The organism is Herpetosiphon gulosus (assembly GCF_039545135.1).
GTDB classification, from domain to species: domain Bacteria; phylum Chloroflexota; class Chloroflexia; order Chloroflexales; family Herpetosiphonaceae; genus Herpetosiphon; species Herpetosiphon gulosus.
Genome location: NZ_BAABRU010000024.1, coordinates 1 through 50716 on the forward strand (window position 1 = coordinate 1; position 50716 = coordinate 50716).

The following is a 50716-nucleotide window of genomic DNA, read 5'->3' on the forward strand; positions in this document are numbered from 1 at the left end:
CGCCAACTAAGAGTGACTGAATCATCGTGTCATTGGCATTCAAGGCGGTGGCATCGCCCACGACAAACAACGCGATTTTGGCCGTGCTGGGCGTGCTGGTGCTGCCAGTGCTGGTTGGGGTCGCAGGTACGGGCGTGATGCTGGCGGGAATGCCGGTCGCGGTCGCCGTCGCAGGAGCAGCGGTTGCCGTGGCGCTATCAACCACGGTGAAATCGAGGGTGAAACTGCCGCCTTGGGTTCCCGTCGCATTCGCGCCGCTAAACGCGGTGACGACGAGTTGATGCTGGCCTGCGCTGGGAGTCCAGGCAGCATAATCGTTGCCCGTATTGCCCTGCAAGGCATACGGCGCACCACCCTCAATCCGATACGGCGCACCATCAAGGCTAAAGCGCACGCTGCCAACTGTGGCTGGGCTGGTGTTGGCGCGAATGTTGAGTCGCCGCGTGCCCAAGGCCACAAAATCGAGCACAGTTGGCGTGTCCATCGGATCAAAGCCGATAATCGCTTGGTCGGTATCAGCGTTGAATAAGGTGAGCGAAGTCACCGTAATCCCGCCAGCCGGGGTTGGCGTAGTAACCGTTGGTTCACTGGTGCTGGTTGGGGTGGCCGTCATGGGCATTGGTGTGCCATTGGGATCAAGCCACTGGCGCGTTTCAAGATTGAAACGTAGAACAACCGTGGTTGGATCGGCGACGGTGGCAAAATAAATCTGCGCATCATCCGTATGATGAATATATAAGGGTTCTATTGCGTGAGGAGTATCATAGCGTGCTGTAGCAACATCCTGTGTTTGGATCGTCTGCGTTTCAACCAGTATATATGATACGCTAGGGTCAGCATCTTTTGTATAGAGTACCAATTCATATCGGTATAGATTATCCACCATGAACCAACAATCATGGACGGTTATCGTTCGATTAGGAATATCAAAACATCCATAATGCCTCCCAATAACTCTTGGCACTGGTGACAAAAATGGGGTAAGAAGAGTACCATTGGCTTTTGAGGTAGCAATCGCTGCAAAATCAGGGCTGAGGGTGCGGGTTGGTCCACCAGCCGCGATTGTTGCTTCATAATATTCTGATTCCCGATTCCGATCAGCCCAGTAGGTTGCCTCAGCAACTGGTTCAAGGGTTGGGCTTTGCGCAAAGGTGGTTGCTTGCGCGTGCAGTGTTGCATTGATTGCATCAACCGTTTCAGTCGGATGGCTCGTGGCAGTTGCTAGAAAGCTTTGGGTATTGGAGTTTTGGCTTTGCACTTGTTCTTGATTACTTATTCTGCCGCACCCTGCAAGAAGCATAGCGAAACCAATGCGTAGTCCATACTTGATCCATGAATTAACCATTGTGTTTTCTCCCAACTTAAAAACCACAGTCTAGGTATGGTTCGCAGGCAATATCAGTGATAGGGTTGAGCTCGACTTGTGGGATAACTTGTGGATCGGGATCTACTTCCGGGGTTTTATTTAACCGCAGAAAATCGTATAACGCTTGCCAGCCATGGTTGGGTGTAAAGTTCGGGCAATAGGACTCATCAATAGTAGGAGTACTCGGATCGTCAGGGATGCACCCATAGTCAGCCCAAGTACTGTTAATTGAACAGAAACCAGTACTTGCACAATCGAGTGGATTTGGCAAGAGCGGCTCATAAGGAACAGGATCATCGCCACTACACCCTGATGCCCCACATTGCGTCATTACCCCTGCAAAATTCACAGGCTTGAAGGCTGGATTGGTATTCAAATAACGGCGCACATGAAACCATTCATAGGCATATGGTACATGGTAAATTTGGGGGATTGCTCGGGCAAAGGGTTGCTTAAAGGCCACATGATATACCCGTTGCATATGGACCTCATTGACCGTATCAGAACGAGGACAACTCTCACAGCTGCCAAAAAAATAATAGGGGATCATCGCCGCTTTAGGTTGTTGCCATTGATAGCCAGTAAACCCATCAAGCCATTGGCGTGTTTCTGGCTCATAACTTGTCCATTCGGCAGCCCCACCTGTATCAACATCATCGGCAAACGGGGTAAGATACTCCGCATCATAAGCCCCGGCAATTGACACATATTCTTCGGGTTTAATCGTGTTACCATCAAGGAATAGTGGAACTTGAAGATAATCATGATTGATCTCGGTGAGCATTTTTGACCATGCTACGCCATGGGCAAAGGTCAAATCAGGATTATCTTGCCATCCCGATGCTCCGTAAACAGCAGAATTTGATACACCTAAGGCAAGTGTTAATCTATCCTTGGGGGGCAACTCAGTATGTTCATTGCGAGAACATACATGTCCATCATAGGCGATAGATGGCCGTAAGTAGCCCTGAATAAAAGCCACAGTATTTTTTTTAATGTCTGAAATGCCTATTGTGGTATTAGTGATATTAATCCTAATAGGTTTGACTCCATACATTGGATTGGCAGCCGATCCTAGATTTCTTGGGCTTCCTAAAGCAAGGACTACAACCCCTTGGGCATTTGACCATTGGAAATAATCGCGAATAAAACATCCCAGTTCATGCATTCCCCCAGCGTCCGTTGACAGAACATAGTAACTTTTCGTAAATTGAGGCGGTGGCAGTGTCGCATTTATTGTACCAACCGTCGCATGTCCAAGAAATCCGGCACTATTAGCCCCAACTGAGCGTACCCCTACAACAACTCCATCCCCAGCCGCCTCAACCAGATCGATAATCCATTGCTCATAGTCCGATGAACCCTGCATTTCGTGTTGCTCAAGTACGGTACCATTTGGGTGGAGTGTAATCAAAAAGCCGCGTTGCACGCCAAGGGTGCGCGTCGCGCTACTCAGACCATTGGTGACCCCACCAACAAGCACCTGTCCCGTACTGAAGACGGTCAACGTATTAGCTCCCGTTGCGCTATAGGCGCTATTGATTGGGACTTCATCGCTCAAGCGTCGCAGGATGGGCAGCGCTCCGGCGGGTGTAATTGCGGCAACCCATAAACGAACTGCCGTATTATCTGCCGCATTGGTCACCGATTCATGCCAGGCAACCCATATGTTGCCACTGCTATCGATTGCCAATGGGCCGCCAATCCATGCCGTGCTGCTGCCGCTGGCAATGCGCTCATAGGCGGCTGGGCTAGGGTTGCTGGGCACGCGCTCATACACGATCTGCCACCCCGTCCCGACCCAGCGGCTTACACCTGCACTCGACGGATTGCTAAATCCACCACTGGTCACAGTCGCGCGTGAAAAACTGCCATAGAGAACGCCGTTGCTCGTGACGGCGAGATGGGTATAGGCGACAAGTGCGGTGGTGGTCGCGGTATGGGTTGTTGCACTGGGCGTAATTGTGCTCACAAACCCATTGCCACTTGGCAGGCTCCGCCAGGTCATCCACACCTGTTCAGCACTGGGATGGGCCACCAGATCATCGATCAGGCCATTCGCGCCACTCTCGACCAGCGGGACACTTGTGGCCGTAGCAAAGCGCACGATTTGGACAGGCTGCGGGTCACTGGAATCATAGGCACCGATGCCGACCACGATCATGCCGCCTGCGGTCACCGCCACCCGTGCCACTGTCCCCAGCGAACCAAGCAAGGTCGATGCAAGCGGCGTTTGGCCGTCGCTGCCAATCCGCCAGAGCACCGCCCCACTGTCGCCTGCTCCGGCAAGGTAATATTGACCATTGGGATGCCGCGCAAGGTTACTCACCGTGCGCAACCCAGCCCCAAACACGCGATTAATCGTCAGACTGGGGTCAAGCACCAAGGGTTGACTGGAGTCGTATGCGCCAAGCGCGAAACTCAGCGTGCCATCGGCTGCGAGCTGAAACGCCACAGGCACAAACACCCGATCCTCACCCAGATCTTGCCAGGCGATCGGAGCGCTTTCGGTGATGATGGTGGTTGGATTGACCTGAATCACCAACGATCCATCGTTAGCGATCTTCACATCCAAGGCATCGGGATAGCGCCAGCCAATCTGACTTGGGTCGGCTCCGGCGGCTACGAGATAGCTGCTTTTGAGCGTCGCCGAGGGTGTGACGGTATACTGCAAATCAATCTGGGGATAAATGGTGCGGGCCTGAATCTGTTGATATTGCGGTACATCGCTGCGCCAGCGGCTTGAATCAGGACTGCGATAATCCGAGACGGTTGTTCCCAGTGGCAGGCTCGATTCCCACGCGGCTGGCGATGCAGATCCTACCAACTCCATGGTCAAGGTGATTGGCTCAAGACTGCTGGTCAGTGGCGAGGAGAGCCGCAATTGCCAGCCCGACGGCAGCACCTGAAGGATGCCACCTGCCAACGCAGTTTCGTAGACAATATCGTTTGCTAACTGGCCGTGATTGGGCACAAAGCCCGTGCTATTCAGGACGACCGTTGGGGAGGGTGTCTCCGCACTGGTGGTTGCCAGTGCTGACGAAGCGACGGCTTCATTGGGGAAGGGTGCAGCCGCAACGTCGGGGATAGATCCGGCAGGAACTGCCAACCAACTGAGGTTACTTATCACGATTCCACACAGCAAAAAACGCCGCAGGGGCTGCGGCCAACGCGATCGGTCTCTCATGAGGGGATGTCCTCCATCAACACACTCAACGAATCATGGTTATCCTAGCACACCATCTCTCGACGCGTCAATCATGGTTGGAACCGCTATCAAACTGACGATTCATGATCGACCTCCGGCTCCTTCCGCGCTTATTTAGCCCTCCCCATAGGCATTCAGACCGAGTTGATCGACCCGTTCCGCCAATTCGGTCATCGTTGGTTGGGTGTAGCGGCTGGTGGTATTCAGATCCGTGTGACCAAGCAGGCGTGCCAGCCCGATTAAATCGCCAGGATGGGTGGCAAGGTAACGGCGGGCAAACGTATGGCGGAGTTGGTGTGGGGTCGCATCCGCAGGAACCAGATCGCGAGCGGCAGTGCGCCGAATTAATCCATGCAGCATGCCCCAACAGGCTGAGATGCTCATGCGCTGGCCTTTTTGACTCTGCCAGAGCGGAGTCGGCTGGGGAAAATTGTGGCATGCAGCCCAGACCGCAACGACGGCTTTGCGCGTTGGCGCAACATCGAACATCGGGGCGGCATAGGCAACCAGCGCGGCACAGGCAGATCCATTCAAGGGAATCCGGCGGGCTTTGTTGCCTTTGCCACTCCGAATCATGACCGCTCCCTGTTTCTCCCCAAGGGCAATATCCTGCCAATTGAGTGCCTGACATTCACCAATCCGCATCCCCGTTTGGATCATCAGTTGGAGCACGGCATAATCGCGCAGCGGATGACGACTTCGCTGGGCTTCCCGTAATAACGCATGCAGGGCCGTGTCGCTGAGATCATTCGGTTCACCACCCCGCTGCTGACGAATCCCTTTGAGCCGGGCCAGCGGATTGGCGGTGAGGGCGTGGTGCTCCACCAACCATGCACACCAGCGGCGCAAGGCGGTGAGATGCAGATTCACGGTTGCGGTGGCCATCGTGCGTTGGAGGTGCTGCCGATAGGTTCCAAAGGCAATCGGCGTACAATCCGCAGGGGTGATCGGACGGTGTTCTTGCTGGGCATACCACGCGAGAAAATGCTGGACAATCTGGCGATACCGCCTGACCGTGCGGGCCGCATGATCGGCAAGCACGAGATCCGTGAGCCATGTCGTGGTGAAATCGCGGAGGATCGGTGCAGCGACCGCCGCAGGCAAGTATTCTCGTTCGTTTTTTGCAGCACTGGGAGCGCCTCTCTGGGTGAAAAAACGGTCGATAGTGGGCAAAAACGCACGAGAATCCGTGTTCTCGTTCATTTTCACGTATACTCTATCACCGAGCCAGCCCAGAATCAACGGCTGCGGCTCGTATCCATGCCGATGAAAGGTGGAACCCATGCCGGATGCTGCCGAGACGATCACCGAAGTTCCTGGCGGAAAACGACGCGGTTACATTCTTGATGCCGATGCCATTGCTGCCATCTTCGCCCGACCACAGTTCTCCGCTGCGGAGCGTGACCAATATTTCACCATGAGTCATGCGGAGGAACAGTACTATGCCGACAACCGCGATGACCATACCAAGTTAGGGTTCTTACTCCAACTCGGCTACTTTCATGCCAAACAGCGCTTTTTTTCCTTTACCTTTGCCGATGTCTTACCCGATGCGTGGTATCTCTGCCAGCGCTATCAGCTGCAGAATGTCAATCCAGTTACCCAAGTCCCCTTGCATAGTGACACGATCACCCGGCAACGGGATGCGATTTGTGCGGTCAGTGGCTATCGCCGTACAACTGCTGTTGAGCGTGCCATGATTCAAACGCGGGCGGGAGACCTCGCACGGATTAGCAGTGACCCGCTGTATGTGTTCCGCGAAGTGATGCAGTATCTGAGTGATGAGCGCATCATTGGCCCCCGCTATACCGTCATGCAGAATTTGGTGAGCACGGCCTTAACCGCAGAACATGATCGACTCACCGCACTGCTGAAGACCCATCTAACCCCTGATGAGCGCGAACAACTAACCGCGTTACTCCACACTAATACAGGCCGTCGGCCCATCACGTGGCTTAAGCGTGATCCCAAAGACTTTAGTAAAACAGCCATGCAGGATGAACTTGCCCGTGGACAGATCCTCCAACCCTTAGCCGCGTGTGCCGCTCGCATTTTGCCAACCTTTGCGATTTCACAAGCGGCCATTGCCCACTATGCCTGGTTAGTCACCTATTACTCCTCAGGGCGACTTGAAGGGCTTGATGATGATGTCCAGCTCCTCTATCTGCTCTGTTTTGTGCATCGGCGCTACCATCGCCTCAATGATCACCTGATAACGTGCCTGCTCCAACTGGTCAAGCAGTATCATACCGAAGCCATCACTGCGATGCAGGAGCAAACGTCCGCCCTGCAATCGGCACTAACCAAAGATTTTCCAAAGGTTGGAAAAGTCCTGAAACTCTTGCTTCCACCGACCTATCCCCCCGAAACGCCACTCTCCATTGTGCACCATGCAGCCTTTGCTCACCTTTCCCCGGAGCGCCTTGCAGAACTCGCTGACTACCTCCTTGCCCGTGGAACCCTTGATGCTTCAGCGTTTTACTGGATGAAGATTGATACCCTCATGGCCCGCGCAAAACCACGGCTCCGTCCGCTCTTGATGGCCCTTGATATGGCGGCAACCCATCCTAATTCGCCACTCTTGGAAGCAGTCCGTGCTCTCCAAACCCATTTTACCGCAGGCCGACCACTCACCCGCGTCATGACCACGGATCTCCCATCGGGCTTTATGAATGACCACGACCAACGCGCGATAACCGTCGATGAAACCCAGGAATTCATCCGTGACCGCTATGAGTTTTTGCTGTATCGCTCCCTTCGCAAGGCGATTGAAGCGGGCGAACTGGTCTGTGCCGCGAGCATTCAATTTCGCAGTTTTGAAGACGATCTGATTCCTGACGCAGAGTGGGCCGATAAAACGGCGGTGCTGGAGCGCATTGCGGAACCGCGCTTGCTCGAACCGATTGATGCCCAGCTTGCAACGCTTAAGCAGGAATTAGAAGCCCGGATTCGCGCCGTCAACGCCCGCATTAAGGCGGGTAAAAATCCCCATGTGACCATCAAATCCGGCAAGAAACGCACCACGTGGTCTGTCCGCTATCCCCGCCCGCGTGATCCGATCAACCATGCCGTTTTTGATACCGTGCCGCAGGTCTCGATTACCAGTGTCCTGCAATTTGTGGAGGAACGGTGTCCATTTCTCCAAGCCTTTACCCATGTGTCGGGACGCTATCAAAAACCACCCACCGATGACCACATTATTCGCGCGTGTCTGGTGGCATGGGGAACCAACATGGGGGTTGGGCGGATGGGGACGATCTCGGATATCCCAACCCATGTGCTGACCCAAGCCTCAGAAAATTATCTCCGCCTAGAAACACTCCAGCACGCCAGTGATCACATTTGTAATGCCATGGCGGCAATGCCACGCTTTCGGCGGTTTGATCTGGGGGATCATGTCCACTCGAGCAGTGATGGGCAGAAATTTGAGACGCAACGGGTGACGTTCGGCGCACGGTACGGCCCAAAGTACTTTGGCCGCTCGAAGAAAGGGCGGGTCGCTTACTCGCTGGTCGCCAGCCATCTGCCGATCGCAGGACGGATGATCGGCGCACACGAGCATGAAAGTCATTATGTCTTTGATATCCTCAAACAGAATGCAACGGATGTTCGTCCGCGCGTCCATTCCACCGATACCCACGGGACGAATCACGTCAATTCCGCCCTTCTATACCTCTTTGGCTATCTCTTTGCACCACGCTATAAGAATCTCCCGCGCAAGGTTGCAACCAGTCTCTATGGATTCCAGCACCCGCGGCAGTATGGCGATGTCCTGCTGACACCAGTCCGCAAAATCAACACCGCGTTAATTCGTGCCGAATGGGACAACCTGCTCCGGATTTTTGCCTCATTGGCGCTGAAGACGACGAGCCAGCATATCATTGTCCGCAAACTGAGTTCGTATGCCCGCCGCAATAGCACCGCGCATGCGTTGTGGGAGCTTGACCGCATTATCACCAGTCTGTACCTCTTGGAGTATGTCGATTCGGCACCACTGCGCCAGCATGTCCAACGCGCCCTCAATCGTGGGGAACAGTATCATCATCTTCGGCGGGCGGTGTCCTACGCGAACATCGGCAAATTGCGGTTTACGACGGAAACCGATCAAGAATTGTGGAATGAATGCAGCCGTTTATTAGCCAACTGTATTCTTTTTTACAACATGACTGTACTCGATCGGTTATTAGCCCAAAAAGAAGCGGACGGTGATACCGTAAGTGCTGCTGCCATCGCGGAAATTGCGCCGATTGCCTGGCAACATATCAATTTTTATGGTCGTTACGAATTTGTGACGATCCCTGAGCGGATTGACTTGGAAGCACTCGTTGCAACCTTAGCACAACGTCAGTATCGACCAGAAAATGCTGAAAATAAAGAGAGGTAGCTCAAATGTACTGAAGTGGGAGTTTTTGAGGGAATTTACAGTTAAGCCCTTAATGGTCTTCAGGGGAACCTTTCGTGAGGGAACGGCGTTGCTCTTGCAATCAACTGATGACTATAGCTATGGAGCATGCACCTATGCGTTCGATAATCAATCTCCTCTTAATCGCCATCATGATGGGTGGGTGTGGAAGCACACCATCATCAACCACCCAGCCAACCAGTGCCCCTACGATCGGTGACGCAGCCGCATTAATTGGCTCACGCTGGAACGTGTTAACCATCAATGGGAAACCGTTGGTCGGCAGCAAGCCATTACCATTTGTGATTGAGTCCGCCAGTCAGGTATCAGGCGATGGCGGGTGTAATGGGTATGGTGGCGGCATCACGATCGACGGGACAAGCATGCAGATTGGCCCACTCGTCTCCACCCTGATGGCCTGTGTAGAACCGGGTATTCAAGACCAAGAAACCGCGCTGCATCAACAATTTGAGCGGGTTCGCAGCTATCAACATACGGCAACCCATTTAACCTTGCTTGATGCCGAGGGAACCGCCATCATCACCATGGTTCGGCAACCCACGCCATAAAGCCGCAGCCGCGGCGGCTGGATTGGTAGGAGGATGCTCGTCTGCCAAGGCATCAGGGGAGAGTTGTTCATTCATCACTGCCACCGTGCCGCTGGCAAACTCTGCCTGATTCGGGAACGAATCCTTTTATCCGGCAGGGTTTGCTAATCGTGGTCTTTCATGCCTCAGCCTCAGTAGTATAACGAACAAATGTTCGTTATACTACTGAGGCTGAGGCATGCTGTATTTTCGCTTTGGCTCGAACGGAGGATACATGGGACGCTTGACCTTCAGTAGCAACATCACCTTGGACGGGTGCATTGATCACCGGGAAGGAATCGCTGACGACGAGACCCACGCCTTCTTCACCCGACTTATGGACGAGGGTGGGGCGATGCTGTGGGGCCGTATTACCTACGAGATGATGGAAAGCTACTGGCCTTCAGTCGCCTGCGGCATCACGGATGCACCGCAGGCGATGCGTGAGTGGGCGATCAAGCTGGAGGCCAAGCCGAAGTATGTGGTGTCCTCAACTCGAACGGACTTCCCTTGGACCAACAGCCACCACATTACCGGCGATCTGCGCACGGTCGTCCAACAGCTCAAGGATGCGACCCCGAATGGTGTGCTTCTCGGGAGTGGCAGGCTCGCAACCGAACTTGATCGGCTGGATCTGATCGATGAGTACCAGTTCCTCGTCCACCCGATGATTGCTGGCCATGGTCCGACCTTGTACGCCAGCGGGCTGCCCACCACGCGACGGCTCGCGTTGATCTCGGCGACCCCACTCCGTTGCGGAGCGGTTGCCATGCACTACCAGCGTGCACGTTGAATCACTGCTGGTAAGCGCTCACGACCTGCGCTTACCAGCAGCCTTTGCGAGGATTGCGTGGAGCTTCCCGCGCATCAGCGCGACACACCCACATATCTTTTTAATACTCCTTAATACTACCGCCAAATTTCTGTGTTTCTTGACTTAACCCCAACAACGCCCGATCCGGCTCTAACACAATCCGAGGTTTAAACCCAACGGGCGTTGCATCGACCAATCGTGGTATCCCCGCCTGCAAGACCGTCTGCATCACCGTTGTAAGCTGTTGGAGCGCGAGGTGCATGCCGATACATTGGTGTGCGCCAATGCCAAAGGGGATATAGCTCAGGCGTGGCCGCGCCGCAGCTGCCTCGGGGGCAAATCGTGACGGATCGAACTGGGTTGGATTGGGATACCATTGGGGATTGCGCTGGATGATGAACGGACTAAAGCCGAGGGTTAATCCACTGGGCAATACCCCAAGCCCGGGCAGGTCAATTGGTGCAATCACCCGTCGGGTAAATACATACACAGGTGGGTAGAGGCGCAAGACTTCTGCGAGTGTTTGGGTGAGGAGCGCAGGTGGCGTCTCATCCGGGGCATGATCGATGGTATAGCGCAGCTGCTGTGTTATATCAGGCTCGGTTGCAAGGACATACCACGCCCACGTTAATGCGGCAGCCAGCGGCTCATGGCCAGCAATAAAGAAGGCCATTACCTGATCGCGGATGTCGGCATCGGTTAACGATACACCCTCACCCCGTGCGGCCTCAAGCACGTGGGAAATCAGATCATGGGGGGTTGGCTCATGGCGACGCAGCTGAATTAAGGGCAGCAGTGCCGCGTCAAGCGTCCGGCGGGCGGCGTGAAATCGGCGATGCCGTAACGTCGGAACCCAGCGTGGTGGGGTAACAACCTGGGTCATCGCATGATTGACCATCGCCGTCACCGCCGTCCATGCGGCCACGATTTGAGGCTGTGTGGCTAGATCACTGCCAAACAGGAGGCGATGATTCAGTCGCAAGGACAAATCCTGCATTGATGCATATACATCGTGGGGGGTGCGAGGCCACGCCGCGAGCCAGTGCTGGGTTTCGTTGCGAATTAACGCAGTATGCGCTGCGATGGTGCGCGGTTGAAATACCGGAGCCAATAATCGCCGTTGGATATGATGATCCGCGCCTTCGAGGGTCAGCAGGCTGTTGCCAACCACGGTTTGGAGCAGCGTCCGGAGACGAGTGGTTTTCTGCAACGCTGGGCTATGATCAACAAGCAGTGTCTGGATTAGCGCTGGATCGGCAACCATCAGGACGGGCTTGGAACCGAAATGAAACACGCCAACCGCGCCGCAGGTATCAAAGACCGCTTGAAAGAAGGCTAAACGATCACGGCGTAATGCCCCGACATTGCCAATGATGGGATAACGGGGCATGGATGGAATGGTCTGGAGCACGGTCGGTGTGGGCATTGCTCAAATTTCCCTACAAGTGAAAGACTACATATTCTACGAGATGCGTGTTTACGTATGAGGTATCATGCTCTGTTGTCGCTGCCAGCGACGAATAACTCGCGCAAACTGCATGATGTAGTCGATGGGATGCGTATTAAGCGCAGGAGTAGCGGGTCCAGAGGCTTGAATCGGCGCTTCTGGATAAATCGTGAGAATCCAATACATTTCTTCCACAGCACCATCACATGGTTTTGGAGCGTGACTTAAGATCAAATCGCGTGAATCAATAATATCGATCATAAGGCGTGTTCGATTATTGGCAAGTATATCAACAGCTCTCCGAACTTGGGGAGTCATGGCCATAAGCACCCTATGAACACGTTTAATTTCGTGTAGCTGATACTGTTCGTATTGCTGGCGTAACCATTGGGGGATACAGCGGCGATAGACAGCCTGTGGAATTCCAAACGAGAGGATCAGGAAAAGAATGGTCGCAGGCTTCACGCCATGATAACTCCATGCCAGCCATTGACGATAGCCTTCTCCATCAACGAAAACGAGTATGCTCACCACGATGACAGAAAGCGCCATAACACTCGAGCAGGTAAATCCAATGATACAAAAGAGCGCACGGATTTTGATTTCTAAAGCGGCAAATTGTTGAAAACATTGCCACCACCGATACATTAATCCCGCTGAAAGTGTTAGCATCAAGCTATAGCTCAGGATATGCGATGTAATATAGGCAAATGTGATTTGGATAGAGTCATTATCCATCAGCATACCCAAATTATCAACGCGCTGCGTATCAATGATAAATCCAATGCAGGTGATGGTAAGGGTTCCCCAAATAATAGGATGTGTCCGTAAATCAATAGGTACTGTTCGTTGGGTTAATCGTTCTGCCATCAAATAAAAATAGAGCATGCTCGTATGCATTGTTGCAACACGTATTCCATGATTCATCCAGGTCACAGGTTTTGGGACGGCGGCAATGGTTGAAATAACCATCAGGATGGTTCCAATAATTACTGGTGCAATGAGATACAGTGTTCCCTGTTCTCCCCGTCGGTAACGGCGATAGAGGGGGTAAATAAAGCACAGCAACATGAGCGGAATGCTTAAATAGCGAACTGTTAAGGGATCAATCCTAGTCATCTTAAACCAAACCCTCTTCTAGGCAGGAAAATCAACTAATCGCCGAATCGTTCCTTGGATGGGTTGTGATATGGTGGCAGTTGTAGGTTTTTCAAGCTTAAGTGAAATATCTTCTTTTATCCCAAGACTTACTAATACTTGGTAATGAGCCTTAGCATTTAGTGGTAATTTCCACGAGTACCGTTGGATTATCATAGCGAGAATAATCGTCAACTGCGTGATGGCAAGTCCTGATCCGATACACATTCGTGCGCCTGCCCCAAAAGGTAAATATTCATAGGGCGATGGGTTTATCGATTCCCAACGCAGTGGATCAAACCGCCTTGGCTCCTCATACAGGTCAGCCATCCGATGTGTTACGTAGGGGCTATAGCTTACTCGAGAACCTTCAGGAATATGATAGTCTCCAAGGAAGCAGTCCTCGGTTGTTAAGCGATGACTATAAATCGCTGGAGGCAAGAGCCGTAGGCTTTCCTTGATAATTGAGCCTAAATAAGGGAGTGATCGTACATGCAATGGTTCAATCGGAGATTGACCGCAAACCGATTGAATTTCGGCAATAACATTGTGCATAATCTCTGGATGCTGAGTCAGTAACAGCATTGTCCAGACTAAAGCATTGGTCGTCGTTTCGTAACTTGCAAGAAAGAGCGTTGCGACTTGGCCAACCAAATCAAGGAAGGATGGTGACTCATCGCTTGTTTTGGCACTACTAAGGAGAATACTCAGGACATCATTCGTATTCTTCGACGATTTTTGATGCATTAATGCAATAACATTCTGTTCAAGCACCGATGAAAATGCAAGCATCTTCGCGTATGGAAAAGGAAGCGTATTAATCGGAAATAAAATAGTGCTTGGACGAGTAATAAGTTGAAGCCATCGTTGGAAATCCTTCCCTATGGAAGATTGTACAATTGTTTTGTCAATACCAAAAAGGATTTTGTTCGCAATACCGATAGTTAATGACCGCATTTCTTCAACAATCCAAACACTCTCTTTCCTTTCCCACGAATCCAGCATTGATACCGTAAGGTTTACAATATCATGATGATACGATTCAATAGCCTGTTTGTGGAACGATGGCTGCATGAGCGATCGGTAATAGGTATGTTCATCCCCGTTCATCATAATCAAGCCATGACCTAACCGCTCAAGTGCAGAATTGGCGGGAGCCTTGAGAAACGGAACAACATGAAAAAGTTTGGGATTGCTTAAAATTTGATGATTAAATATTGGACCAAAGGCGAAGACCCTCCGTGTATCATGTGCAACCATTGCCGCAATATGACCAAAATGTGTGTATAAATCCATTACCGATTGCACACGATCCAGTGAAAATGCGAATCGTGTGCCAATATTGCCACCGATCCGAAGCGGCTTTGGGCCTGGAATATCGGTCTTTAATAGTGCTTTATTGTTTTGCGTCATTAGCGATATTCTCCGCCAAAATATGCCCATACCTTTTGGGTTGAATCGTCAATAATGGCTGCATCAAGACTTTCTACAATGAGTGTTTCTAATAAATTGGCAACCGACTCGCAGTACACGTTATTTAGTAGCGAGCCATCGCGAAACTGGGCATCAATTGGGCAATAATGCCGTTGAAATTGTGTTAATGTTTCGTAATGTAAAAGATGATGTCCTGCTAGCAAATGGCCAATTTCATGGGCAATCGTTGTGATACGAAGAAATGGATTGATACCAGCCCGAATGGCAATGTAATCAACATCGGCAAGGACAATCGAATAGCCATTCACCTCTGCACTTAATGATGCATGATTATGATCTTCAATCACAAGTGTTCGTTGTCTAAAGCATTGGGTATAGAGATATAACTCATCTAGTGAGAAGCGTTTTCCAAGAAAAGCATAAATACCGTCCATGATCTGTTTAACATCACGTTGAACGGCGCTATAGATAAATGAATGGTCATTATTGCTCATTACTTTCTTCATCCGTGCTAGTTTCTTCAGCAGCAATGGAATCAAGTAATTCAAAAAGTTTCTGCTGCGTCTCAGGGCTAAAGGTCTGGACACCACGTAAAAGCACCTTCGCAAAGCCTTGAGCTTGTGCGTTTGGCTGATGGTTAGGAGGAGTTAATTCAGGAAAAAAATACGAAGGAGAGACCTGAAAAAAACGACAAAGATGGAGCAATGTTAATCGACCTGGATTAACATTTCTGCCACTTCGCAGGAGTGATAATGTTGATTGATCGATTGCTCCATTGAGTGCCGTACTAACATCTGTGTTGGTATAGCGATCCCCATTAGGTTTACGATGTGTGTCAAAGAGGTCATTAATGAGATCCGCAAGTGTTTTCATAAACTACAGCCTTTCGCATAATGGGCTGTAGTATACCTTATTTTTGAATATAATCAAACGATTTTGACAACTCTCAATAACGTTATATAATAGCGTCTAACTAAACTCTTGGCTAGTACTATAATCCTAGAAGTGAATAGTCCTACTACTACATCACTATCATCCAATTCATCCCCCGTAGTATGAGATTCTTACCTTTATCTATCACGACTGATGGCATTAATTAACTCAAGAACTTTCTGTTTAACGTCAGTACTAATAGTAGTAAACAAGGTGTTAATAACTTCTGGACTGGATTGGACCTGATCTTCTCGCAATTCTGGAAAGAAGTAGGAGGCTGGAACTTTAAAAAATTGGCACAATGCCAGTATTGTCTCACGGCTTGGATTAGGGATTTTGCCTTTCCGAAGCCGAGATAGATGTGATTCTTGCAAGGATTGCTGCAATGCCTCGCATACTTCTTTATTGGTATATTCGCGTCCATCAGGTCTTGGATAGGTGCGAAATAGACCATTGATAAGATCTGCAATATTTTGTTCGCTCATCGCCACTCCATCTAATGAATATTAGTGCATTAAATTGACAAATATTCATCGGATATCTATAATAAAACTGGGGAATCCTAGTTATAGGTATAAATAATAACGGTTAACAAACAAGGAGCGTATATAGTACGCCCCGTAATTTATTGCACCTAAACAATAAAACGTCCCTGATCATACCATTAGTGGATACATTGATCAAAGCCTTGTCGCAGGCATAACAAACGCGATTCTGATAGAGGGGGCGCTATCAGAAAAAGTGGTACTTGCAAACTATTCCGAATGATGTATACTTGACCGAACGGTAATCCATACACAGCATCGAGAATGTTCTATGAGTACACTTTTATCAACAAAAGGCGCAGCCGAACGACTCGGTATTAGCCGTCGTCGTGTTATCTGTTTAATTACAGATCAACGACTACCTGCCATGAAAATTGGTCGTGAGTGGATTATTCAGGAGGCTGACCTTGCCTTGGTGGCCCATCGAAAAAATGGTGCACCACGCAAACAGGATCGGAAAGAAGCATCATAAAAACAATGGATATCATCGTAGTGATTATACGAGCCTGTTAGTCTTCCAGGCCATACCAGAAGGCTAAAAAAAGAAAAGAACGCGGGTGGCAGCCCATTGCGTTCTATTTCCATCGTATATCCGGCCCTTATCCAAGGGGCCTTTGCTATGTCTCAGTATACTTGATCTCATGAAAATGTCAAGCATACGAGGCATGGCATGGAGTTGTATACCCTATGCCATCAACCCATCCGAGCGGTGGGGCGGAGGTCATGCGCAATCCGTCATGGCTGGCCGCACCCGACCGATCGTATCTTTGGTTCCCAACCAAACTGGCGGAAACCCTCGCTCATGCCCCGCTGGCGTTAGGCATCTATGCCCTGATTGTGCGGCGCTGGCTCGTGAACCATACATCCGTTCCGCTTTCTGCGCTGGATATTCAAACCTATGACCCATCCCTAACCCGCGCCAAGATTCGCACGGCCTTCGACCAGCTCATCGCTGGCCACTGGCTGGCGATTCCGAATCCTCCACAGCACGGCTGCAAAATCGCCTATGTGCCAACATGGGGGCGGCAACGCGAGGGTGTGCGCCAGTGGGACACCACCCAATCCTTCAATCGAGGCCGCGTTGCCACCCATCGACTCGACCGCACCATCCTCGATACCTACCTTGGCCGCATCGAGCCACGCCAGCACGGCCAGCCCTTAATTACGCGCTATCTGACCACGCCAGCGCTCACGCTCACCGATGTGGGGGTGTATATGCTGCTCGTGGCGGGTGTGCCCCATCGTCACGCGACGGCCACCCTCCAGCGTCGTGGCTTATGTCAACAAAATGTGCCGCTGGCCATACCAACCATGATGGAGATCATGGCGCAGGGGACAATGAGTCTGCATGGCGCACAGCACTTGCAACTGCTGCCACGTGGCGGAATCATGCGACCCAGCGACCCTGATTCCCGGCCCAATCTTTTTTTTGTGGAACCGGACCTGGCGACGATCATGGTGACCACCATGGCGACCAACTTGGCGATGACGGACAGCGTGTCCGAGGACGGTTTTGAGGCATTAGGAAGCGAAAAAACAGCGGTTGCCTGTGAACAAAAGAACGTCACAGGCAGATCATGCAAAATAGGCAGAAGAAACCAACCACCGGAAAACACTCTGCATAGCATACAAAACGGTGGTGGAGTCTCTTTTTCTGATAGTACTAACGAACGACTAGAACGTGAACCCGAACAGGATGTTCTCGAACCCAAAACCAGAATCATTCCGGCGGCACGAAACATTATGTCAACTCCAGATACCCCGCAGGTTGCCCTCTTGCGGTCGCTGGCGATTCGGCCCAAGCAGGTGCTGGAATTTGCCGCTATCGATCTCGCCACGCTGGAAACCGTGGTGGCTGATGCTCGCCAGCGCTCGGGTATTCGGGATATTGGTGGGTGGGTGGTGAGTATCCTGCGGGATATTCAGAACCACGGCTGGGAGCCTGCGGCTGCCAAATGGCAGATCGATCAGCCATGTGATTTCGAGGCATCGCTCTCACGGTGGTACGCGTTCGTTGGGCAGGATGTGCCGTCCGATGGAGCTGCCGAGGACGCTGCCGAAGCCTGCATCGAATCCGCCCCGCCGCCCGTTGTGGTTGACTGGGCAACTCTTGAACCTTTACTTGACCCCACGGTCACGGATACGGCGCTCGCCGCTCAGGAGCCGCCGCACCGTCCGTTGTGGATACCTGCGGTGCTCTGGTTGCGGCTGCGTGCCTCGGTGCGGATGCTGTTGCTAGCCAGTCGCTGCGATGGACGCTCGATTACGGCAGGGGATGCTTGGCGACAGGCGCAATTAGCCCTCCCTGCCTATCGCACGGTGCTTCCGGCCTTCATACACGCCTGTGAAGCCCTGCGGGAGTAATGCTGATGGTGATCAATCCTGCGCCCCCTCGCGTGGGGACGGTGCGAGTGCTGCGGACGGCGCGGCCTCGTCGAACGGTGGAACGGGTGCTGGCGGTGATTCCAGCGACCCAGTGGTTGGATCGGGCCGTGTTTTGGCTGATGTACGATACCCAACTGCGGGTGTTGCCGCTGTGTCGGCTGACTGTAGCCGATGTCGATCTGGCCAGTCCGTTGCCGGTGGTGCGCTGTGGCGAGCGCTGGCGACTGCTGACGGAAGCCCCGACCGTGACCGCCCTGACCGCGTACCTGCCCCTGCGATCCGCATCATCCGACTTCCTCTTGACCCATGCGGAGCGACCCCTTGATTTCGCCTATCTTGACCAGCGCTGGCGGATGTACTGCCAACGGGCTGGTGTCACTTGCACCCTGCGCGAGCTGCGCGGCGGCTAGTTAGCCGTGACAATCTGACTTCGTTTGTGTGTCCCCGGCGTGATCCTCACGGTGGGGTTTTGTGTGCCGTTTTTTTGGATTCTGTAGGAGGTTGTTATGCATCGATGGCGTTGGGTTGGGATTGTTGGGATCGTGCTGGGGCTGCTCAGCCTGCTCCCCGCAGCGGCGATGGAATCACAGGATGACGTGCGGCCACTGGTCACGGTGGGGATGACGAGTCCCACGGCGGGGCAGGTGGTCACGACTCCGACCAGCACGGTGACCGGAACCGCAACAGCGGGGGCCGTGCTGACCGTGCGGCTCGATGGAACGGTCGTGGCAACGGTGACGGTCGATGGCACGGGTCAGTGGAGCGTGCCATTGACCGGACTTACGCAAGGCAATCACACGGTGACGGTCGAGGCCGTGGTCGAGCGGCCCAGTCGCTTGTATTGGGCGGCGATGCTCGATGGCCAGCGACCCGACACCCTGTATGTGACTGATCCGACCGTGAGCGCCACGCCGCTGGCGACGATCAGCGTTGGCTCGGATGCCGATGGGGTGACGGCGAGCCGCGACGGCTTGCGGGTCTATGTCTCGCATGAGCATGGGGTCGATGTGGTGGACACGACGACCAATACGGTGCTGACCACGATTGACCTTGCAGGCCACACCCACCTTGGCAGTATCCATCCGACGCGGAACGAGTTGTGGGTGGCGCAACGCGACCTCAACCGAATTGCGCGGGTGGACACGGCGACCAACACGGTGCTGGGCTTTGTGGCCTTGGCGGGTGAAAAGCCACATGATGTGGTGTTTGCCCCCGATGGCAGCCGCGCCTATAGCAGCAATATCGAGAACTCGATTAGTGTCATTGACGCAACCAGTGGCGCGGTGCTGAGTACGCTGCCCATCGGCAATAACAACCGTCGCTTGCTCATGAATCAGGATGGGTCACGGCTCTACGTTACCGCCTATGGGCAAAACGCGGTGGTGGTCATGGATACGAGTGTGCAGCCGCCCACGGTCGTGACCACGATTCCCCTTCAGTCTCCGGTCGAGGATCTGGTGTTCAACCCCGATTTCAGTCGCTTGTATGCCTCGCTCCCCGAAGCGTCGCCGCCGGTGATTGCGGTGATCGATCCCGCGACCAACGTGCGGGTAACCGCTGACACGATTCGTGGCAGTATGACCGATATTCGTGACCTGGCGATTGACCCATGGGGCACGGGCGAGCAGATCGTTGGTGGTAATGCAGGGTTCTCACAAGTCTATTCGCCGGTGACGCGCGGCCCCATTCCCGACCGCCAAACGACCGTGGCCGACAGTTTCCGCATTTACGACTCGGACTGGGCTCGCCAACGCGAAACCGCGACGGCCAGCGTGACGTTTGCGGTGGATCTGACCGCTGATGTCGGTGTCCATAAGACCCACGCAGGCGATTTTGTGGTGGGACAGGACGGGGTCTACACCATCGCGATCACCAATCACGGCCCGGCTGCCATGCCCGTGGGGACGGTGGTCGAGGACGTGGTTCCGACCGGACTGACCGTGGTCGCGGCGCAGGGAACGGGCTGGGCCTGTGCTGCCAGTGGCCAAACGGTGACCTGTAGCGCGACCGCTGCGTTGCCTGCCTTGGCAACCAGCACGGTCCAGATCACGGTGATTCCGCAGGCATCGGTGGGCGATAGTGTGATTAATCGGGCCTGTATCACGGCAGCAAACGATGCCAACCCGACCAATGACTGTGATGACGATCTGACGACGATTTTGCATCCATCGCTTGGTATCGTAAAGCGCTCGACTCCCCCCAATGGCACGGCGGTCGCCGCTGGCAATACGATTACCTATTTCCTTGATGTGACCAATACCGGAACCGCGCCCTTGACCGGAGTGACGGTGCGCGATGCGATTCCCGAGGCCACGGCATTCATCGCGGCTGATCCGGTGGTAGCTCCGGTGGATGGCGTGCTGACGTGGGTGATTGGCGATCTGGCGGTTGGCGCAACCCAGACCGTGCAATTTCAGGTGCGCGTGCTGCCGATCGGTACAACCGTCGCCATTCGCAACGTGGCACAGGCCGCGAGTGATCAGACCAGCGAGCAGGACTCGAACCTGCTGATTCACCCCTTCGACCCCACCAGTATCAGCCTCGTGTCCTTCGATGCCGTGATCATGGGCGGCATGGTCGATCTGCGTTGGGTGACGGGCAGTGAAGTGAATACGTTGGGCTTTCACCTGTATCGCAGCACGACCCCCAACCGCAATGAGGCCACGCGGGTCACGACCAGCCTGATTCCCTCGCAGGGAGCCACGGGCGGCAGCTACCACATGACCGATGTCAGTGTCGTCGCGCCGCTGGGCCAGTGGTCATATTGGCTGGAAGAAATCGAGTTGACTGGTCAAACGACCTGGTATGGCCCGGTGACGGTGCGGATGCATACGATCTATAGCCCCGCTGTGATGCGGTAGGAGAAGGAAACCCTCATGTTGAAACGTGTTGAAACAATCGCCTTTGTGAGTATCGTCGTGGTGGCGGTGGTGTTGGGCTTTGTGAAGCTGATGCCCGCGCAATCGAGTGCGGCGCAACAGCTGATGAGCCTTACGCCCTCACCCGAACCAACCGAACTGCCAACCGATGTCCCAACCGATGTGCCGAATCCAACCGCTACGCCACGGCCAACCGACGAGCCGCTGCCCACCAGCACGCCGAGCGATGGCGCGACCGTGACCCCGCGCCCAACCCGCCAGCCGTTGGAGGTTACGTCAACGCCGATTGACCTGACCGCCACCCCAACAACTCTCCCAACGGCAACCCCGAACGACGCAGCGACGGTCACGCCTGTTGCCGCCTTGCCCGATCTCGTGCTGGAGAAAACGGCCAACGTCCAAACGGTGGCCGTGGGGGATAGCCTGCGCTGGACGCTGACGGTGCAGAATCGCGGGTCAGTCCCAGCAGCCAATGTCCTTGTGCGCGATGTGCTCCCCGCCTTCTTTCGCGGTTTGCACGTCACGACGAGTTTGGGTGAGGCGACGCTGACCGATGGGATCGTGAGTGTCCAAATTGCGGAATTGTCTGCTGGACAAACAATCACGATTTGGATTGACGGCACGGTTGTCTCCCTCGACGGCCCCTTGACCAACCTTGCCCAAGCCTCGACCACGACGACCGAAACGACGACCGAGAACAACACCGCCTGGTCCACCGTGATCACGAAGGCGGCGGGTGTCGTCCAGCCAACTGCCACGCCCCGCCCTGTGGCCCAACGCACTTTTCCGGTGACCGCGAGCGATGATGCCGTGTCGGTCGCGGTTCCGGTCGGGCTGGTGGTGCTGGCCACGCTGGTGCTGGCGTGGATGCTCTGGCCGTCACGGAGGCTGGGATGAGCGCGGATATGACCATCCTGACCGATGCGGCACGCGGGGTGCTGCTGGGCTATACCACCGCCTATCCCCAGCCGCTGTATCTGGCGTGGCGCGCCGGACTGGTGGTGCAGCTGCTCCATCCGGCACTTGCCGATGCGACCACGCTGCTTCAGGCATTGATCCCGCGCGTGATGCAGCGCGATGGCGGTGGCGGCAGTAGTGCCGTCGTGCTGGCTCCGCAGGTCGTGGCCGAGGCGCTGCGCTATCTGCCGCAGCTGCACCTGGTCGATCTGGCCGATGTACCCGCCGAGGCTGCGGCCTTAGAAACGGTCTTGGTGGGACGGGGCACGGTCGTGATCGCGCTGCCAGTGGGCGTGGCCACAACGCAGCTCATGCGGCTGGTCTGGCCGTGGCTCACGACGGTGCTGGGCCGCATGCTCACCCCACCCTATTTGGTGACATGGGACGATCCGGCTCCGTTAATGATTACGCGAGCGACGGTGCAATTGGCCATCCATACCCGCCCCACCCCGCCCGTGATCGGAGCGCATGCCACGCTGGTGGCCGATGGGGACGGCTGGCTGCTGACGGTCGTGGGCGAACGCCACCCGCTGCGGCTCCGGCTCGATGCCCCATCGCTGGTGACGTTGCCAACGACCGCTGCTGTGCGGAGCCGACGGCGATGAGTGCGGCGCTGGACAGTGTGGTCGTGCTGTGGACGGTGGGCTGGGCGATGGTGGCCGTGCTTTCGCTACTGCTGCGGCGCTGGTTGGTTACACGGCTGGCAATGGGGGTGGTCACGCTGCCCCCGTCGCCCCTTGGCGCATGGTTGCCCATGCAGGATGCCGTGGCTCCGGTGCTTGGCCCATGGCTCGCGCAGGTTGGGGTTCCGCCGCTGCCGTTGGGGGAATGGTTGGCTGTTGATGGCTGTGATTGGTCACGGGCGATACCCGCTCAGATCGCCGTGACCCAAGGAGTGCATGATGCAGAGTGATATGACCCACCGATTGATCCACCTCGTCACCGTGCTGGTGGCGGTGGCCGGAATCGGGATGCTGAGCGGGGTCGGTTGGGTGGTCTGGTCGTTTGTCGCGACGACGCAGGCGGTGCAGGCGCGGCAGGCGGCATTGCCCCTATTGCCGAGTGTGCGGCCCGTGGTGGCAGCGACCGCGACCGTGGAGCCAACGCAGGCGGTGCTACCAACCGCGACCCCGCTGCCGACCGCGACCGCGACTCCCGTACCGACCGCCCTGCCGCTGCCGCCGCTCGATGCGCTGCGGATTCCGGCGATTAACCTCGCGCGGCCCGTGCTGCCCGCCCATTTTAGTGATGGGGTGTGGGATGTGCCGCAATACGCCGTTGGCCACCATGCCGACAGTGGCCAGCCGGGCGACGGAACCAACATTGTGCTCAATGGCCATGTGGGCGGCAGTGATCCGGTCTTTGCCGATTTGGCGCTGCTCCAGCCGGGCGATCTGCTCTGGCTCTATCGTGGCACGCTGGCCACGGCCTATGTGGTCAGTGACACCCTACGGATTCAGGTCGTGGGCGCTGCGCCGGACCAGGTGGGCGCGGAGGCGGAGCGGCTGCTGAGTCCAACCGATCACGAGCTGGTCACGCTGATTACCTGCTGGCCACCGACCGGGCCGAACGCCTTTGACCAACGCCTGATTGTCCGCGCCGTGCGGCAGGAGGGCCAGCCATGAGCTGGATCGTGACGATTGGCCTCACGGCGATGCAGGAGCAGCGGGTGCGCGAGACGGGCGGGATGGTGATCGCCACCAGCAATGTCTTTGCGGCGGAGTATCAGCTGCTGGCCTTGCTCGACGGTGATACACCGAATCCCGGCTTGGTGGTCTGTCGGGCGGTCGATGCGCATGGCGTGGCGACGTGGTTGCTGGGCGCGGCATTGGCGGTGCAGATGCAGGCCGGAACGCTCCAGCGCTGCGCGATGGCGGTGCTCGATGAAGATCTGGCGACGATTGTGCATACCCAACTCGTGCCGGGCTTGCAGGTCGTGACCCCGATCCTGCCGTCGGCGCTCACCCCACTCGTGCGCGATCTGCCCCTGCTCGGGGAGCCAACGGGGAGTACCGCGCATGCGGCGGCGACCTATCGGGCCTTGCGGCGCTCGTTGCCGTTGGTCTTGGATGCGCGGACGGCGGTGCAGCCGTCGGGATGGTCACTCGACGATGTGTTGACCGCGCTCTATCTCGTGTCAGGCCGCTTGTCCACCGTGCCCGAAGCCCTGCTTGATCGGCTCGTTGATGTGGGTGGCCTTGAGGGGTTCCGGCGGTGGTTGTTGCTGCAAGCACAGGAGGGTGGCTGGCGGAAAGATGAGCAACTGATTTTGTGCGGGCTGGCGCATGGGAAAACCTATAGCGAATTAAGCTATGATGTGGGACGGTCGCGGGAATGGATTAGCCGGATGGTACGGGGTCAGATGGCTCCGGCCTTAGCGGCCGTGTTGTAAGGAGGAAGCGATGGGACGACGATCATGGGTGCTGGGGGTGGTGCTGAGTGGCGTGTTGGTCGGCTGTGGTCAAGGGGATGCGACGGTGGTTGTGGAATCGGCGACCGTGCCAACGGTATCCCCCGTGCCGACGGTAGCATTGAGTGGGATGGCGGCGCTCAACGCGACCAGCACAACGGTGGCGGCGACGCATGCGCCGATCAAAACCGCGTTTGCGCTCGACGAACAGGCCACGGCTGCGGCCCAACCTGCCGAGCGGTATCTGACCCTGCGGGAAGCATTTGCACGCGGTGGCATTCGTGAGCGCGGCACAGCATGGGCCAGTGATGCCGTGCTGGTTGATGCGGGCATTGGCTACCGTGAAGAAGGCCGCGATCAGGAAGGGATGTTTGAAGCGATTGCGGCCAATGATGGCACGGCTCGCTGGTGGGCCTTTACGTTTGCCTCGGCACGGCTCAAGCAAACGCTCGTGATCCTGCTGCAAGATGGGGTGGTCACCCGCAGTTATGCCGATGAGCGCAGTTACCGCGATCTGTTTGTGGGCACAGCTCCCATTGACATTCCCCTGGAGTCGCAGCCCTTCCTTGATAGTGACCAAGTGCGCGTGCTCTTTCTCAATTTTGGCGACCTGTGGGAGACGATGGCCAGTCCGAACCACACCTTCCGCTTATCCAGTCTGCCCAACGACGAGGCGGCATGGCATCCGATCTATTGGTGGATGCAGGACACCTACGCCAATACCACGCTGCTTGACCCCATCACCGGAGCCACGATTGCGAGTGATCGGCAACAAAAGACGACCATGACTCCCCCCGCCAAAACCCTCATGCCGCTGGTGGCTGACCCCGTTCCCACGCTCCAACCGACCCCGACGCAGCCATGGACGGAAGCGGAAGCGGTGTCGGTCTTTTGGCCCACGCCACGGGCAGGCACATCGATGCGCGTGATCGGGTTGTATGCGAGCAATGGGGTGGATTATTGGATCTATCGCCAAGGACGCTGGGATGAATTATGGGGAGGGGACAAGGATCGGATTAATCTGTTACGGCTCGGCTTTCCGCTGGAGTTGGTTCCCTAAGCTCCGGTCAATGCAACAGGCCATGCCCCGATGGGCATGGCCTGTTTTTTTGTGTTGAGGGATACCTATCCCATCTACGGGTGATGTCTCTATAGGACTTTTCAGCTATACTCGGCGATGAGGATGAGTGATCCCCCAAACATATCCGATTCATGACTGAGAGAACCATCCAAAAAGACCCTTCTTTTGGTGCGGAGGAACGAATGGTCGCTCCTATCATTCAGGTGCAGTATGATCAGCTAGAAGCCGTGGCGGCTCGCTTTCAACGGGCAACGACCACAATCACCAGCCTGCGGCAGCAGCTCCAACGAACGGTTGCCCAGCTGCACCACGACTGGCATGGTGCTGCAGCAACGGCCTTTTTTCAGCAGTATCAGGGCGAGCTGCAACCCGCCCTTGATCGATTGATCGTGCTGCTGCAAACGGGTGGTACGGTGGTCATGGGGATTCATGCAGGTATGCAGGCGGCAGAAGCCGAGGCTGCCGCGCTCTTTACCGGCGATTTTGGCGATATTCTGTTAGGTGGACGAGGGGCCGCACTTGGTGCGGTGGCCGGACTCCGCGCGGCACCACCCGCGCCGCGTGTCGGGGTGCATGCCTTACCGGGCGGGCCACTCTACGATGGGAGTGGCAATCTCCGGCGGTTTGATCTGAGTCTTGCTGAGTTTGAGATGTTGACCGCATCCGAACGGATTGCATGGGTTGAGGCGCTTGAACGCCATGCTGGTACGCCCAATTGGTTCCATAATATTCAGGATATTATTACCTATTTTGACGAATCGCCGATTCTGGGGCATATGGGACCAGGCACGTGGGCCTCGTGGGCTGATGCTGGGGTGTTGGAGGCCATGCAAAATGGCTATCACGCGCATACCCTTAAGCGCGAAGGATTGCCACTTCCCGCTGGATTTAATGATTGTGCCGGAGCCGCACCCGCTTGGCAAGCCTTTTTTGATGCTCGCGCTCGGGGTGTTTCTGATGTTGAATCCCTTCCACTCTGGGCCTTGGCTGAACAACGCGGGGTTAATTATGGGGCGGATGCGGCCAACCTTCGTGCGGGCGTTCCCGTGCCCGGAACCGCAGCAGGCGACCTCATTCCTGACTTTGTGGCCTATGGCAATACCTATCGCTTTATTGCACGCCTTGAGGGTGGGGGGGAAACCTTTGTGCAAAGTTATGGCCCATGGGTTGGCGACCAGATCGGTGGCGGTATTGCCCATGATGTTGTTGATCCGTTCGCCTCGGCGGCGGGTCACCTGCCATGGATTGGGGCTGATGTCGAACGCGGCTTACGGGATGGCGCGGATTGGGCGGGATCGGGACTGGGGAGTGAGGCGGGCGATGCGGCGACTGTCCCGGGCTTTGGGAACTGGTTTTTTGATCCGCGCAGCACGGTTCCTTCGACTCCGGCCACGGTCCTACCGGGATTTGTGATCCCCGATGAACGCGGACCGACCTATTTCATGGCAAAGGCCACTGAGGCAGGGGCCATTCCGCCATTGCCGGGCATGACTCCGGCGGGTGGCCAGATGACGCTGTATAACGGCACGACCGTGCTGCCAAGCGGTGATGCGATCTTGCTAGACGGAACGATCATCGGGACGGATGGCACGATTACGAAACCGGGCGGTGGCCGGATTCCGCTGGCCGGAACACGGCTGAACCCTGATGGCAGTTATACCTTGAGTGATGGGACGCTGGCACGATGAAACGACGGGCGTTGCAGCTGCTGTGGCTCGCCCTCACGGGGCTGAGTCTTGGAACAGGATGTATGACCATGACGACGAGTGAGACGACGATTCTTCCCTATACCCCTCAACCCTTGCCGGAGGTGAATGGAACACCCGGTGAGTATAGCGGCTTGGCGTGGCTGGATCAGGGCTTAGTCGTGCAAGCCTCTGGACCAGCCCCCTCAACCCAACGCTTGATGTGGGTTGAACCATCAGGCACTATTGAAACGTCCTTGCCCATTGCCCATGATCCGGCCTATGCGATTAGCTTGCATTATCGTCCGCAGCGCTTGCCGAATGGGCAAGTTGGCTTTGTGATGGATGCGGGAATCCGGAATGAATCAGACGTGCTGGATGATGTCTATAGCTATGTCCAATTCGATCCATCAACCACGACGCTCACAACGTTAATCCCTCCTCCGTCCGATCCCGCTATCTTTGTACGAGGACGAGTGGTCTGGAATCCAGCTATGAATCGGGCACTGGTGACTGATGCCCAAGAATTAGGGTCGCGCTTCTACTGGTGGACTGCGGCAGATGGGTTTGTCCCGCTGGAGCTGGATGTGGCCGTAGCAGAGTATTTTGCGTGGTCGCCCGATGGCACGACGATTGCGATGTTTGGTAAACCACGGATCGGGTCTGGTGGCCCAACCAGTGCCTTATCCAGTCCGGCCAATCTCTATCTCATGGACGCGGATGCCGAGCATCGGCGGATCATCCTCACGGATGCCTATAGTATTGCTGGGTTGCAGTGGTCGCCTGATGGCCGATGGCTGGTGCTCATTGCCCGCCTTGACGGTGGCCGTACTGTCGTGTGGTTGCTCAATCCGAGCACGGGTGAACGCTTGCCGCTCACCCCACCGGGCCGCTATCAGTGGCCCGTATGGTCACCCGATGGCTCGCAGATTGCGTTTATTGCGTATGACCCGAAGAATACGGGAAAACCGGGCAATGATTCCGTGATCACGCTGGATGTGCCTGCTGAGGCTCGCTAAGGCAGGTATCGTGGTTCAATAAACAACAGGCCATGCCCCGATGGGCATGGCCTGTTTCGTTTTACGCAGCGCGATACTGCTGTTCCCACGCAGTGATGGCCTCTCGCAGCAGCACGAGATCGGCGGGAACCAGTGTGAGCACCGTGCCATTGCGGCGCAAGGCTAAGCCCCACGCGGTGGCAATCACGCCCAAAGGGCTGGCGGGCTGTGGGGTTCCCCAGTCGTCGGCGGTCGCTGCTACCTCGCCGAGCAACGCTTCGGCCATCGTATAGGCTTCCTCATCACCGACCAACTCTTCCTCGCGAATGATGGCCGCCAGTTGCAGGATGCGACTGACGTGGGCGAGGCGGACACGGCGCGATTGAACATTGACATCAACGGTGGTCATGGCTATCATCCTTCTGCGGGTGAGGTTTCGTTCTGGAATTCGTGGCCTCACCCGTGTACAGCCCTTTATCCCTTTTGCGAGGGATGAAGGGTTTATTTGTTGGCCGACACGCGGGCATGGATTTGGGCACGGACACACTGCTCATGGGCGGCAATCTGCTGGGCATCGGTGTGGCGACCTGCGAGCGTGGCGCGGAGCCAGTTGCGATTGAGCAGAATCAGGGTGGCGGTCAAGGCTTCAAGCGGGGTGGCGATGTATTGCTGGGGGAACGGCGCGGGCATCGGGCGGAGGTCGGTGATGTGAACGGCGAGGTGGAGGTCAGCTCCGAGCAAGGCCAAGGGCGGCGCTGGAACGTCGTCAAGATCCTGCAACCGGACGCGGTGTCCGGCCATGGTGGCATCGATTTCCTTCGGGAATGTGCCAAGCGATACACCATCAAGCATCGCTTCATAACGGTTTTGATCGGGCAGATAGCGGACGGTGGTGGATGGGCGTGGCATATGCGATACCTCGTACAAAGTGAGTATATTTATATATTACTGATGTTATGTAAAAATGTCAATATATATTTTTAAGATAATCTAAGCTTCTATGCTATAATGACACCATGCTATACTTGTGATGAGGTGCTGATGGCCATTCAGATCCGCTTACGCCAGCTGCTCAACGACCGTGATTTATCCATGTATGCGGTCGCCAAAGGGACAGGGTTGACCTATCCCACGATTTATAATTTGGCAACCAAGCCGATTGCCCGGATTGATATTGAAACGATTGATAAACTCTGTGCCTTTCTCCAGATCCAACCCGGTGATCTCTTTGTGTGGGTTGCTCAGGACCATGATGCCCAGCAGAACCGCGCATTGGATAGGATGGAGTAGTGGCGAATTGTGTATCCATGGGCGATGGAGGTGTCTATGACGGTCTCATTTGAAACATTAGTGCAAGTGCTGCCAACCTTAACAAAGCAGCAAAAACAAACCTTATTTGTCTTATTACAGGCTGAGCATGATCAGGATGCCCACTTGCATGCCTTGAATCAGCAGTTCTGGCGTGAGCCGACCTTAGAAGCACTTATTGCCGAGCAACGACCGCGTGTCATTCAATCATTAGATGACTTTGCGGCTCCTTGGTGGCCTGAGGATGAATCGGTCGAAGATTTTGAGGCGTTCTTAGCGGAGTCGCGTGCGTCTGAGGCTGCTCACGAATGACAGTGCTCATTGATACTAATGTGTTGTCGTATCTCTTTAAACGGGACACGCGAATGGTCGGCTATCAGGAACTCTTGGTTGGGCAAACGATTGCTATCTCGTTTATGACGCTAGCCGAGGTTTTTGAATGGACTGATCGGCATCAATGGGGTCGGGAACGGCGGGCTGCTTTAGCGGCACAGATGCAGGACTACGTCGTGATCCCCAGTTCGCCGATGTTGTGTGAACACTGGGCGACCATTCGTGGGAATCTACGACGCAAAGGACATCAGATCAGTCTATCGGATGCATGGATTGCCGCAACTGCCGTCGTGTATCGATTACCCTTGGTGACGCATAATGTGCGTGATTTTCGGATGGTTGAGCAGCTGACGCTGTATACAACGCTGGGAACATCATCAGATTCCTCAACTCCTGACCACGATTCGACGGAATCGCCATAAACCATTAAAATAAAAAGCCCCTTCCTAATCGGACTTTAGGAAGGGGAGAGTTCGTAGCGATGGCCGCTCAAACGCATCGCTACGAACGCCACGAGCAGTATAGCACAGGTTTACAACCTTGTACAGATAAACTAAAGCAAATCACTGCGGTGACCTGGACGACGACTTTGCAGATAGATTTCAAGATCTGCCTTCGTGGTGACCCAAATCCCCTCTTGTTTCGCAACATTTGCCTGCGCATGCGCTGCTAAGCGATTCCAGACCTCTGCCGGAACATGGTCTGGTTCGAACATGGTTGCTTTAAGCCGCTCGCGTCGAATTGCCTTATATAACGCATAATAGCTTACCCCACTCATGGCTGCTGCTTCTGAGAGCGTAATGTACTCATTCGGCGACGATTGAGCGTGATCGTCTGTCACCCGTTTGGCCCTCCTTCTGATAGATAGCGATAAGGTAAATTGTAGCAGTGCTCCCATAACGCTGATGCATTCGTTCCATACCGCTAAAACGACAACAAATGTTGTTGGTTTATTGTCGCTTTATTGTCGCTATCAGCATGGCATAGCGCTATAGCGTTAACGAAGCGACAATAAATATTGTTGGTTTATTGTCGCTTTGTTGTTGCTTTTTGCTTGATATCCGTGCATGATGTGTGAAAGCGACAATAAACATTGTCGCTTTATTCGCGCTTTATTGTTGCTTCGTTAACATTCCTCTGCTATACTAGCCATTGGCAGACAACAAATGTTGTTGGTTTATTGTCGCTTTGTTGTCGTTTTGATGCTGATTCGATGAAGGAGCATGCTATGACCTTGTTAGACCGCAAACGCGCAACGGTTTACGACCATGTGCGCGTGAGCCAACCCCTCCGCGATACCCACTACCAACTGCCTGCGTGGATCACGATTGCCGACCAACCCTACCTTGCGGTGGGTGATGACAATGGCAATGGGGCCAAAAAGATCGCGGTGTTGGATGACAAATCGCGCTTGATCACGACCCGCACGCCCACCGCCTATAAATTGGCCAAAGCGATTCGCGCTGGCCAAGGGGTGATCACCTATCGGGTCAATGGCGGCGATAGCTTCTGGATTGGCGATGATGCCTTGCGCTTTGATGGGGATGCGTTGCCCATCGGCGGCACGAGCCAACGCCTCTCCGATACCCGCCAGCGTGCGTTTAATGCGGCCTGTATGGTCGAAACCCTGATCAAAGCTCGCTATAAACCGGGGGTGTATCCCTTGGCAGTGGGCTTCGCCATCCCAAATGAAGAAATTGAGGCACGGGACAATGACAAAATGGGGGTGAATCCCGAGACACGGGCAGCCCTCAAGACCCATTTGAATGGGCAAACCTTTGTGGTGGAGCGCACAGATGCCTTGGGCGTGGTGACCAACTGGACGCTGCGCTATGAAAAGATCATTCCCCAAGCCCAATCGATCGGGACGTTGTATGCCTGGTCACGCACGGTCGATGGCTCGTTAGAGGCCGACGGGATTCGTCGTGTTTCCATTGTTGATATTGGTGGGGGTGATACCCAACTGACCGAAGTGGAGTTGAATCCCTACCGGATGAGTGCGGAACGCTTGGGCGCGGGAACGATTAGCATTGCGCGGGAGCTGGCGGCGAAGTTCCATCGGTTGCGCCTGAGTGATGCCCAAGCCCAATATGCGCTCGAAACCCAGCTCTTAGAAGAGTCTGGGCGGGAATTTCCGATTGAAAGTGAAGTCAATGCGGCGATTCAAAGTGCGGGGCAAGACTTGGTTGGCCGCATGCTGAAGGTGCTCCAGCAGCCGAGCGCCTACGTGATCATTACCGGGGGTGGGGTGAAACTCCAAGGGTTGCGACGCTTGATTGAAGAACGGGCGGAAGCATCGGGCAAAACGGCCCCCCGCAACTACACGATCATTGATCCCAGTGTGGCGGATATCCTGAATGCAACGGGGGCACTGCTGGCGGTGGTCTATGCGGCGGCCGGGAAAGGAGCCTAAGCATGGCGGTTCGTGTTAAGGGGATTCGCTGTACTGAGGATGATTTGGAGCGGAATCGGCTGTTGCGGGTGCATCGGGACGATGATGAGAGCGAATCGGAGTTGATGCTGAAAGCCATGCGCTTGGGGATTCGGATCTTATCAGCGGAGGCATGGGCAGCGGGCGAGGGTCAATATGGCGGGTATGATCCGCAGGTGTTGGCACAGCGGTTACAGGCCGATCTCTTGCCCGTACTGGAGTTTTTACTGCGTCAGGATGCACTGCCGGCCTTACTCCAAGGCCAAGGGATGCATTCGGCAGGTGTCGTTCCGATGGCATCTGCACCGACCCCGCCCCCTGCTGGTATTCAACGCGAAGCCAGTGGGGCGGTCTTGGCATTTAGTGGTGGGTTCTTGGATGATGACGAGTAGCTATTTGCGCGATTAAACGACAAGGGCGATGGTTGAAAACCATCGCCCTTGTCGTTTAATCGCAGGTTCTTATGCTGCGCTTGCGGTCGGCATCGCTGTTGGTGTTGGCATGAGTAAGCCTGCGGCATCACATACCAAACGGACATTGTTATACCCTGTTCCACCGACTGCATTGTACACTTCCCGACAAACAGCCCGTCGAGATGTTGCCCGTGCGGCGACTGCGAGAATCCGCCGTTGTTCGTCAGCGGGAACCAAGTGGGTCGCTACGGGAAGCGCTTCTGAGGGGTGTGTGACGCTCAATTGTTGTGTAGCGGTCTGTAGCGCTTCTGTCTGTGGCGAAAGCGCTTTTACCCCATTCTGATGCGCTATAGCGAGCATTGATGTCAGCAGATCATCGTGGACTTTTTGTGATGGCGCTACGCGATTGGGAAGGCATTCCATCAGATAGTCAAGGTCGCGATCATCGATTAAGGTTGTTCGTACATTGAGGGCTTGGTTGCCTTGCACAACACAAAAGACCCCCCCTGCTTGGTTGTTAGGAGATGGTAGGCTACTCGGAGCTACCACATGCAATGCATCGAGTTCATTGGTGGTCAATCCGACATTCGGTGCATCCTGTGATGGGCTGGGTTGGAATCCCGCCATAAATAAACTAATTTGACTTCGCCATTGGGTACTGAAGTTGCTGGCGGTTTGTGTTGCAATGATATAGCGTATCCCGAATGCCCGCGCTGCGGTCAGTTCTGCATTCAGCCATCCGGTGAGTTGACTTTTTCCAACTGTATTTTCAAGCAGTAATAACTCGCTAATAAATACCACGAGAAGCGGCAAATCTTTTCCGGTATATTTATCCCATTTGGTGACCCCTGCGTCTGCCAAAATCGCCCGACGGCGCTGCCGCTCAGCGGTTAACTTCATCATGGCCTGTTCAATATGTTCAGGGTCAGTGGCAAGAAGCCATGTATGCTCTTTCTTTTCCCATGCCAACCAATCCAGTCCTTTGCCATCAACAATGGCAAATTGGCATTGTTGTGGGGTTTTGGTAAGCGCTAATGAGAGCAACATTCCTAATGCGGCATTGTCTTTGCCGCTGTCGCTTTGTCCTGTCAAGAGGATGTGATTGACATCACGGACAAACTGCGCTGTTTGCAGGGTTGCCCCTTTAAAAGAAGAATACCAGCCTAAGGGGAACCGATAGGCATCAGTCCCTTTTCCTTGAAGTTCGTCGAGCAGGATGCGAGCTTCGCGTGGAGGATTGGCTAAAGCGCTCCCTGCCCCTGATAAAGGGGTTGGATCAAGGATTGGGGTTTGAATGACTGGTTGCTCGATCGGTTTATTGATATGGAGCGGTGGGGTCGATTGTAACCCTGCATTGGCCACAAGCACCCTAAGACTCTGGAGTTCGCGACGCATCTTCCAGATCGCTAAACCTCCCCAGAGGCCCATTGCAAGGAACAAAACACCAATCACAACCAATTCATTCATGCCCATAACTCCCATAGTTCACGTGTTGCCCACCGGGCCATTTTTTCAGGGGCGAAAGCAAAGACAAAGCTAATAATAATCGCAATACCATGAAGGGTCATGCCCGTACTAGGAATCTGCCATCCTGCACCTAAAGGAAGCATGCGCCCTGAGAGTGTCGTTGTCAATCCATGCCAGCTCGTCAAAATGTCCAACGCGAGGACGACGAGAAAAATAATGATACTGGCAGGTGCGACTCCGCGTTTTGGCATGAGCCATAGTTCAACGGCGGTGATAGCGAGTGGCAACGACCACCACCAGAGTGAGGTATTAATCGTTGTAATTGATCGCACCGCTTGTAAGGTGAAATAGCCCCCAGCTACCCATAAACCGATAGCAAGTACCAAACCTGCAAGACAGGCAATGGTGTAACCCAGTTTATCGTAAGCACTTTGGGCAAATGTTTTTGCCATCACCCGCGACTGTTTAGATGGTGTTCGTCGTGGTGCAGTAATAGGGGTGCTTGGACTAACACTTGATTCAACGACGCTGACTGGTGCTGCGGTTGTCGTAGCCGATGATGAGGCAGGCATAGGAATTGTTGCTACTGGTGTGGACTGTGTGCCTCGTTGGCCTGTAAGAATATTTTCCATACATCCTCGGATCTACTAGGCCGCGCTGGAGAGATATGATAGAATACGCGCGGCGTGATTGGGTTTGCAATTGCGCCCATAACCCCGAACGTGACCGCGTTGCGGGGTTTTTTCTATTTATAGTGACGTAAGCATAGCAGGTCAGTAAAATTTGGTCAATATGTTCTAAAATAAAACAATTGCATCAATAATTTGATGGTAGTTTGAATACTATTAACCAATTCATATTAAAGACAACAGGCCCGTGATCACCGAGATCACGGGCCTGTTGGCGTTTAGAACGGGAGCATGGTGTGCTGTGCCTGTGGTGGTGTCACCGTCGGCGGTTTGCGCAGGCGGTTGTTTTGCGTTTGACTCGCCGCCTAACGCGCTCGTTGAAGGTCAGCATGCGCCTTCCTCCGGATCAAGCGCAATTAGCGCGGCAGCGAGCACATGCTTGCAGAGTTGGCCTCCGCCATGGCTCCAAAATCCGCGACATTGGCAGGTAAAACCCTCGGTATGGTCGATGCCATTGGCCAGCGTGACGGTGTAGGCTTTTGACCCCTGCACCGTGAACGTGGTCGCAGCGCTGCGGGTCACCTGCTGTCCGAGGACGAGTACGACCGCCTCATAGAGTTGGCGGCGCGAACAATCCCCGGCAATCAGGAGTGCCTGTTGTACTCGAAAACACCAGCGGTCATCCGCTGTCGTGTCGCTCTGGAGCAAGCTCGCGAGCGGGCTGCTCGGCTGAATCGGTTTGAGGGCGGTGGCGGTGATTGAGGTTGGTGCAGCATAACTGGGCACAATCTCGTCACAGCGGGCCAAGAGCAGCGCCGCCGAACTATGCAGCGCTGGGGTGGGGGCGGCCATGGTGATCGCCGCCGCGAGTTGGCCGAAGTGGGTGAGCATGGCGGTTTGGATGACGGTCTGCATGGGGATTCCTTTCGATTAATGACTCCACGCAAGCCGTCGCTCGCGCATGCTGGTATAGCCGCCTTTACCGATGATGAGATGATCCAGTAGCTCGATCTCTAAGAGTTGACCTGCCTGAATGGCCTGCTTGGTGAGCAGGATGTCCTCGGGCGATGCCCACACCATCCCCGACGGGTGGTTGTGGGCAAGGATTATCGAGGCGGCATTGCGGCGCAGGGGTTCGCGAAACAGGTCAGCCATCCGGCAATAGGCGGTGTTGAGCGTTCCGACCACAACGGTGTGCATGCCGATGATGTGCGCGTGGGTTGAAAGCGAGATCACCCGCAGTTCTTCCTGTTCCAAGTGACTCATCTCCGCTTGGAGCAACGCTACGACCTGCATGGGTGTGGTGATCGGTTCGCCCGTCACGGCTTCGGCTAGTTTGGCGTGGCCCATCGCGAAGGCGGTGCGCAGCCGGATGGCATGGGCACGGCCAACGATGGGGGTTAACTCCTCCTCGGTCATGCGAGCGAGGGTATTCCACGACTGGTCAGCGGCCCGCCAGAGCGCGGCAGCCTGCGCCTGATCGCGAGCGGTTGGGCGGGTGGGATTGAACAGGTCAAGCAGGGTTGGAATGGCATCAATGGCCATGGATAGACTCCTTCACCGCTGGGGAGCAGCGGTGCGCTACTCCCCAGTTGGGGAAGAAGAATTAGGTTAGTTAGGAGGTTGAGAGCATCGTAGCCATGCGATTCCACTCATGGGGATCAAACAGCAGGCCGAGCAGTTCAACGGCTTCTGGTTCACGGCAATACTGGCGAATCGCGGCGGTTTGCTCGGTCGTCAGGATTGCCGTTCCCCACGCGAGGGTACAGAGCGCATCCAAGACCGGAATCGGGAGGATGGCTTTGTGATAGCCGTCGCGGTGCGGGCGGTGGTAAAACACCCCCGGCTCAATCGTGCCACGCTGCATGACGACCGTCAAGCAATCCGTGAGGTCGTTCAACAGGGTCATGCAGCGTTGCTGGCGGAGCGGCAGGGGATAGGTTCCCGCGCCAAAGAGATCCGCCTGCGACCAGCCCAAGGCTTCGGCACAATCACCGAGCACATCACGATTCCCAAAGGGGCGTGATCCCGCGCCAACGGTGAACTGCACGGCCCCGGTGTCGTCCATGGTGACGCGCACACCGAGCGAGAGTCGGTGGAGTAAGCGGCAGTGGGCCGCACGGATCACCACGATGGACGGAGCGGGGCCAGTGGCAAACGGGCTGCGAATGAAGCGCATGGTATCGGCATGAAGGAGCCGTTCGACAAAGTCGGCATCCGCTGGACATGGCTGCGCCGCGATCTGGTGAAAAAAACGGAATAACGGCGCTTCGGATGGTCGGGTGGGGCGACGTTTCGCCATGGATAGACTCCTTCGCCGCTGGGGAGCAGCGGCGAGCTACTCCCCAGTTGGGGAAGAAGAATCAGGATTGGTTAGCGCTGCAACCAGCGCATGAGCGTGCCAAGGCCATCATAGACATAATTGCCAATCACATCAGAGATGATCGGGGCAACGAGGATCTTGACGGCAACGAGGCTGGTGATCATGCGCAGGGTCTGGAGGCGCTGCTGGTTCCGTCGTCGTCGTCGAGCGCGATAGCTCCGGCGGTTGGGCCAGTGCTGATCATGGCGGCGGCGACGGTGGTGACGATGGGTATGGTGCTTCATCGGTCACCTGCCCATGGGCTAGGGTGGTTCGTCATGGTGCTGTCTCCCGTGCCATTCCGCCACGACGCGGAACAACACATGGTGGTGTCCCAAATCGTCGTGGGGGTATGACCAACGGATGCTTAGAGCACCATGGCGAACTGGTGGGCGACCTGCGTGGTGTGGCGGGTCGGGACATCGACGACGGTGAATAGGTCATCCCAACGAATGGGTTGCGCCGTGGTGTCGTCGATGATGGGTGGTGTTGGTTCAGCAGGCACGATCAGGCTGGGGCGTTCGGCCTCGGCCTTGATCGCGTGTCCGACGGTGCGGAATTGGTCACGCAGGACGCTGGCATCGTCCATCGGGCTGGCAGAGCGCAATTGCTTGGCCAACTCTTGGAGCAAGCTCATGCCCGGATCGAATTCCAGTAGGCCGCCCTCGCTGTCGTCACCACTTAACATGGTCGCGGCAGCGGCCTTGCGGCCCACAATCCCCAAGGCGCGGTGACTCATCGTGTGCTCGTAGCCCAAGAAGGTCACATCACAGCCCATGGTTTGGGTGGGGCGGAAGGCGCGGCGTTTGGCCTGAAAGAGGTCGTAGAGGCTATAGAGCGGCTCGACGACCACAATGCTGGGCCACGCGATCAAGTTGAGGCCGGTTTTGACCAAGCGCGGGTTACAAATCACGATATTCGTTCCCTGCTCCACCTGCTCGGTAAACCAGGCATTGCGCTCTCCCGGAGCCACGGTGGTGGCGCGGAGAATCGCAACCTTCAGCGTGGTCTGATGCCGCTCCATGGCAAGGGCCGTGACTTTTTCCGCCAAATCGACGGCAATGTCATCGTTGCCCGTATGCTCGGCAAACAGCAACACGCGCCGTCCTTGCTGGATCTGTGCTGCGCAATACCGCGCCAACCACGTATGGTGGGGCAGGATACGCTCCGCAGGCAGGTCGGGCGTGGTGACGGATTGATTGACCAGCAGCGAGCTGATGGTTTTGCGTCGCCATGGCTGGTAGGGCCATGACAAGGTGGCTTGGAGGTAGGCGGAGAGGGCATCGTAGCCGCCGTTGCCAATGATCGCTTTGCCCTCGTCCTCGATCTCCCGATACGGGGCCTGCATGTCCACGGGCAGTTTGAGCAGCACGACATCCTCACGGTAGTCGGGCAACTGAAAGCCCATGTCCTTGAGCAGGACGGTATAGGTGCAATTTTGGACGATGGTGATCAGGTCGGCGGTAATGCCAGCCCGTTCCTGGACCTCGGTGCTGGTGCGGGTTTTGCCGTCGTAATGGCCAGCGGTTGCCGAGCGCGTGATCTCCTTCTGCATCACATCGACGACCCCGACATCGCGCACAAAGGCGCTGCGGTTGTTCCAGCCCCAGCGATCCCGAATCACGGTGTTGCCAAGGCGGAGCAAGAGGTCGTAGAGGGTGGATGCCATGCCCCCGTAGGCGGTTCCGGTCATGCCGACCGTCGTGCGGCTGGCGGCGACCATGGCCCCAAAGGCATGGCCCAGTGCGGTGCGTGCCCCTTTGCATTCGTGCAGCTCATCATGGATGTAGAGATCGACGCGTTGGGGGTAGCGGCGCTGGATAAAGGAGGCCAAGGCCATCCGAGGATTCGAGCGCGGACGCTGGCCCCACGGAATGGCGCGACGGCCATGGGTATCGACAGCATAGGTCTGCCAGTCGTCGGACTGGAAGATCGGGAGTGTGCGATCCTGCACATTGTCACGTTCGCGGCACTGTTGGCCGAGTGGTTCCTGACAATGCGGACAGGTCACGGTGGCGAGGCCGCGCTGCTTGAGCTGTTTGGCATCGAGCACGGCTCCATCGGTTTTGCGTTGCAGCCAGCCACAGCGCGGGCATGCAAGGCCACCATAGCGCAGCAGCGGGATCGCCCGTTGGATAGTGCGGTCGGGTGCGGCTGCGTCGGCGGCAATGCGGCCTTCGGTGGTGGCTTTGGCCTGTTTGGCGAGGGCGCTGCGGGTATCGGCCTCGTGGACATTGCTGCCCCAGCGGGTGTCTACCCAGTCATCGCGGCGCATGAGCAACCCTTCGATGGTCGCAAGCGAGCCAAAGCGGGCATAGCGCTGTTGCATGGCTTCCGGCAATCCTTGCCAGTAACGGTGCAGGCGCTGGGCCGTGGAGTCGTAGTCGCGATCCTCCGCGCCAAGGACATAGCCTGACTCCAATTTCAATTTGGAGTTGGAGATAAAGCCGACGCGCGGCAGGGTGGGATGGACTTCGGCGGCGTGCATAAAGCGACTGACATCACTGGGTGATTCCAGAATATCCATCGCCCACGTGTCGCCGAGGAGTTGATCCCATTCGGCCCACCATGGGGGCAATTCGCCCGTGCCATGGGTGTAATAGGCGGCGACTTGTTCGGACGTGCCCACGAGGTGAATCGGGCCAGCAACGATGGTGGTAAAAGCAGATTTGGTGGTCATAGCAGGGACTCCTGTTGGTAGCGAGAACGCCCTGCGCTGACCATCCCCCACGGGATGGCCGCATGCGTGCGGTTCCCGTGAAAGAATCGGTGGTTTATTTGATGGATTGTTGGTGGAACCAATGGGCAATCGCAATGCCCATGGTGGACTTCCCGGCACCCATTTCTGCGTTCAGCAGCGTTCCTTTTGGACGCGTGCCCGTGCGCGGGTCGGGGGTGGTCAAGTAGCGGGTAATTCCGGCCACCACATGCTGTTGCATGGGCAGCAGGCCATTGTCATAGCCCGGCAACGTGCGACCATCTTTGCGTTTCAGCATGGCCAAGGTCGCGGCGGTCTCGGCATCCATATCGTAGGCATACACCGGCGGGGCAACCTCGGTGATGGCGGCGAGCAACGCCTCGGCGGTGGCCGGATCAGCCAGCAGTTTCTGGAGTCCAGCATCGCCTTCATAGCGGCGCACGCTGCCATCGGCCACATCGACCGCCATGACCACGGGGACTTGCCGCGTGATCTGGTGGGTGATGACCGTGACGGTATCGCCTGCCTCTTTGGTTTCGACCCAGACCGTTTGGTCTTCGGTCGTACTGCCTTTGATCAGATGGGGCCGACCGTCAATGACGATGGTCGCGCCGTTAATTTCCCCGGTGGCAATCCGTGCCGCCGCAGCGGTAGCGGAAAGTGGGCCGAGGGGGCGCAGATGGGCAACGCGCAGGGCATCAATGGCACTGCGGTAGGCGCGGGTGTTGGTGGCTCCGCCCGTCATGACCACATCGGTGGTGGCTTGGTCGGGCGTGCCAATCGTGGCATCCTCCCAGATCATGCTGGGACTGGTGGCCACGGGAATGGTGTAGCGCGGCGCGGCCTGCGGCGTTAATTCCGGCAACGGCTGCGCGAGCTGGGTGGTCAGGGTGATGATCTGGTCGCTCAATGCGTGGCCACTGCGGGCACGGCTGCGGCGAACGCCGATCACGATGGCCTCCCGCCAGCGCCGCAGGGCGGCAGGCAGGGCCAGAATGGTCAAATTGTCATAATGACGCGCGAGATGCTGGGTCACGGCAGGTTTGGCAAAAATATCCTGTGGGGTCACGAGGATCGCGATTCCACCGGGTTGCAGCCACGTGCCTTCCTCGATCACGCGGCGAAAGAACTGGAGTTCACTCCGTTCATCGCCAGCGGCTTGGGTGCCGAAGGGCGGATTGAGATAGACCAGTTGGATGCCATGGCGATTGGCACGCAGCCAGCGCACGGTGTCACAACTGGTGGTGTGTGGCGTAATCCCTCGGCAGACCGCAGCGCGTTCAGTATGCAATTCATTGAGATAGAGCTGATCGGCTGGAATACCCCATGCGCTGGCCAATTGCCATGCGGCTGCGCCTTCGCCTGCACACGGATCAGCGATCCGACAGGCGGTAGGATTGGCGGCGGTGACATAGGTGGCGAGCAGGGCAACGGCAGCGGGATCGAGCGCTTGAAAGCCATGATTGGCGGTATTGGCAAGACGGGCCATAACAACTCCTTGAAAACAAGGCATGACCCGACGACCCCCTGAGGCCGCAGATGCACTGCCTCAGTGAGATGACGAATTAAAGGGATGTGGCCTCGGTGGGCGACGCACCCCGTTTGCCGATGGTCGTGAAGGCCACGCCAGCGGTGGAGACAGGCGACTGCGTGACAATGGCGCGGATGATCCGTGCCCAGTCGGCAATCGCGGCTGTTTTGAGCCAATAGCCCCGACAGCCCCATGAGGGCAAGGGAACAATCAGCCGTTGGGTCAGGCCCAGCTGCCAGAGATCGTCCAGCCAGTGCGACTGGAGCGGCAGCGGGCAGGCCCGTTCAAGTTGCGCCCACAGGATGGCGTGGTTAGGAATCCCATCCATGCCCGTGAGGTGCAGACAATCCTCGCCCGCATGCGGGGTTAAGACCGAACGGTGGAGGATGGTGGTGGTGGCCAGTCGCGAGGACGGCAACGGCGTTTCATTGCGCAGCGTGCGGTATTGCTGCGACCCTGTGGCTTTGTGGGCGAGTTGCTTCCCGATCATGTGATAGGGCATGGTCTCGCCAAGGGCCATGGTGGGTGCAAACGATTGCTGCGGGAGCGTGATCGCGTGGCGTGACCCATCAAGGATCGAGGCCCACGCGGCGGCGCATTTGGCGCTACTGCCCACGACGGTTAAGGCTCCAATCGTGGGGATATCGCTGCCGGTTGGCAGGCAACTGGGGGGCACAACACACCAGGCAACCACGGGCACGGTTTCCCGCGAGGGAAGATCGAGCATAGCGTGGGGCAGGGTGTGGGGGCGACCCCGAAAGGGATTGGTGGCGGCGAGTGTTCGCGTCACATGGGTGGCGGTTGCGACCCATGGGGCATCGGGACACGCGAGGCCGTGAAGCAGAATGGCAGTCAGGATCGGGTCGTGGGCGGTTGGTTCCGCGCTGAAGTGACCGGAGCGTGACCGTTGGTGCATGGTGATCAGTGCCTGCTGAATCGCGTCGGCGCTGAGCGTTTGGGTGATGGAATCATCAGGATGGCGGTGACTGGTGATCGCGGCCTGCATGGCTTCGACCACGGGCAGTAAGCCCACAAAGACCGCATGGTTCATCAAGCGGTTGGGCGCGTGCATGGCAGTGGCAGCGGCGACGGCGGTGATGAACGGATCATCCCATTCCTCCTCGGTGAGGAGGGGCAATCGACGCAAGCGGGTGAAGGCGTGCCAAAAGCGGGGGGCTTCGGGCAGGAGGGCAAACAGGGACGACATGGTGACATCCTTTCGGATCACGAGGCCGTCCCTACGAGGAGCAGGCGCATCGTGATGATACGCCCGCAGGGGGCAACAGAACAGATTAATCGGCAGCGGGAGCTTCGTCAGCGTCGCTGCTGGTTTCGGTGGCTGGCTGGTCGGCTTCTGTCGGGACAACGCCCTTGGTGAGTCGATCATAGACCAGTTGATTAAGACGCGATTCGCCGTCGAGATAGGTGGGAGCATAGCCCACCAATTCGTCGTCAAGGTAGAGCGCGAAATCGCCCGTTGTGCGATCATACACAATGGTTTTACCCACCGGATTGATCAGCGGCACGAATGGGACGACGGGTTTGCGCGTGGTTTTCTTGGTTTTTTTGGTGCGGTGTTTGGTCGCGGCCATGGGGGTATCCTCCGGATGAGCGGTGGAAATGCCATGGCCCCCCGCGTTGGGAGCCAGAGGCATTCCCAACGGGGATTTGACAGAAACAACGATTAGGCGGCATCCGTGTCGGCAGTGCGCTGCGCATGGCGCTCACGCTGCTCCCGAATGCGGTGGTATTCGTAGCTACCCTGACGGTGCGCTAAATGGGCTTGGAGCTCCAAGGCCAGCATGGTCATATCGTCCACACTCAGGCGAATATCGGCAACGCTCGTCGGCTTGCCGATCGGGCTGATGCCACCCGTGTCGAGCAATTTGCCTGGTCCAATGCCAATGACAATCCGCCATGGCATGGTGGCAAACTGGCCGTTTTGTCCCGCGTCGAAGACGAATTTGAGGATGCGGGACTCCACCACGCCGTCGCGGCTACTGCCGCCGATGACCTCAAACAAGAAGCCGTCGGTTGGCGGGGTGACCGAATCGAGGATGCGGTGGATTAAGAGCCGGACTTTCGGTACAGGAAGATACGCGGAGAGCATGGGGATGACTTTTTTCCCATAGCCACCAATCGCGATTTTAATCTTGCCAATTGGCAAGGCGCAGATCGCGTAGGCATAACGGCTTTGGGTTACATGGCTCCAAATATCGTAGTCAGGGGTGTGGGTTTCGTGGGTGGTCATGGGGATGCTCCTCTTAAATAAGCATCGCCCAAGGATGGCCGATGCAAAACAACGGCCACCGTGCTGGTGGAATGACTTAATACTCAGTTTCCCGCCACATGCGCAGGATAACCCGCACCGGAACGCGCCGTTCGCGTCGCCAATTCCGCCAGAGGCAGAGCAGCAACGGCGTGCGCACCCAGTGGATGCGGATCGGAACCTGCAATTCGGCAGCAAGGCGTTCCCAGCGAGCACGCCAGGCACGGCGGAGGTTGGTCGCGTCAAGCACGACCCACTGACCGTCGAGCAGGGCGGTTTCCACGCGCATCTGGGCAATGGCCAAGACATCGCTATTCCGCGACTGGTCGGTGACATCGCCAAGCTCGGCGCGGATCGTATCGAGGGAAACGATGGTTGCGCCAAGGGCTGCAAGGCGGCGGGTGAGGGTACTCTTGCCGCTCGCGGGTAATCCAGCGAGCAGGAGGAGTGAGGGCTGTTCCATGAAAATCATCGGGTATCCCTCATTCCTACAGCGCTTTGACGACTGCCCCAGTGGTGGTGCAGCGAACTTCGAAGCGGAAGCAATTGCCGAGTTGAATATGGGCTGCGTGGGCAACTAAGGCTTCAACCGAGGAAGAGGTAAACGATGAGACACGTTCGCGACCGTGGCGGCCAATCAGGGCTAATGCGTACATCGGAGACTCCTTAAGAGAGAGATGCCGCCAGCGAGAGACGGCAATCGATAGAATCGAAAGACCGTCCCCCTGAAGGGAGACACAGCAGCGGGCAAACCAAAACCGGACATACGAAAAGAACCATCCGTGTAAACACGCATGGAATGGCGCATGGCCTGTTGGGAAAAACGTCAAGGAATGACGGAGAAAAAAGCGGACGGGTTGTCCACCGTGAAGCGCCGCAGGGAGAGGATGCAGCGGTGTCCCCCATTGATGCGTGATAAAACCTCTTGCATCAATGTTCGGTTTGCTATGGGTTGTTGAGGTGCGTGCGATGCGGGTTGGGCTTCGGCTGGATTATCAACCTGATTGTCGGGCGACTGGGCGGTGTTGGCGGCTGGCGGTTGGAATTGATTGTCAAAACGACGTTCCAACGGCGGGCGGCGTTCACAGCGGAGCGGCGCGAATGGTCAGTTTGAAAACCAGCGAAACCATGATCGGCATCACATGGGCGAGAGTATAGCAAGGGGCCATGGGCTTGTCAACTGGCAACTGCGACGGCGTAGTCGCCGCTCAGGTCGCCGTAGTGGTTGGCATACAACTGCTGGTGGAAGGTGACCATGCGCGTGATGATGCCCACCGGAATGGTCAACAGCGGTTGGTCTGCGAGGCTCGTACTGGTCTGGAGGAAGCGCTGGAGCGTTACCTGATAGTGCTGGGCGACCGTGTGGGTATTGGTGATCAGCTGATCAAGCACGCTGGGAATGGCCTGTTCGGCGGTGAGGTCGGCAAAGAGCAGATTGAACTCACGGAACGTGACATCCTTATGCAGACGATAGAAGTGGGTATCTCCGTCCGCCGCGCGGAGCAACCACGCCATCCATGACTCGGCAGGAGCGGGTGGGGTTGCCTGATACAGCGCATGGTAGGCCTGCGCGATGGAGTCGGGATCGGCCAGCATGAGGCTGGGGCCGCAATCGTTCAGGCAGCGCACCAAAAAACTCGCGTCGTTGATCAGGGCGTGCAGATGGGGATGGGTGGCGATTGCGTCTTGCTCGGTCGGGTCGTCGTGATAAATCTGGCCGTAGAGATTGACACAATAGTCGAGGGTCGGAATCACCAGCATGGTCGCGGTTTGGAGCCGGATCAGGTCGTCGAGGGAATGCGGTGCGGGGGTGGTGCAGAGCGTGTGCATGGCCGCGTAGCGATCCAGAATCCCCTGTCGAATGCGGGCGTTGGTGACCGGATGCTGAATCTGGGCCAGCATATCACGGCAGGCGAGGATATTGGCGGAGAGCGGAATCCATGCTTCGAGCTGCGCATCAGGACGGAAGGCATCGACCATCGCGCGGTACTGCGCAGCAGCGAGATGTTGATCGAGCCATGGGACGGTGGCGGTGATCTGTTGCAACGCACGGAGATCGATCGGCGCGGTGTCGGTCAGGACAGCAATGATCATGCGATTAAAGGCGGCGACGACGGGCGCATGCGGGGCATCGGTGAGGGCAAGGCCCATGGCGAGGTTATCCGAGATGACCTCATAGCGTTGATACAGCAAGAGCGAACTAAATTCGGCACACAGGTGATCCCAGTGGTCGCGGTCGGCGGTGGCAGGGCCATAGAGATAGGTAAAGAGCGATCCCATTTGGGTCAGGCTACTGAGGTGGAGGAAGGTGGTCAAGGCGGGGTTGGTGGGGTGGAGAATCCAGCGACAAAAGTCGGTGTACTGGCTGGGGGGCAGGCGTTGGAGGAACGTCCGATAGGAGACGAGGCAGCTTTGGAGTAAGGTCATGGAAGCATCCATGGGAATCCTCACGATCAGCAAGAACGGCAGGCAGGCAGGAGTGAGCATGGACAAAACGACTGACCATAGTATAGTCGGGAACGGGGCGGTGGTGCAACCGACCGGAGACGGATGCTGCACCACCGCCGCTGGATGCGGTGGCCACAGAAAGCACACGCGTGTGCCCACCGATGGGCAGGGATAGGTTATGACTGCGGAGAGCGGGCTTCGAGGTGCGCTTTCAAGAGGGCAAAATGCGCGGCGGTTTGGCGTTGCAGCACGCTGCGTAGGAGTGGGGCCGCGCGGCGCAGCCATCGCGGGATGAGGGTGATCGTGCTGTCCATGGTAAAGGTGGTCATGGGGCCATCGCTGGCAAAGGTATACTGCACGCGACAGTGCATGATGCCGTGCGACGTGATGGTAAAGGCCATCGCGTGATCGGGCGTGAAGGCGGTGACTTCGATTAATGATGAGAAGTGCAGGATACCAACGCTGGCGACTTGCTCATAGATCGCGCCAACCCCATGGCCACAGATCCGCCGTGATTCCTGGACCGGAGGCCACCAGTCGGGGTCATGCTCAAAATCCGTGATATAGGCAAAACAGGTTGCTTGCGGCAGGGCGATGGAACAATGAGCCTTAATCGGAAAGGGATGGTGCATACGAGCCTCCTCACGCCGAGCGAGCGGGAACGGAACCGTGGGTAGTATAGCCTACCCCTGCAACGCGGAGCAAGGTTAGGGTCAACTGGACGACTTGACGCATGGACTAGGATAAAGCCAGTGTTTGATAGGCAGGAGGATGATCATGCAACGCGAACCGATTCACTGGCAGCCGATCACGATGCTGCCGACCTTAGTGATGATGGCCAATGACGCGCTGGCTGAGGCGGAGGAGCAGCTGGAAAATATGCAGATTGCGGCGCAGCGCCCCGGTCTGCTCGATGCGGCCACGATTGATCGTGCGGTGGGGATTTATGAAGAACAGCGCCACTTTTTGACGATCTATGCGGAGCAGGGGCGGCGTTGGCAAGAACTCCATCCCACCGGAGCGACGCTGCGCCAGCTTGATGCATTGCTGGCCACCACCGCCAACGCGACCACGGTCAATGCTGAATTATTGGCGGTGTTGGCGCAGCTTCAATCTCTGCCCACGAGTCCGCAGGACGAGGATTGGTACACGACCGTGGGTGAGATTGCGATGGCCTTGGCCGATGGGCGCACGACTGAAGCGCTGGCATGGGCGGATGAAGCGCTAGAGACAGCAGGCTGGACGGCGCGGCAGCGAGCCGAGTTGTTGGGTTTGCGTGGCTTAGCGTGGGTGGACAATGGCGAGTTTGGTGAAGCTGAGCGGGATTATCGGGCGGCGCTCGCACTGTGGGCGATGTTGCCCGAGGACGCGGATAGGATTAAGCACATCAAAACGTGGGATTTGCTGATTCAAGCCTTGCTGCATCAGGAAGATTTCCCGCAGGCGACCGAGGCGGTAACAATCTTGGTGCAGCTGGTGGACACGCATAAGGATGGCCTGTTGACACAGCCGGATGGGCCACGACTCTGGACGACGACGGCCTATCATCGGGCCTTGGTGGCTGAGTTTTCGTTAGACTATTCGACGGCGGCAACGTGGTATGCGGAAGCGCAGCAGCGGTCACAGACGATTGCGCTTGCACCCGAGCATCCGCTGAATCGCCTGATTGCCGAAGGGATTGAGCGCGGTGGGCAAGGGTCGTGATACGCACATAGATGGGAGAATTGATGATGCAACGATGGCACTATCGACAGATAGCTGTGGGATTTTTGGTTGTGATTGTTATCGGTTTTTCATTGGGAAGCAGTGGGGACTTCGGGTTTGCGGAGTCACGAGCTATCCAATCGGTTACGACGCTTGAGACGAGTGATGCCAGCCTTGTGCCAACCGTCCTTCAGGTATTTGAGGGCCCTGATGGTGGTGCGCCGCCAGATACGGAGATTGCCGTCAGTGATCGTGCCATTGTCACCGCTGTTAATCATAAACTCAATGTCTTTAATAAACAGGATGGCCTTGAGGATATCCAAATCCTGTTTACAACATTTTTTCCCCAAGCTGGAGTAACGGGGCGAGATCCGTATGATCCACATATTGAATACGATGCGTACAATAAAAAATTTCTGATCGTGGTTGGTGCTAAAGAGTTGCCGGGAACGGATGGCTATATTGGCCTCATCGTTGGGCGCACAGCGTATCCAAGTAATCAGAGTGATTGGTGTGCAACAAAGGTGTATCTCCCCTCAGAGAATATTGAGATCTTTGTTGATTATCCCGGGATGAGTATCAATCCGATTACGGATTTGGTTTTTCTGACGGCAAATGTGTATGATACCCAAGGAACGGCTGATCGAGTTGATGATACGGCTTTAGGGGCACGGGTCATAAAAATGAAGCTGAGTGATGTCTATAGCTGTCCGTCATTTATCCCCTATAAGATTACTCCCCCAACACGCCTGCCCAATACGGTATGTGGGAATGCGGAATGCTTTGCTGAATCCTTGCATCCCGCCCAATGGCTTGATGGGTTTACCTCGCCGAACAGTTATTTGATGAGTCATTATCTTTCCACTACCGGACAGGGAACCAGTCTCTATTTGTGGAATCTTGAAAATACCTATGCGTCAGATCGTGAGATATTGCTGGATGAGGTGAGCTATGCCTATGAAAAAGCTCCCGGAATTCGGCAGATCAATGGGCAAACCCTCTTAATGGTGAACAGTCCGCTGATAAGTCATGCGTATCAGAAAAATGACACCATTTATGCCGTCCACGATGTCAAGCATCCAACCGCTGCAAATGCAGCGGTGGTGATCCATCAACGCCCACTTGATTTGAGCGTGCTCGGGACATCCCTCATTCGAAGTCACCCAACGCGCGATTATGCGTTTCAGGCGATGATGCTTGATCAGGCGAACCATGTCGCGGTGGGGTTTAGTCAAACCGATACAGCTGATCCGACGATTAATAATGCGATTATGCTCTCGGGAATAACCAACGATCGGATTATGGTTCAAGAAAGCCTTGCGAACCAACAGGCTGCGGGTGGTGCGCCGCGAGGTGGAGATTATAGTGATGCGTTTCTTGATCCGAATGGGATCGATATGTGGTTTATTAATGCCTATACCGGGCCAAATCGTGGGTGGCGGACGAAAATAATGCGCGTCAGTTTTTTTTCGACCCGGGTGTTTTTACCGTGGACGACCCGTTAATAAGGAGAGCATGATGAACCGATGGCGATGGCTGGGGCTGCTGGGGCTGCTGGGGCTGCTGGGGAGTCTTATCGCGTGTGGACGTTCTGAGGGAGGAAGCTCGACCGGGAGCCAACGCCCACCGAATGGTAAATTAATCACCGTGTATCCATCACCAGAACAACCGCGTCCAACCGCAACGCCTTATCAACCGATGCGGCAGGATACGGCACTGATTATTGATCTTCCCATTGCGGCGCTGCAACCAACCGTCTATCTCACCATGGATATCTCGCAAACGCTGCAATTTGCCTCATCAATGCGTGATACCCTGCTGGAATGGAATATGAAATTTGATCCGCTGGTGTGGGAGGCAACCGCGCAAGGAGTCCCGATTGTATCCGATGGGGTCATGCAGTCCGATCCACCAGCAACGATTCGTCTCGTGCCACAAACACGTGGGAGCACGAAAATGCGGATATTCCTGCGGTATGATCCATGTCGGGGATGTGAGACAGTATGGCGCGAGACGAACTATGAAATCACAATTCAGTAGCGTGATGCTGCGGTGAATGGCAGGGTGGTGCAGCGCAGCGTGCGGGTTTGTCTGTATTGTTTGCATCACCCTGAATGGCATGAGCGGCTTTATGGGTCTTGACGGTACTGGTAAACTGGACGCAAGAACCAAGAATAGCGTAATTAACTTGACGTAATCAAGAGAGGTATTCACACGATGGATGGGCATGGTCAGCAAGCCTTGGTGCAGCGCACACGGCAAGCAGCTTCCATCCAAAAAGTGGACACAGGGGAGTTCAACAAGACATAATCCTTGCGAAGGGATTGAAACGCCAACCAGTCCACTCATTGGTTGAGGGATTGATCAGGTTCAACAAGACATAATCCTTGCGAAGGGATTGAAACGTAATAATGGTTCTTTCCGATCGATCGAACGACTCTGTTCAACAAGACATAATCCTTGCGAAGGGATTGAAACCGATGAAGTTAGGATCTTCCTTGGTGATGGTGAGTTCAACAAGACATAATCCTTGCGAAGGGATTGAAACGAAGAGCAGATGTGAGGCAACGGCGGTGGTTAGTTGAGGTTCAACAAGACATAATCCTTGCGAAGGGATTGAAACACCTTCTTGGGGGGCGCGTGGCTGTCGCGTCCTCTGGTTCAACAAGACATAATCCTTGCGAAGGGATTGAAACCATTTGACCGCTCTCGCTGAAGATGGCCGATGTCTGGTTCAACAAGACATAATCCTTGCGAAGGGATTGAAACCATTTGACCGCTCTCGCTGAAGATGGCCGATGTCTGGTTCAACAAGACATAATCCTTGCGAAGGGATTGAAACCATTTGACCGCTC

Annotated in this window: 50 protein-coding genes, 1 pseudogene and 1 CRISPR repeat array; of the genes and pseudogenes, 24 read left to right on the forward strand and 27 right to left on the reverse strand. The window is 55.9% G+C overall.

Annotation, left to right across the window (positions count from 1 at the left end; translation table 11 throughout):
- The 3 genes and pseudogenes from ABEB26_RS22710 to ABEB26_RS22720 all read right to left on the reverse strand — a co-directional run.
- Positions 1-1300: pseudogene (locus tag ABEB26_RS22710) on the reverse strand (hypothetical protein); the annotation flags it as partial.
- Between the two features lie 61 nt (positions 1301-1361).
- Complete coding sequence (locus ABEB26_RS22715; protein WP_345724374.1) at positions 1362-4553, reverse strand: DUF7948 domain-containing protein; 3192 nt, start codon at positions 4551-4553, stop codon at positions 1362-1364.
- Between the two features lie 135 nt (positions 4554-4688).
- On the reverse strand, positions 4689-5678 hold the full coding sequence (locus ABEB26_RS22720; protein WP_345724375.1) for a tyrosine-type recombinase/integrase: 990 nt from the start codon (positions 5676-5678) through the stop codon (positions 4689-4691).
- Positions 5679-5856: 178 nt separating this feature from the next.
- Between ABEB26_RS22720 and ABEB26_RS22725 the strand changes: the two genes are divergently transcribed.
- From ABEB26_RS22725 to ABEB26_RS22735, 3 genes are all read left to right on the forward strand, one after another.
- The gene (locus ABEB26_RS22725) at positions 5857-8958 is read left to right on the forward strand and encodes a Tn3 family transposase (protein ID WP_345724376.1); all 3102 of its coding nucleotides are present in this window, start codon (positions 5857-5859) and stop codon (positions 8956-8958) included.
- A 134-nt stretch (positions 8959-9092) separates the two neighbouring features.
- Positions 9093-9545 carry an META domain-containing protein gene (locus tag ABEB26_RS22730; protein ID WP_345724377.1) on the forward strand — a complete coding sequence of 151 codons (453 nt, stop codon included), beginning with the start codon at positions 9093-9095 and terminating at the stop codon, positions 9543-9545.
- 253 nt (positions 9546-9798) lie between these two features.
- Positions 9799-10356 (forward strand): dihydrofolate reductase family protein, encoded by a 558-nt coding sequence (locus tag ABEB26_RS22735; RefSeq protein ID WP_345724379.1) that lies wholly within the window; start codon positions 9799-9801, stop codon positions 10354-10356.
- 100 nt (positions 10357-10456) lie between these two features.
- Here the strand turns inward: ABEB26_RS22735 and ABEB26_RS22740 are convergent, their stop codons facing one another.
- The 6 genes from ABEB26_RS22740 to ABEB26_RS22765 all read right to left on the reverse strand — a co-directional run bounded on the left by ABEB26_RS22740 (position 10457) and on the right by ABEB26_RS22765 (position 15813).
- Positions 10457-11803, reverse strand: a complete 1347-nt coding sequence (locus ABEB26_RS22740) for a cytochrome P450 (protein ID WP_345724380.1) — start codon at positions 11801-11803, stop codon at positions 10457-10459.
- 51 nt (positions 11804-11854) lie between these two features.
- On the reverse strand, positions 11855-12943 hold the full coding sequence (locus ABEB26_RS22745; protein ID WP_345724381.1) for a hypothetical protein: 1089 nt from the start codon (positions 12941-12943) through the stop codon (positions 11855-11857).
- An 18-nt stretch (positions 12944-12961) separates the two neighbouring features.
- The gene (locus ABEB26_RS22750; protein ID WP_345724382.1) at positions 12962-14374 is read right to left on the reverse strand and encodes a cytochrome P450; all 1413 of its coding nucleotides are present in this window, start codon (positions 14372-14374) and stop codon (positions 12962-12964) included.
- On the reverse strand, positions 14374-14889 hold the full coding sequence (locus ABEB26_RS22755; RefSeq protein WP_345724384.1) for a hypothetical protein: 516 nt from the start codon (positions 14887-14889) through the stop codon (positions 14374-14376). The genes ABEB26_RS22750 and ABEB26_RS22755 overlap by 1 nt, the downstream gene beginning before the upstream one ends.
- On the reverse strand, positions 14879-15268 hold the full coding sequence (locus tag ABEB26_RS22760) for a hypothetical protein (protein WP_345724385.1): 390 nt from the start codon (positions 15266-15268) through the stop codon (positions 14879-14881). The genes ABEB26_RS22755 and ABEB26_RS22760 overlap by 11 nt, the downstream gene beginning before the upstream one ends.
- 197 nt (positions 15269-15465) lie before the next feature.
- A complete protein-coding gene (locus tag ABEB26_RS22765; RefSeq protein WP_345724386.1) occupies positions 15466-15813 on the reverse strand; it encodes a helix-turn-helix domain-containing protein in 348 nt (115 codons plus the stop codon).
- Between the two features lie 331 nt (positions 15814-16144).
- Between ABEB26_RS22765 and ABEB26_RS22770 the strand changes: the two genes are divergently transcribed.
- From ABEB26_RS22770 to ABEB26_RS22825, 12 genes are all read left to right on the forward strand, one after another.
- Positions 16145-16345, forward strand: coding sequence for a helix-turn-helix domain-containing protein (locus ABEB26_RS22770; RefSeq protein WP_345724388.1), 201 nt, complete (start codon positions 16145-16147; stop codon positions 16343-16345).
- Between the two features lie 215 nt (positions 16346-16560).
- Positions 16561-18237 (forward strand): hypothetical protein, encoded by a 1677-nt coding sequence (locus tag ABEB26_RS22775; protein ID WP_345724389.1) that lies wholly within the window; start codon positions 16561-16563, stop codon positions 18235-18237.
- Positions 18237-18668 (forward strand): integrase, encoded by a 432-nt coding sequence (locus tag ABEB26_RS22780; protein ID WP_345724390.1) that lies wholly within the window; start codon positions 18237-18239, stop codon positions 18666-18668. Before ABEB26_RS22775 ends, ABEB26_RS22780 begins: the two co-directional genes overlap by 1 nt.
- 210 nt (positions 18669-18878) lie before the next feature.
- Entirely contained in the window at positions 18879-21119 is a 2241-nt protein-coding gene (locus ABEB26_RS22785; protein WP_345724391.1) for a DUF7927 domain-containing protein, read from the forward strand.
- Between the two features lie 15 nt (positions 21120-21134).
- Complete coding sequence (locus ABEB26_RS22790) at positions 21135-22034, forward strand: DUF11 domain-containing protein (RefSeq protein ID WP_345724392.1); 900 nt, start codon at positions 21135-21137, stop codon at positions 22032-22034.
- An 8-nt stretch (positions 22035-22042) separates the two neighbouring features.
- On the forward strand, positions 22043-22699 hold the full coding sequence (locus tag ABEB26_RS22795) for a hypothetical protein (protein ID WP_345724393.1): 657 nt from the start codon (positions 22043-22045) through the stop codon (positions 22697-22699).
- Positions 22696-23007, forward strand: coding sequence for a hypothetical protein (locus tag ABEB26_RS22800; RefSeq protein ID WP_345724394.1), 312 nt, complete (start codon positions 22696-22698; stop codon positions 23005-23007). Before ABEB26_RS22795 ends, ABEB26_RS22800 begins: the two co-directional genes overlap by 4 nt.
- Positions 22994-23719, forward strand: coding sequence for a sortase (locus ABEB26_RS22805; RefSeq protein WP_345724395.1), 726 nt, complete (start codon positions 22994-22996; stop codon positions 23717-23719). The genes ABEB26_RS22800 and ABEB26_RS22805 overlap by 14 nt, the downstream gene beginning before the upstream one ends.
- Positions 23716-24486 (forward strand): hypothetical protein, encoded by a 771-nt coding sequence (locus tag ABEB26_RS22810; protein ID WP_345724396.1) that lies wholly within the window; start codon positions 23716-23718, stop codon positions 24484-24486. Before ABEB26_RS22805 ends, ABEB26_RS22810 begins: the two co-directional genes overlap by 4 nt.
- A 10-nt stretch (positions 24487-24496) precedes the next feature.
- The gene (locus tag ABEB26_RS22815) at positions 24497-25564 is read left to right on the forward strand and encodes a hypothetical protein (RefSeq protein ID WP_345724397.1); all 1068 of its coding nucleotides are present in this window, start codon (positions 24497-24499) and stop codon (positions 25562-25564) included.
- Positions 25565-25767: 203 nt separating this feature from the next.
- The gene (locus ABEB26_RS22820) at positions 25768-27273 is read left to right on the forward strand and encodes a WXG100 family type VII secretion target (protein WP_345724398.1); all 1506 of its coding nucleotides are present in this window, start codon (positions 25768-25770) and stop codon (positions 27271-27273) included.
- A 62-nt stretch (positions 27274-27335) separates the two neighbouring features.
- Complete coding sequence (locus ABEB26_RS22825; protein ID WP_345724399.1) at positions 27336-28289, forward strand: TolB family protein; 954 nt, start codon at positions 27336-27338, stop codon at positions 28287-28289.
- Between the two features lie 61 nt (positions 28290-28350).
- On the opposite strand, the gene ABEB26_RS22830 is transcribed toward ABEB26_RS22825, so the two are convergent.
- On the reverse strand, positions 28351-28677 hold the full coding sequence (locus ABEB26_RS22830) for a hypothetical protein (protein ID WP_345724400.1): 327 nt from the start codon (positions 28675-28677) through the stop codon (positions 28351-28353).
- 92 nt (positions 28678-28769) lie between these two features.
- Entirely contained in the window at positions 28770-29177 is a 408-nt protein-coding gene (locus ABEB26_RS22835; RefSeq protein ID WP_345724401.1) for a hypothetical protein, read from the reverse strand.
- 132 nt (positions 29178-29309) lie between these two features.
- On the opposite strand from ABEB26_RS22835, the gene ABEB26_RS22840 reads away from it, so the two are divergent.
- The 3 genes from ABEB26_RS22840 to ABEB26_RS22850 are packed head-to-tail and all read left to right on the forward strand — an operon-like array spanning position 29310 to position 30331.
- Positions 29310-29558, forward strand: coding sequence for a helix-turn-helix domain-containing protein (locus ABEB26_RS22840; protein ID WP_345724402.1), 249 nt, complete (start codon positions 29310-29312; stop codon positions 29556-29558).
- Positions 29559-29594: 36 nt separating this feature from the next.
- The gene (locus tag ABEB26_RS22845; protein WP_345724403.1) at positions 29595-29888 is read left to right on the forward strand and encodes a hypothetical protein; all 294 of its coding nucleotides are present in this window, start codon (positions 29595-29597) and stop codon (positions 29886-29888) included.
- Positions 29885-30331: a PIN domain-containing protein gene (locus tag ABEB26_RS22850; protein WP_345724404.1), complete on the forward strand. Its 447-nt coding sequence runs from the start codon at positions 29885-29887 to the stop codon at positions 30329-30331. Before ABEB26_RS22845 ends, ABEB26_RS22850 begins: the two co-directional genes overlap by 4 nt.
- Before the next feature lie 131 nt (positions 30332-30462).
- Here ABEB26_RS22850 and ABEB26_RS22855 read toward each other — a convergent pair whose 3' ends face one another.
- Complete coding sequence (locus ABEB26_RS22855; RefSeq protein WP_345724405.1) at positions 30463-30750, reverse strand: hypothetical protein; 288 nt, start codon at positions 30748-30750, stop codon at positions 30463-30465.
- 387 nt (positions 30751-31137) lie between these two features.
- Here ABEB26_RS22855 and ABEB26_RS22860 point away from each other — a divergent pair, with 387 nt between their 5' ends.
- Together ABEB26_RS22860 and ABEB26_RS22865 are read left to right on the forward strand one after the other, a co-directional pair.
- Positions 31138-32322, forward strand: coding sequence for a hypothetical protein (locus tag ABEB26_RS22860; RefSeq protein ID WP_345724406.1), 1185 nt, complete (start codon positions 31138-31140; stop codon positions 32320-32322).
- Between the two features lie 2 nt (positions 32323-32324).
- Entirely contained in the window at positions 32325-32732 is a 408-nt protein-coding gene (locus ABEB26_RS22865) for a hypothetical protein (RefSeq protein ID WP_345724407.1), read from the forward strand.
- A 69-nt stretch (positions 32733-32801) separates the two neighbouring features.
- Here ABEB26_RS22865 and ABEB26_RS22870 read toward each other — a convergent pair whose 3' ends face one another.
- The 13 genes from ABEB26_RS22870 to ABEB26_RS22930 all read right to left on the reverse strand — a co-directional run bounded on the left by ABEB26_RS22870 (position 32802) and on the right by ABEB26_RS22930 (position 44365).
- Positions 32802-34220, reverse strand: coding sequence for an FtsK/SpoIIIE domain-containing protein (locus ABEB26_RS22870; RefSeq protein ID WP_345724408.1), 1419 nt, complete (start codon positions 34218-34220; stop codon positions 32802-32804).
- On the reverse strand, positions 34217-34852 hold the full coding sequence (locus ABEB26_RS22875) for a hypothetical protein (protein WP_345724409.1): 636 nt from the start codon (positions 34850-34852) through the stop codon (positions 34217-34219). Before ABEB26_RS22875 ends, ABEB26_RS22870 begins: the two co-directional genes overlap by 4 nt.
- Before the next feature lie 381 nt (positions 34853-35233).
- Complete coding sequence (locus tag ABEB26_RS22880) at positions 35234-35764, reverse strand: SWIM zinc finger family protein (RefSeq protein WP_345724410.1); 531 nt, start codon at positions 35762-35764, stop codon at positions 35234-35236.
- Between the two features lie 15 nt (positions 35765-35779).
- The gene (locus tag ABEB26_RS22885) at positions 35780-36394 is read right to left on the reverse strand and encodes a JAB domain-containing protein (protein WP_345724411.1); all 615 of its coding nucleotides are present in this window, start codon (positions 36392-36394) and stop codon (positions 35780-35782) included.
- 70 nt (positions 36395-36464) lie between these two features.
- Positions 36465-37151, reverse strand: coding sequence for a hypothetical protein (locus ABEB26_RS22890; RefSeq protein ID WP_345724412.1), 687 nt, complete (start codon positions 37149-37151; stop codon positions 36465-36467).
- 71 nt (positions 37152-37222) lie between these two features.
- On the reverse strand, positions 37223-37456 hold the full coding sequence (locus ABEB26_RS22895) for a hypothetical protein (protein ID WP_345724413.1): 234 nt from the start codon (positions 37454-37456) through the stop codon (positions 37223-37225).
- 122 nt (positions 37457-37578) lie between these two features.
- Entirely contained in the window at positions 37579-39891 is a 2313-nt protein-coding gene (locus ABEB26_RS22900) for a hypothetical protein (protein ID WP_345724414.1), read from the reverse strand.
- A 94-nt stretch (positions 39892-39985) separates the two neighbouring features.
- The gene (locus ABEB26_RS22905; protein WP_345724415.1) at positions 39986-41398 is read right to left on the reverse strand and encodes a DUF6094 domain-containing protein; all 1413 of its coding nucleotides are present in this window, start codon (positions 41396-41398) and stop codon (positions 39986-39988) included.
- A 76-nt stretch (positions 41399-41474) separates the two neighbouring features.
- On the reverse strand, positions 41475-42647 hold the full coding sequence (locus ABEB26_RS22910; protein WP_345724416.1) for a hypothetical protein: 1173 nt from the start codon (positions 42645-42647) through the stop codon (positions 41475-41477).
- A gap of 85 nt (positions 42648-42732) precedes the next feature.
- Positions 42733-43032, reverse strand: a complete 300-nt coding sequence (locus tag ABEB26_RS22915; RefSeq protein ID WP_345724417.1) for a hypothetical protein — start codon at positions 43030-43032, stop codon at positions 42733-42735.
- Positions 43033-43124: 92 nt separating this feature from the next.
- Complete coding sequence (locus ABEB26_RS22920) at positions 43125-43691, reverse strand: hypothetical protein (protein ID WP_345724418.1); 567 nt, start codon at positions 43689-43691, stop codon at positions 43125-43127.
- A 76-nt stretch (positions 43692-43767) separates the two neighbouring features.
- Positions 43768-44181: an AAA family ATPase gene (locus ABEB26_RS22925; protein WP_345724419.1), complete on the reverse strand. Its 414-nt coding sequence runs from the start codon at positions 44179-44181 to the stop codon at positions 43768-43770.
- Positions 44182-44197: 16 nt separating this feature from the next.
- A complete protein-coding gene (locus ABEB26_RS22930) occupies positions 44198-44365 on the reverse strand; it encodes a hypothetical protein (RefSeq protein WP_345724420.1) in 168 nt (55 codons plus the stop codon).
- Between the two features lie 313 nt (positions 44366-44678).
- Here ABEB26_RS22930 and ABEB26_RS22935 point away from each other — a divergent pair, with 313 nt between their 5' ends.
- A complete protein-coding gene (locus ABEB26_RS22935) occupies positions 44679-44867 on the forward strand; it encodes a hypothetical protein (RefSeq protein ID WP_345724421.1) in 189 nt (62 codons plus the stop codon).
- An 18-nt stretch (positions 44868-44885) separates the two neighbouring features.
- Here the strand turns inward: ABEB26_RS22935 and ABEB26_RS22940 are convergent, their stop codons facing one another.
- Positions 44886-46136 (reverse strand): hypothetical protein, encoded by a 1251-nt coding sequence (locus ABEB26_RS22940; protein WP_345724422.1) that lies wholly within the window; start codon positions 46134-46136, stop codon positions 44886-44888.
- Between the two features lie 197 nt (positions 46137-46333).
- Positions 46334-46789, reverse strand: coding sequence for an SRPBCC family protein (locus tag ABEB26_RS22945; protein WP_345724423.1), 456 nt, complete (start codon positions 46787-46789; stop codon positions 46334-46336).
- Positions 46790-46934: 145 nt separating this feature from the next.
- Here ABEB26_RS22945 and ABEB26_RS22950 point away from each other — a divergent pair, with 145 nt between their 5' ends.
- From ABEB26_RS22950 to ABEB26_RS22960, 3 genes are read left to right on the forward strand one after another with little or no spacing between them, the layout of a single operon-like run.
- Positions 46935-47861, forward strand: coding sequence for a tetratricopeptide repeat protein (locus tag ABEB26_RS22950; protein WP_345724424.1), 927 nt, complete (start codon positions 46935-46937; stop codon positions 47859-47861).
- 23 nt (positions 47862-47884) lie between these two features.
- Complete coding sequence (locus ABEB26_RS22955) at positions 47885-49366, forward strand: hypothetical protein (protein ID WP_345724425.1); 1482 nt, start codon at positions 47885-47887, stop codon at positions 49364-49366.
- Positions 49367-49376: 10 nt separating this feature from the next.
- Positions 49377-49901, forward strand: a complete 525-nt coding sequence (locus tag ABEB26_RS22960; RefSeq protein ID WP_345724426.1) for a hypothetical protein — start codon at positions 49377-49379, stop codon at positions 49899-49901.
- Between the two features lie 254 nt (positions 49902-50155).
- Positions 50156-50703: a CRISPR direct-repeat array (repeat unit 37 nt; unit sequence GTTCAACAAGACATAATCCTTGCGAAGGGATTGAAAC).
- Positions 50704-50716: the final 13 nt, after the last annotated feature.

Excerpts from the sequence above, each read along its gene's own strand:
- ABEB26_RS22955 (WP_345724425.1), top strand. The coding sequence starts at position 47,885 with ATGATGCAACGATGGCACTATCGACAGATAGCTGTGGGATTTTTGGTT.
- ABEB26_RS22960 (WP_345724426.1), top strand. The coding sequence starts at position 49,377 with ATGATGAACCGATGGCGATGGCTGGGGCTGCTGGGGCTGCTGGGGCTG.
- ABEB26_RS22745 (WP_345724381.1), bottom strand. The coding sequence starts at position 12,943 with ATGACTAGGATTGATCCCTTAACAGTTCGCTATTTAAGCATTCCGCTC.
- ABEB26_RS22770 (WP_345724388.1), top strand. The coding sequence starts at position 16,145 with ATGAGTACACTTTTATCAACAAAAGGCGCAGCCGAACGACTCGGTATT.
- ABEB26_RS22945 (WP_345724423.1), bottom strand. The coding sequence starts at position 46,789 with ATGCACCATCCCTTTCCGATTAAGGCTCATTGTTCCATCGCCCTGCCG.
- ABEB26_RS22930 (WP_345724420.1), bottom strand. The coding sequence starts at position 44,365 with ATGTACGCATTAGCCCTGATTGGCCGCCACGGTCGCGAACGTGTCTCA.
- ABEB26_RS22730 (WP_345724377.1), top strand. The coding sequence starts at position 9,093 with ATGCGTTCGATAATCAATCTCCTCTTAATCGCCATCATGATGGGTGGG.
- ABEB26_RS22850 (WP_345724404.1), top strand. The coding sequence starts at position 29,885 with ATGACAGTGCTCATTGATACTAATGTGTTGTCGTATCTCTTTAAACGG.
- ABEB26_RS22735 (WP_345724379.1), top strand. The coding sequence starts at position 9,799 with ATGGGACGCTTGACCTTCAGTAGCAACATCACCTTGGACGGGTGCATT.
- ABEB26_RS22750 (WP_345724382.1), bottom strand. The coding sequence starts at position 14,374 with ATGACGCAAAACAATAAAGCACTATTAAAGACCGATATTCCAGGCCCA.
- ABEB26_RS22840 (WP_345724402.1), top strand. The coding sequence starts at position 29,310 with ATGGCCATTCAGATCCGCTTACGCCAGCTGCTCAACGACCGTGATTTA.
- ABEB26_RS22790 (WP_345724392.1), top strand. The coding sequence starts at position 21,135 with ATGTTGAAACGTGTTGAAACAATCGCCTTTGTGAGTATCGTCGTGGTG.
- ABEB26_RS22760 (WP_345724385.1), bottom strand. The coding sequence starts at position 15,268 with ATGAAAACACTTGCGGATCTCATTAATGACCTCTTTGACACACATCGT.
- ABEB26_RS22885 (WP_345724411.1), bottom strand. The coding sequence starts at position 36,394 with ATGGCCATTGATGCCATTCCAACCCTGCTTGACCTGTTCAATCCCACC.
- ABEB26_RS22925 (WP_345724419.1), bottom strand. The coding sequence starts at position 44,181 with ATGATTTTCATGGAACAGCCCTCACTCCTCCTGCTCGCTGGATTACCC.
- ABEB26_RS22780 (WP_345724390.1), top strand. The coding sequence starts at position 18,237 with ATGCTGATGGTGATCAATCCTGCGCCCCCTCGCGTGGGGACGGTGCGA.
- ABEB26_RS22870 (WP_345724408.1), bottom strand. The coding sequence starts at position 34,220 with ATGAATGAATTGGTTGTGATTGGTGTTTTGTTCCTTGCAATGGGCCTC.
- ABEB26_RS22915 (WP_345724417.1), bottom strand. The coding sequence starts at position 43,032 with ATGGCCGCGACCAAACACCGCACCAAAAAAACCAAGAAAACCACGCGC.
- ABEB26_RS22765 (WP_345724386.1), bottom strand. The coding sequence starts at position 15,813 with ATGAGCGAACAAAATATTGCAGATCTTATCAATGGTCTATTTCGCACC.
- ABEB26_RS22715 (WP_345724374.1), bottom strand. The coding sequence starts at position 4,553 with ATGAGAGACCGATCGCGTTGGCCGCAGCCCCTGCGGCGTTTTTTGCTG.
- ABEB26_RS22890 (WP_345724412.1), bottom strand. The coding sequence starts at position 37,151 with ATGGCGAAACGTCGCCCCACCCGACCATCCGAAGCGCCGTTATTCCGT.
- ABEB26_RS22860 (WP_345724406.1), top strand. The coding sequence starts at position 31,138 with ATGACCTTGTTAGACCGCAAACGCGCAACGGTTTACGACCATGTGCGC.
- ABEB26_RS22865 (WP_345724407.1), top strand. The coding sequence starts at position 32,325 with ATGGCGGTTCGTGTTAAGGGGATTCGCTGTACTGAGGATGATTTGGAG.
- ABEB26_RS22920 (WP_345724418.1), bottom strand. The coding sequence starts at position 43,691 with ATGACCACCCACGAAACCCACACCCCTGACTACGATATTTGGAGCCAT.
- ABEB26_RS22820 (WP_345724398.1), top strand. The coding sequence starts at position 25,768 with ATGGTCGCTCCTATCATTCAGGTGCAGTATGATCAGCTAGAAGCCGTG.
- ABEB26_RS22795 (WP_345724393.1), top strand. The coding sequence starts at position 22,043 with ATGACCATCCTGACCGATGCGGCACGCGGGGTGCTGCTGGGCTATACC.
- ABEB26_RS22935 (WP_345724421.1), top strand. The coding sequence starts at position 44,679 with ATGCGGGTTGGGCTTCGGCTGGATTATCAACCTGATTGTCGGGCGACT.
- ABEB26_RS22810 (WP_345724396.1), top strand. The coding sequence starts at position 23,716 with ATGAGCTGGATCGTGACGATTGGCCTCACGGCGATGCAGGAGCAGCGG.
- ABEB26_RS22785 (WP_345724391.1), top strand. The coding sequence starts at position 18,879 with ATGACGAGTCCCACGGCGGGGCAGGTGGTCACGACTCCGACCAGCACG.
- ABEB26_RS22830 (WP_345724400.1), bottom strand. The coding sequence starts at position 28,677 with ATGACCACCGTTGATGTCAATGTTCAATCGCGCCGTGTCCGCCTCGCC.
- ABEB26_RS22755 (WP_345724384.1), bottom strand. The coding sequence starts at position 14,889 with ATGAGCAATAATGACCATTCATTTATCTATAGCGCCGTTCAACGTGAT.
- ABEB26_RS22815 (WP_345724397.1), top strand. The coding sequence starts at position 24,497 with ATGGGACGACGATCATGGGTGCTGGGGGTGGTGCTGAGTGGCGTGTTG.
- ABEB26_RS22875 (WP_345724409.1), bottom strand. The coding sequence starts at position 34,852 with ATGGAAAATATTCTTACAGGCCAACGAGGCACACAGTCCACACCAGTA.
- ABEB26_RS22880 (WP_345724410.1), bottom strand. The coding sequence starts at position 35,764 with ATGCAGACCGTCATCCAAACCGCCATGCTCACCCACTTCGGCCAACTC.
- ABEB26_RS22845 (WP_345724403.1), top strand. The coding sequence starts at position 29,595 with ATGACGGTCTCATTTGAAACATTAGTGCAAGTGCTGCCAACCTTAACA.
- ABEB26_RS22775 (WP_345724389.1), top strand. The coding sequence starts at position 16,561 with ATGCCATCAACCCATCCGAGCGGTGGGGCGGAGGTCATGCGCAATCCG.
- ABEB26_RS22950 (WP_345724424.1), top strand. The coding sequence starts at position 46,935 with ATGCAACGCGAACCGATTCACTGGCAGCCGATCACGATGCTGCCGACC.
- ABEB26_RS22910 (WP_345724416.1), bottom strand. The coding sequence starts at position 42,647 with ATGTCGTCCCTGTTTGCCCTCCTGCCCGAAGCCCCCCGCTTTTGGCAC.
- ABEB26_RS22900 (WP_345724414.1), bottom strand. The coding sequence starts at position 39,891 with ATGACCACCAAATCTGCTTTTACCACCATCGTTGCTGGCCCGATTCAC.
- ABEB26_RS22725 (WP_345724376.1), top strand. The coding sequence starts at position 5,857 with ATGCCGGATGCTGCCGAGACGATCACCGAAGTTCCTGGCGGAAAACGA.
- ABEB26_RS22825 (WP_345724399.1), top strand. The coding sequence starts at position 27,336 with ATGACCATGACGACGAGTGAGACGACGATTCTTCCCTATACCCCTCAA.
- ABEB26_RS22895 (WP_345724413.1), bottom strand. The coding sequence starts at position 37,456 with ATGAAGCACCATACCCATCGTCACCACCGTCGCCGCCGCCATGATCAG.
- ABEB26_RS22835 (WP_345724401.1), bottom strand. The coding sequence starts at position 29,177 with ATGCCACGCCCATCCACCACCGTCCGCTATCTGCCCGATCAAAACCGT.
- ABEB26_RS22940 (WP_345724422.1), bottom strand. The coding sequence starts at position 46,136 with ATGACCTTACTCCAAAGCTGCCTCGTCTCCTATCGGACGTTCCTCCAA.
- ABEB26_RS22805 (WP_345724395.1), top strand. The coding sequence starts at position 22,994 with ATGATGCAGAGTGATATGACCCACCGATTGATCCACCTCGTCACCGTG.
- ABEB26_RS22905 (WP_345724415.1), bottom strand. The coding sequence starts at position 41,398 with ATGGCCCGTCTTGCCAATACCGCCAATCATGGCTTTCAAGCGCTCGAT.
- ABEB26_RS22800 (WP_345724394.1), top strand. The coding sequence starts at position 22,696 with ATGAGTGCGGCGCTGGACAGTGTGGTCGTGCTGTGGACGGTGGGCTGG.
- ABEB26_RS22740 (WP_345724380.1), bottom strand. The coding sequence starts at position 11,803 with ATGCCCACACCGACCGTGCTCCAGACCATTCCATCCATGCCCCGTTAT.